Consider the following 57,671-nt stretch of genomic DNA (forward strand, 5'->3'; position numbering starts at 1 on the left):
TTTAAAATCTGGAGCTTTAAAATCTATCCCCACGGAGTTAGAAATTATTGAAGAAGCAGGAATAAAGTTTATTGTCAGAATTTTAGAAAATATCAACCGCAAAAACGCTGATAAAGCTAAAAAAGATCAAGAAGCTGCTAAAACTGGTAACGAGTTTAATCCTTTTTTACCTTATGAAGCAGATTTATTTGTCGCTGATATCTCTGATACTCATGTTTGTATTTTAAATAAGTTCAATGTTGTTGATTATCACTTATTAATTATTACTCGCGCTTTTGAATCACAGGAAAGCTTACTAACTTTACAAGATTTTACAGCCATGTGGGCTTGTTTAGGAGAATTTGCAGGATTAGTATTTTATAATGGTGGTAAACTTGCCGGTGCGAGTCAACCACATAAACATTTACAAATTGTCCCTTTTTCAGAAACAGATATTCCTATTTCAGCACTTTTAACAGCAGCAAAATTAGAAAATGATATTGGGACTATTCCAGAATTTCCCTTTTTACACGCTTTCACTCCTCTTAATCTGGGAGAAAGTGCCGAAGTAACCTTAAAAAAATATCATACTTTATTGCAAAGTCTGGGAATTAAACCTCTCGAAAATAATATGCAATCAGGAGCATATAATCTTTTAATTACGCGAAAATGGATGTTAATTATTCCTCGAAAACAAGAAGAATTTGCAACGATTTCTGTCAACTCATTAGGATTTGCAGGTGCATTATTAGTAAGAAATCAACAACAAATGCAATTACTCAAAGATATCACCCCAATTAACCTTTTAAGTAATGTTGCTTTTCCTATAGAACAAAATTGAATCTTAGACTACAATGTGAGTTATTGTATTTACTTTGCGCCTTTGCTCCTCTGCGCCTACCCTGCGGGATCTCTAAGAGAGATTGCGCGAAACAAAAATAAGAAAAAAGAGGAAAAATCATGGAATCTCTAGATATAAAATGGATTCGTTCCCAGTTTCCCGCACTCACACAAACAATCAACGGAAAACCAGCAATTTTCTTTGATGGACCAGGGGGAACACAAGTACCCGGTGGAGTATTAGACGCAATTAGTGATTATTTAGTCAGATCAAATGCTAATGCTCACGGTGCTTTTGCTACCAGTATGCGAACCGATGCCTTGATTATTTCTGCCAGGGCAGCGATCGCCGACTTCCTAGGATGCGATAATGATGAAGTAGTATTTGGCGCAAATATGACCACCCTCACCTTCTCCGTGAGTCGCGCTATTGGTAGAGAACTACAACCCGGTGATGAAATAATTGTTACAGACTTAGACCATGCTGCCAACATTTCTCCCTGGTATGCTTTAGAAGAAAAAGGTGTAATTATTCGGACTGTTGATATTAATATCACCGACTGTACACTAGATTTAAACGATTTAGAAAAAAAGATAAATTCCCGCACTAAATTAGTAGCAGTTACCTACGCTTCCAACGCCGTTGGCACAATTAATGATATCGCTAAAATAGTCAAACTTGCCCACAATTTCGGGGCTTTAGTATATGTTGATGCTGTCCATTATGCTCCCCATGCACCAATAAATGTCCATCATTTAGACTGTGATTTTCTCGCCTGTTCCGCTTACAAATTTTTCGCACCTCATGTGGGAATTCTCTACGGAAAAAGAGAACATTTAACCAAATTTTCCCCCTATAAAGTCAAACCAGCATCAGAAGAAGTTCCTTCCAGATGGGAAACAGGAACATTAAATCATGAAGGTTTAGCCGGATTAGTAGCCGCAATTAATTATTTAACAAAATTAGGTTGTCATGTTTCCCCAACCTTAGATAACGAACTACTTTCCTCCTTAATAGAAGCCGACAGAGAAGGCTTAACCACCTTCCATTGTCCTAGATTTTTGACCGAAATAGAACAACCAAATCATGAATTAGCATCAGCTTATCATAGCCGTCGAGCCGCATTATTATCAGCAATGTCAGCCATTCAACAATATGAAAGAGAATTAAGTAAAAAATTGATTTCAGGATTATTAAAAATCCCCGGTTTAACCCTCTATGGAATTACCGAACCCAGCGAATTTACATCGCGCACACCAACAGTATCCATTCGCATAGAAGGAAAAACACCCGCAACCATCGCCAAAATATTAGGAGAACAAGGAATATTTGCTTGGTACGGCAACTTCTATGCAACTAACCTCACAGAAAAACTAGACGTAGAAACATCAGGCGGCCTATTACGAATCGGACTAGCCCATTACAACACAGCCGCAGAAATTGATCAACTTCTGCAAACCTTAAATGAAATCGTCTAAAACCTGCAAATTACAGCCATTCTCATGTATCTCCTTCTCCGTGCCTCTGCGCCTCTGCGTGAGATAAAAAATATGAAAATAGCTGTAACACCCAACTAACCGCAGTCCTCAGCCTCACAAACCCGACGAATATTGAGAATATCACTCATTTTCTTGAGTTGCACAAATAAATGTTCCAACTGAGAACAATCGCGGACATCAATACCCAAATCCATCAATGCAGGTTGTCCCAGAGAAGTTTTTACTTGAGCATGACGGACATTAATACCCTGGTCGCTTAATCGTGACAATACATCTTTCAGTACCCCCACTCTATCTAATGCCTCAATTTGTAAATTAATAGGATAAGTATGAGGACGACCACGGTTTTCCATAGCTGAGTTCCAACGCACTGGGACTAAACGCTCATACTCAACAGGATCTACATTGTGACACCCTTGGCGATGGATAGATATTCCTCTTCCCCGTGTCACTACACCCACAATTGGTTCACCGGGAATGGGGGTACAACAGCCAGCGATATGATGCACTAAACCCTCCATACCAATAATTGGGGAATCACTAGCACGGGAACTTGTAGTTAACATATCCCGTGAAGTTTTGGGCGTTGGTTCTTTGGGGATAAATGGAACAACGTCACTAACGGGTTGTCTAGCTTTGACGACTTCCCGCCACCGGTTCAGTGCTAAGTTTGAGGTAATTTCCCCATAACCCAAACCGGCGAGTAAATCTTCTACACTGTGATAATTACATTTTTCCGCCACAGTCTGCATAGCGTCTGATTTGAGCAAACTCTCAAAACCAGTTTTCCCCAATTCCTTTTCTAATAAATCCCGCCCTCTGGCGATATTCTCTTCTCGGCGCGATCGCTTGTACCACTGTTTAATTCTATACTTCGCAGCCGAAGTGCTAACAAAATTTAACCAATCTAAACTAGGATGACAATTCTTTTGGGTAATAATATCCACAATATCGCCATTATGTAATCGCGTTGACAAAGGCACAATTCGCCCATTTACCCGCGCCCCTGCACAGTGGTTTCCGACTTCTGTATGAATCCGATAGGCAAAATCTATACTTGTAGAACCAGGACTTAAAGGAACAACATCCCCCTTTGGGGTGAAGACATAAACATCATCTTCAAATAGATTATCCTTAACACTATCTAAGTATTCCTGAGCATCCTTTAAATCACTTTGCCAATCTAGCAACTGCCGTAACCAAGTAAACTTTTCATCAGTGCTGGTTACAGGAGTATTTTCAGAACCACCGGTTTCTTTATACTTCCAATGGGCAGCAATACCATATTCCGCGATATGGTGCATTTCCAAAGTCCGAATTTGCACTTCCAACGGGCGGCCAGTCAAGCCAATTACTCCCGTATGCAAGGACTGATAATGGTTTGGTTTAGGCAAGCCAATGTAATCTTTAAATCTACCAGGGATGGGACGAAAAGAATCATGAACTACTGCTAAAGCTCGATAACATTCTTCATTGGTTTGCACAATAATTCTCAGCGCCGCCAAATCGTAAATTTCATGGAATTCCTTTTGCTGCCGCTGCATTTTTTGATAAATGCTATAAAGGTGTTTAGGACGACCGCTAATTTCTAAACAATTAATCCCCGCTTTGAGTAACTGACGGCGCAAAGTATCCGTAGCCTTGAGTAATTTTTCTTGCCGTGCCGTGCGTTTTTCCGCGACACATTGCTGAGTTTCTCGATAGGCCTCTGGTTCTAAATACTTAAATGCTAAATCTTCTAATTCCCATTTAATCTGCCAAATCCCTAAGCGATTGGCTAAAGGTGCAAAAATATCTCGTGTTTCCTGGGCGCTGCGTTGACGACTAGCTTCTGACATATATTGGAGGGTTCGCATATTATGCAAACGGTCTGCCAGTTTCACCACAATTACTCGAATATCCTGTGCCATGGCCAAAAACATTCGCCGGAAATTTTCCGCCTGACTTTCGGTTTTGCTAGTAAAATTAATTTTCGACAGCTTGGTAACACCTTCTACCAGTAGCCGCACTTCTGGTCCAAACCGTGCCTCTATATCTTCACTTGTAACTTCTGTATCTTCCACTACATCATGAAGCAACCCGGCTGCTATCATAGCCGGACTACCACCTAATTCACGGAGTATTTCAGCTACAGCAACAGGATGGGCAATATACGGTTCTCCTGATTTCCGAATTTGACCCCCATGTAGTTCGTATGCAAACTGAAAAGCCCGACAAATTAAGGCATTACCGTTATACGTTCGGTCTTCTTCCTCCGTAAGTATCGGTGCTGGTGGTGCAATTAAACATTTGTTAAGCCAGTCTGGGAGAACAACATCAGCAGGGGGTTTGACAGCTACACTACTCATAAAATAAAAAAGGTAACTTGTGGATAGGTTAAAAGAAAAGCAAAATTTACAGCACGCCTATAAAATAGATGCTGTTGCTTAGAGACAAGGTTGGAGAGATGATGCCCTAATTGCTTGTAGTCATCATCCATTGCAGGTTTCGTTCAAACATAATAAAAAACCTATTGACGGCAAATCAAGCCTCAAAGTAAGATTTTGAGACTTGTGATTTTGAACAGGAACAATGGAAAGTTTGGGGATATAAGAAAATTTTCTTGACATTAATACTATCTTAACTAGCAACAGATGTCTTTTAATTGTGATAAATATCAGGAATTGGCAACATTTCTAGATGAGTTTCGAGCTAATGTAACGGCAGGTAAACTTAATTTACAGGAATTAAAGCAGAATTTAGCCCAGTTGCAGGAATTTTTTGTCCAGCAAATTGTCCCTTTGGTTGATGCTAATTCGCGGGAACAATCCTACAAAACCGAAATAAATAAGCAGTTGCGACTATTGGAAGTAGATATGATGTTTCTCCAAGGTGCAAAGCAATTAACAACATTACAAGCTAGGTTGAAAACTATTGAGGAGCGTATTGATACTTTAATTAGATATTGTCAAGCTATTATTCAGCCAGAAGAGAAGGAATAATAGATGATTTTTTTCACGCAGAGACGCAGAGGCGCAAAGAAGAGCGCGGAAGGTATTGTTTTTACAACATATTTATAAACCTCATTTATACGATTTGTCACAATTAAATTTACTTATTTGATAAATTTACAGAGGTAGGTGGTAAAAAATATGTTATGTTAAACATTTAGAACAAATGTCTATTGATATTATTGGAATTTTATGGACACCATATTTATCCTATTGAAGGAAGGAATATACTTATTTCAAGAAGCACATAAATCTAAATTGAATCCTACTGGTTTAGAAGGGAATATTTTACTATTTTTTAGAGATTTAAAAAAATCAATAGATACAAAGAATTTAGATAGACTAAATGAATTAATATCTGATAGATATTATAGTGAATCTTACCCTCAAACTGATAAGAATCAACTAATATTCTATTTTGAATCTGTTTTCAAATCTTTACTATTTTTGACTAGTCCTTCTTTAGAGGTAGAAATTTGTAAGATTCCAGAATTTAGGAGTCAAGAACAAATCTTTTTAGTTATTAGACCTATTTTAAATGTTCATTTATTAGGAATAATAAATTTATCTTCCCAAGGTTTTGGGACAGAAAAAATGATGGGTGTAATTTTTAGAGAAAAATAAAAATTCAGGATTATTTACTATTATCAATATGGAAGATATTGACTTTATTGAAGCTAAATAATATACTAACATATTAGCAATGCTAATTCATCAATATATTGGATTTTTGCACTATTTATACCACACTCTTGATTTCTCTCTGTGACTCTGCGCCTCTGCGTGAGATAAAAAAGTGAAGTCAACTAAAAATGCTCTAAAATAAACAAGTAACCAGAAAATGGTAAATTAATTTCAGTTGTAACTATTCTGAATCCTGTTTATATGTTTACTCGAATTCGTCGTCTTTTAAATCAGTTTTTTAATAACTCTCGGACAGTTAACAACGAACCACTCAACAAAGTGAGTTTAGTTGTCATTATTTTAGTTGATATTTTCATTTTAATTAACGTTTTTACAGGTTTAAATAATATTAGTGAATGGCATCTTAGCCCAAATCAAGCTTATCCATGTTATTCAGAATGGAACAATTACAAAACACAAACTACCAAAAATAAAGATTATGAATTTTTGAGAAGTTCATTACCTTATGGTAGCAATGAGCAAAGAATTCGGCAAAGATATCAAGATGCAGAAGTTGGACATTTAGGTAAGGTTTCAGAAATATGTTTGAACTATGGTGAATCTAAAGATAAACTGAATAATCCTCAAAATCAGAATATTCTCACCACGATAAATCAGACTCAAGATAAAATTAGTCGTCTTGAACAAGCAAATGCTACCATTCGTCAACAATATGATTCCACACTATTAGAAAAAATTGCTGGCCAGTCTTCAGGTAATTCCATTAATCAAGTTCGCGCAGAAAAAGCTAAACAGGAATTAGCACAAAATAGCGAGAAGATTTCCACATTGAAACAGGAAATTACTAATCTGCAAAATCAACTGCTGACAAAGCCTGAAAGTATTAATTTTCTGTCTTTTCTCAAAGATGAAACTAAATTTAATGAAGTTGAAAAAGGCTATAAAGACGCATCATTTTGGTATCCTAGTATTCAATTAGTATTTCAGGCTATCTTTTTATTACCGCTCATTCTCATTGCCTTATTAGTGAATAACTTTAGCCAACGTAAAGGATATGGACTAATAGCATTAATTAGTTGGCATTTGCTAGTTATATTTTTAATTCCGTTAATTCTGAAAATATTTCAATTTCTGCAAATTGGTATCATATTTCAATTCTTCTTTAATATCATTAGTTCCCTGTTTGGTGGATTAATTTTCCTAATTAGTTACGCTTATATTTTGCTAATTCCTTTAGTGGGTTTTGGCATGATTAAATTCTTCCAAATCGTTGTATTTAATCCTAAAGTTCAAGCAGTTAGCAGAATCCAAAAATCACGCTGTATTCGGTGTGCCAAAAAAATTCGTCCTCAAGATAGCCACTGTCCCCACTGCGGTTATTATCAATATGTTGAATGCCATAACTGTCATAATTTGACTTATAAAGAATTACCTTATTGTCATCATTGTGGTGCTGATCAAAATTCTGCTACCGCAGGGCAAAATTAACAATTCAAGAAACTTAGAATATAGGGGTGCAAAGCCTGCACCCAGTCAGAATTATAAGAAACTTAGCAAAATTAAACTTATCAACATATTTTTACGCCTATTGATTAGATATCATTGGATTATTGATTTAAATCTAGGCAGACAATTTATGTCATCAATTACCAATGTCACTGAAGCCACATTTAAGCAAGAAGTATTAGAAAGTCAAACTCCTGTTTTAGTTGATTTTTGGGCCCCTTGGTGTGGGCCTTGTAAAATGCTGACTCCTGTAGTTGAAGAAGTAGCCACCGAATACGAGGGAAAGGTAAAAGTGGTGAAACTGAATACTGATCAAAATCCTACCGTTGCTAGTCATTATGGGATTCGCAGCATTCCTACTTTGATGGTATTTAAAGGGGGACGACAAATCAAAACAGTTGTTGGTGCTGTTCCTAAAACTACATTATCTGCTACTTTAGATAAGTATGTTTCCCCATAGCCATAGTGAATAAAGATAGGGAATTTCTGTTATAAATGTCTCTATTAGAGATGGAAACACTGAATCCCACATTCAGCAGGTAAAACCAGAAAAAAGGTATTTTAGTCTAAATGGACTGAAGGTAGCTAAAGCGAAAACAGAACTACAAGTGGATGTTAAAGACATTGACCATTTAGGGATAATTGCGGGAATTATAGATGAAATAGGGATTGTGAAGATAATAGATCAAGAAATAGGGACTCATGCACAAGAGAAAGTTAGCGCTGGACTTGTAGTTAAAGCGATGATAATCAACTGTATGGGATTTGTAACCGCACCATTGTACTTATTTAGTCAATTTTTCGTAGGGAAAGCCACAGAACATCTAATAGGTGTGGGAGTAGAAGCTGAACATCTCAACGATAGTAGATTAGGACGAGTATTAGATCAATTATACGAATATGGTGTTAGCCTCTTATTCTTAAAAATAGCCTGTGTAATGGCAAAATGTTTTGGAATTAAAATATCAAATGCTCATATTGATGGTACGAGTTTATCAGTTCATGGAAAATATCTGAAGTCAGTTGAAGGAGAACAAAGTTCTGCGGAAGATGCGGAAGATATACTCTCATTGGAAGAAGAATTAGAACCAGTAGCAATAAACATAAATCATGGTTACTCCCGTGACCATAGGCCAGACCTGAAACAATTTACATTAAGTTTATCAAAGCGAATTGAGCAGTCCTTAACATTAAAAATAAAAAAATCTAAAAAGCTTACATAATAAAGAGTTTGCTTGTGAAGTGGATGCTTTAATTGCCGCAGAAGATTTTGAGAAAATCCTAACTTGTCACCGATATTATGAGGTACATGAACCCCACCTCCAACCCCCTCATCGCTTGCGGGGAGGGGGCTATGATGCACCTCATATAATTGGAAACCGCTGTATATCAAGAGTTTGAAGGTCAAAATAGTTTAGATTCGTTTCCCCTGTTTTGATCACCCCCATAATTTGCTAAACTCCAAATTTAGAAAAGCAAATAAAAATCTCAGCAGCAGGTATTGGGGGAGGTTGGCAAAGTGGTGGAAAGTGAAGACATAGAACAAATTTATCCCCAGGATTTTTCATGGCGGTTTTGGCCTGTTGTGCCAATTTACCCTTACGGTCAACGTCGCACTATTCGCAAAGAAGTTGTCAAAGATACTATCTGGACTTTTGACCAATTACAGGGAATTTTCTATGTAGTTGTGCCAATTCGCATGACTGTAGTTAAGCTAGAAAAAGGCGGTTTGCTGGTTTATACACCTGTTGCACCAACTGGAGAATGTGTCCGTTTGTTAAATGAGTTGGTAGCAAAACACGGTGATGTAAAGTATATTATTTTGCCCACGATATCGGGAATAGAACATAAAGTATTTGTTGGTCCCTTTGCGCGACGCTTTCCCTCTGCACAGGTATTTGTTGCTCCCGGACAATGGAGTTTTCCCGTAAATCTGCCTTTGAGTTGGTTGGGTTTACCCGGTAAACGGACTCACATACTGCCTGAAAATAGCCAAGAAGCCCCCTTCGCTGAGGATTTTGATTATGCCATCCTAGGACCGATTGATTTGGGTTTAGGTAAGTTTGCAGAGGTGGCTTTTTTCCACAAGCGATCGCACACTCTCTTAGTTACAGATACCATAGTTTCAGTACCAGCAGAACCACCAGCAATTGTTCAACTCGATGCCTATCCCTTACTGTACCACGCTAAGGATAAGGCCTTTGACATGGTTGCAGATACTGAAGCAAATCGCCGTAAAGGGTGGCAGCGAGTAACATTATTTTCCTTATATTTTAGCCCCAGTGTGTTAGAAGTACCTACATGGAGTGAAGCATGGCGTGATGCTCAAAAAGCTCCAGAACGTTCGAGAAAAGCCTATTTCGGGTTTTTCCCTTTCCAATGGCAAGAAAATTGGCAAGATTCATTTAATATTTTGCGAGGAAATGGGCGGATATTTGTTGCCCCAATTTTACAAAGTTTGATTTTAAATCGCGCCCCACAGGAAACTATAAATTGGGCTGATAAAGTTGCAAGATGGGATTTTCAATGGATTATTCCCTGTCATTTTGATGCCCCAATCAAAGCCGAACCGCAACAATTCCGTCAAGCATTTGCGTTTTTAGAAAAACAGCCTGTTGGGGGTTTAGTTAGTAGTAATAGTTATCTTTTACCGGAGGATGATTTTAAGTTGTTGAGAAATATTGATGCAGGTTTGAATAAGCTTGGTATTGTGCCACCAGCAAGGGAAAGGGTGTAAGAATAAAATCTTGAAGTCTTGCAAATTTTTATTTTTTCTTATTTAGGTAGATAAAAATATGATTTTAGATATTCCATCTTCTGATGATTTCATTGAATCTGGTGTAGATTTTCTCAATATAGCTTGGGTTAAAATAATCAAATTATTACTTGATTTAGAAGAAAACAAACAATTATTAGAGCCAGAAAATTCTAATGAAGAAGATAAAAGTGAAGTGGAAATTAAGCTATTGGCATACTCAAGAATGGTAGCTGAATGCACGGATGAAGTAGTTGTTGATAAAATAGATACTGATCAATACTGGAAAAAAGCACAACGTATTCTTGCGACATCTCTTTCACTTATTCAACAAGGTACTGAGTTTATTCTCAAAGGATATATTGCTCAGGTTAGCCCTTTCTTGCTTCTTTCAAAAGATTCAAGTAATTGGACAAGCGATTCACAGAATAAAGATATTAGTTTTAGTGAGTTTAAAACAATTGATGCACATGATTTAATCAAAGTCTACAACGCAGTCGCATTTCGTCGTTTACCAGAAAACAATACAATTATAAGTCATCGGTTGCCAAAGGAATTTCAGCAGCGATTTGAAGAAATTAGAAATCAACGGAATAAAATTATGCACAGTGTAGATAAAAATTTACAACTAACTGGCAAAGATTTATTGATTCACATCTTAGAAATTAGTCATGATTTAATTAGTCCCCAATCATGGATTAAAACTCGGAACGAGTTAATTAGAAATGAACCTAACTCTGAATTCTTTAAACTGGCAGAGTGGGACATTGATTTCGACTACTATCTTCGTAGAATAGCTATTGAAATAGATTTGGTAATAAAATTATTGCCACGTGCTAAGGCTCTTAAATATTTTGGATTTCACAAGAATCAAAGAAGCTATATTTGCCCAAATTGTTACGATTTAGCATTTAGAGATTATTATCAAGACTATGGTGAAACACCAAAACTAGCTCAACTTAGACCAAATGAACCAACTAGCACTACTGTATACTGTCTAGTTTGTAATCAAATTAGTCAAGTTACTCGTGATGATTGTAATCATGAAGGATGTCCTGGTAATGTTATTAGTGATTTAGGAATTTGCCTTACTTGTGAACATGAATTTGATGAATCATAATAGACCTCTTGCAAGAACTCTCTGAAACCCTCTTTCCTTCGTGGTTCATTTTCCCATTACTTGTACATAAGTCATAATAATATCAATTAACCAAAGTAAAGAAAGATAATCTTATGAAGATTGAAACATTAAAACAACGCTTAGACAAAAATCGCCCCATGATTACAGTTACTCTCAGAATGCCAGAAGATGTAGTCGAAGAATTGAAACAACTTGCACCCATACTCGGTTTTTCTGGTTATCAACCCTTGATTCGTGCATACATTGGACAGGGAATGAGAGCAGATTTAGAAAAGTTAGAAAATAATACAGTTAATGCTTTAATTGCTAGTTTAAAACGACATGGTGTGAGTGATGATATTATCCATGAAGCATTAAATGAAGTTGTTAGTCAATAAATAAAATAGCAGAAATTAACAGTCTAATATTTCCCCCATAACAAAGAAATATCAGGAGTGATGAAATTCACACTTGCGAAGGGCGGCTTCTAATTCTTCTCTGTGAATGGGTTTGCTAATATAATCATTCATACCTGCATTTATACATTCTTCTCTATCTCCCTGCATAGCATTAGCCGTCATGGCAATAATCCGTGGACGAGAATCAGTTTGCCATTCCTGGCAAATATGACGGGTAGTTTCTAAACCATCCATTTCTGGCATTTGCACATCCATTAACACCACATCATAGGATTGACGATGTAAAGCTGCCAAGACTTCTAAACCATTGGCAGCCACATCTGCCCGATACCCCATGCGTTGGAGGATTAGCAATGCTACCTTTTGATTAACTAAATTATCTTCAGCTAAAAGAATTCGTAAGGGCAATGTTTCAGCCAAATTAATATTAGAATATGCAGCCTTGGGGGAATGTTGATTGAGTCTGATGGGTATTGTACCTAGTGCATGGGTGAGGAGTTCATAAAGTTGAGATTGTTTAATTGGTTTACTCAGACAATTGACAAAATGAGCAGTGATTACTTTAGCACAAGCATCTACTTTCCCGATGGAAGTCAGCATTAATAAAGGTAAATTGAGACAATTAGGATGCTGATGGATTTTTTCTGCTAGGGTGAGTCCGTCCATTTCTGGCATTTGCATATCAAGAATAGCAACATCAAAAATCTCTCCTTGTTCAAGCCAACTCAATGCTTCAGCACCAGATTCGGCAGCACGAATGATCATTCCCCAAGTTTCGGCTTGCAAAGTGAGAATTTTCCGGTTTGTGGGATTGTCGTCCACGATTAATAGTCGCTTTTCTGATAGATTTCCTGATATCTCCACCGGTTCTACTAACGCTGAATCAAATGCAGCTTGGGCGACAATTGTAAAATAGAATGTTGATCCTGATGTGGTTATGGAGTGATTTACAGGGGGTTGCCATTGGGGAGGAGAATTTCCCGCAATATTACCTTGACTTTCTACCCACATCGTACCAGCCATCATTTGAGCCAGTCGTTTACTGATGGCTAGTCCTAAACCCGTGCCTCCATAATGGCGTGTGGTTGAGGCATCCACTTGACTAAAAGACTTAAATAGGCGATGAAGGCGATCGCTCGGAATACCAATACCAGTATCCTTTACAGCTATCTGAATTTCATAAACATCGGCATTGATGATAGATGCTTTCACAGAGAGGATAACTTCTCCAGTCCCCGTAAACTTAATGGCATTACTTAATAAATTCACCAGAATTTGCCGTAGCCGAGTCACATCTTGGAGAATAACCCTAGGAGTTTCCGGGTTAATTATGTAGCCCAGTTCAATATCTTTGTCGGCTGCTTTAGCTGCCACTAAGTCCATTGCACCTTCGATGCAGTTCCTCAAATTGAAGGGATGTATTTCTAAATCTAGCTTGCCGGATTCTATTTTGGAAAAATCCAGGATGTCATTGATGATGCTCAGAAGAGCATCCCCGCTATAACGAATTGTCTCAATAAAGTCTTGCTGTTGGAGGTTGAGTTCTGTATCTAGGAGTAATCCCGTCATGCCAATGACAGCATTCATGGGGGTACGGATTTCATGGCTCATCATCGCTAAAAACTCGCTTTTGGCAAGATTGGCCAATTCTGCTGCTTTTTTTGCTTCCTCTAAGGCAGAATTTTTGAAGATCAGTTCTTCTCGTTGGCGAGTTTCTTGTTTGAGTAGATTGGCTTGTGTTAAGGCGATACCCAATTGGGCGGCAACTGCTACTAATAATTCAATTTCTTCCTCAGTCCACTGACGAAAATGGCTAAACTGCTGTAACATTATCATCCCATTCGGATTTTCTTGATAGGAGGTACGGACTGTTAACATAGACTTTAGCCCTATCTGCCGAAAGGTTGGTTGGCTATCCGCAAGTAAATCATCAACGTAGACATCAGCAGTAGCGATCGCCTCATCCTGTGTCATGATTTTTTCAGCATAAGGATTGCCAGTTAGCAAAATCTCCAGTGCTACCATATTGCTATAATCAGCAACAACATATTCTGCTACCAGGGGAATCTGTGGATTGGGGTGGCTAGAGTAGGAATGAATTGTACAGCGATCTACTTGAAATGCTTCTCCAATCTGAATCGCAGCCGTATTAAATATTTTTTCGGTATCCAGGCTTTGACGAATTTCCTGAGTGATTTGTCTCAGCAGCAAGGTTTGGCGAAGTTGCCGTTGTATTGCTTCTTCCGATAGTTTGCGATCAGTAACATCTTTCATGAAGCAATGATGCCCAATAAATTGCTGCTGTTGATCGTATATAGATATCATTACAAGCTGCTTGTAAAAAATACTCCCGTCTTTTTTAATTCCTCTGGCTTCAACTTCTACTCTGCCATCCCTGAGCATTTGATGATAGACATTGATGAGGCGTTCAACATCGTCAGGATAAACAGTTTTTTGCCAATCCATCCCTAACATTTCTTCAGGTTCATAACCTGTAATCCCAGCGTAAACTTCGTTGACGGCTATATAGCATCCCTGTGGATTAATTCTAGAAATTCCTGTGACTGCGTTTTTTAAAGCAGTATTCATTTCCCCTAATTCGGCATCGTCCTGTTTACGTTCGGTAATATCTTCAACTATGTATGAAAGTTGAGGAAGCGAACCAAGGGGACGGTCAATGGGAGTCACGATTGCAGATAGCCACTTTTGACCGTCAGCAGTGGTGTGTAAATACTCAAATCTGACTGGAGCTTGATTCTGCAACGCCTCCCGGTAGTGACCAATCCAGAGGTATAAGTGCGATCGCTCTAGTCCCAAATCAGACGCAAATTGATTCTTTAATCCCTCTGGTGTAGTCCCAAAAAACTCAGCAGCGGTGATATTATCGGCAAGATGGCGAATATCGTTGTCATGTAACTCCACAATCCCCATCATCATTGCTCCACTGTTGAAGAAACTGCTCAGAGTAGATTCACTTTTTAACAAAGACTGTTCAGCTTCTTTCTGTCTTTGGATATTTCTGCCAATCCCCAAAAATCCGGTTAACTGACCCTTTTGATCCTGTAGTGTAGTCACGGACAACAATACGGGAAAACGAGAACCATCTTTAGCAACATAAGTCCATTCCTGTTCATCAATTTGTCCCAATCTGGCTTTGGCCACAAACACTTCAAAACCTGGTTCAATTAGGCAATTGAGTTCTTGGGAGAGTTTTTTCGCCCGTTGCACCACTTCATCTAAATCATGGATAATTGCCGGAGTTGTTTTACCAACTACTTCAGCAGCCTTATATCCCAGCCATTTTTCCGCCGTACTATTAAAGCTGCAAATCAAGCCATTAGTGTCAGTGGAGATAATTGTATAGTTGGCACTATCAAGAATAGCTTGCTGGAATGACATAGTTGATTGCAAAGCTATGTCTGTTTGCTGAAGTTGCAAAATATTCAGATCCAGTTGCCGATTCATAGACTGAATCCGGCGATTGTTCCATCTAGCAACTTGGGCAAGATACACAGATAACCCTAAAGTGCCAGCGATGAAAAGACCACCAATCAGTACCAGGGTGGGGAAAAGTGATTGTTTTTTCTTTAATAAAGCTGAACTAGGAGCAATCTTAATTTGCCAATTAATCCCATCTAATTGAATAGCCGATGTCTGAAGCCAAGTTGAATTTGCGACAGAACTAGATCCATGACTGTAGATCAGTTGATCCTGATCAAAAATTGCTATCTGGTAATTCTGACTGATTTCTGCGGGTAAAATGCGATCAAGTAGGGATTGGATCTGAAAAACTCCTACCAAGTAGCCATCAAATCGTTCCCCAATATACAAGGGAAAAAATACCAGGAAGCCTTTACCACCCTGTTTTAGGTCTAGGATGGGAGTTAAGGTCATTTTTCGCAAATTGCGGGCAGTTAACATTGCAGTTCGTCGTTGCGGATTCTGACTGATATCTAAATTCAGTACCGCTTCATTCCCATTTGCAGGAGCAATCCAACGCACATAACCATTAGCATCAACCCATTCAATCGCTTGATATCCGTTTAAATCTTGTAAATAGGCACTCGTATCAACTTCCCATACTTGCCGAGGAGTGCCACCACCAGATTGCCAACGCTTTGCCATCCTTTCTAATGCTAGAATCCGTGTGTTAATGCGACTACTGATTTCAGTTTTCACACTTGTTGCTTCTTGAGTAACCAAGTGGGTAATCTCAGTCTGCTGAGAGACTAGGATGTTATACCAGAATAATAAAATAGCAATGGCAATGAGGATGCCCATAGCAATGGGGAGCGATCGCCTGATATGATCTTCAGCAAAAACATGATCAGAGGATTTTTGATTAATAGGACGAAAAATAAATTTAACTGTAGATGTAAGCCAGGATAGTAAACGGGATTTTTTCATCTTTGTCACCTATAAAAATTTGAGATAAATTCAGCGTCTGACTAGAAATAAATAATAAGTTTGCTCTTTAAAACAATGATTTATCCCATGATACGTTACCTCTAGCACCACTAAGGGAAAGGCTATGACTATTGTTAAAGTCAATCAAAGACACTACCAAAAAGGAGATATTACCCGTCGAGTCCTGTCCTTCGCAGTTGACTTCTGCGGTGCATGGTTTCTCAGTTCTATTGTCAGAAATAATCAAATCGGTATTCAATTTGCCCAAATATTTGTGTTTATTTTTGCTTGGCTGATTTTCCGGGTAATCGTAGTTTATAACAATCAGGGACAAAGTTTAGGACGTTGGGCATTTGATTTAAAGGTGCTAGAAGTCGCAAATGGCGCAATCGTGAACAGAATCCCCCAATTTCAGACATTATTACTGCGAGAAGGGGTTATTTGCTTTTCAAGCTTGTTATTATCCATTTTCTTGGGGAATATCATCCTCAATCCCGCTGCTGTGGTGCTATTGCTTCCCTTAGTCATTGACGGAGGTGCAGCTTTATCGGATACCCAAATGCGACAGGCTTTCCATGACCGCTTTTTTCGGACTATCATCATTTCTTCCCAGCGTGGTTATTCATTAGATATAAAAATTAAACGGCTAGTTGAAAAAATGCAGCGAAATATGAGATAATAACCATTTGTGTTAATTATCTCGACTGCTTTACAGTTTGTAAGATTATGGCTAAGAGTAAAGGTGCGCGCATAATAGTGACACTAGAATGCACCGAGTGTCGGACAAATCCAGATAAACGTTCCGCTGGCGTATCCCGTTATACCAGCACCAAAAACCGTCGGAACACAACCAACCGCTTAGAACTGAAAAAGTTCTGTACCCACTGCAACAAACACACAGTTCACAAGGAAATTAAGTAAGAATGAGTTACTATCGTCGTCGCCTTTCTCCTATTAAGCCCGGAGATCCCATTGATTACAAAGATGTAGATTTATTGCGGAAGTTTCTCACCGAACGTGGTAAAATTTTACCTCGGAGAATCACCGGTTTAACCTGTCAGCAACAACGCGCTCTGACTTTAGCGATTAAACGCTCTCGAATTGTGGCTTTGTTGCCCTTCATTAACGCCGAAGGTTAAGAATATTTTGGATTTTGGATTTTGGATTATTATCCAAAAAAGTAGCAGTTGCATGGATATGCCCAGTTACTTTGAGTCCAAAATCTAAAATTTAATATTTAATGTTAGGAAATTGCCAAAAACATTTAATTAATTCATTCTCAAAGATGGTACGATATCGCTAAATTTGAGGATGAAATTCTAAACTGGAATAGCATTTCTCACAGTAATTTATTAAATAAAGGATTAAATACCCGTTATTTAATCCCAAATCTCCAGTCTAAAAATCTCAAAATATTAAAATTAAAGTGCGACAGTTGTGGATAAGGGGACGTTAGTTGAATTTAGGGTTAAAGGCGATCGCCGTCTTGCAGTGATAGATCGTCCAGACGGTAAAACTAGTTGGTTTGTAGTCGATGAACGTGGTCAATCCCATAACATCAAAAATAACCAATTTACCTACACGGTTAACGGACAAACCTATAAACCAGGCGAAATCGCTGAGTTTTTAAGTCAAGTTCAGCCTTATCTAGACCCATCAAGTCTGGAAGTAGCTTGGGAACTACTGATTGAAGATGGGGAAACTGTTACTCCTAGCCAATTGGCAAATATCCTATTTTCGGAATCCACATCTCCCCAGTGTTATGCAGCCCATTGTTTGTTATCAGACGATAAACTCTATTTCAAACAAAAAGGAGACGCTTACGAACCCCGCAGCGCGGCGCAAGTAGCAGAACGCAAGCACCAGATTGAAGTAGAATCACAAAAAGCCAAGGGACAGCAGGAATTTTTAGCCCGTATAGAACAGGCACTACAGGGACAAGTAGTAGAATGGCAACGACTGGATCGCCAGCGTTTAGACGCATTAGAAAAATATGCGACTCTACTGGCAGATGTTGTGATACTGAAAGTGAACTATGATTCTTTAGCTCGTGCTTGTCCGCCTCCAGCCTCAGTATTAGAAACTATGAATATGTTGGGACGTTCTGCTACGCCCCAGGCGGCCTTTCAACTCTTGATAGATTTGGGTTTGTGGACTGCCCATGAAAACCTGTTCCTGCGCCGTTCATCAATTTCCGTTCAATTTCCTCATCAGGTATTAGAAGTGGCGCAAGAAAGTTTGGATTTCCCTCCCACAGATTTAGATACAAACCGTCTCGATCTCACACATCTCAAGGTATATACCATTGATGATGAAAGCACTACAGAAATAGATGATGGTTTAAGTTGGGAGGTATTACCAGATGGTAAAGAACGGTTATGGGTACATATTGCCGATCCCACTAGATTATTAATCCCAGATGATGAATTAGATTTAGAAGCCAGAAAACGTGGCAGTACGGTTTATTTACCGACGGGGATGATTCCCATGTTCCCAGAGGTGTTGGCCACAGGTCCCATGAGTTTGGTGCAGGGGAAAGTCTGTTGCGCCCTTAGCTTTGGGGTGATTTTAGATGCAGTTGGGGCTGTAGCAGACTATTGTATCCACGCTGGTTTAATTAAGCCTACCTATCGTCTCACCTACGAAGATGTTGATGAGATGTTGGAATTGGGAGTACAGGCTGAACCAGAAATTGAGGCGATCGCTAATTGGGCAAAAATCCGCAAAACTTGGCGTTATGGTCAAGGTGCTATTAGTATCAATATGCCCGAAGCGATGATCAAAGTCAAAGACGATGATATCAATATTGATGTTTTAGATGATTCCTCATCCCGGCAATTAGTCGCAGAAATGATGATTCTTGCGGGAGAAGTCGCTGCCCGTTACGGACAAACCCATAATATCCCGCTGCCCTTTCGCGGCCAACCCCAACCAGAATTACCTCCAGAGGAAGAACTACTTCTGCTTCCAGCCGGTTTCGTCCGTTCCTGTGCGATGCGCCGTTGTATGCCTAAGAGTGAAATGAGCATTACACCTGTGCGTCATGCTGGTTTGGGTTTAGATACCTACACTCAGGCTACTTCCCCTATTCGGCGTTATAGCGACTTACTCACCCACTTTCAATTAAAAGCGCATTTACGTGGCGAAGGTTTACCTTTCTCTGCTGAACAACTCAAAGAAGTGATGATGACGGTCAGCAGCATCACTCAAGAAGCAACAATGGTGGAACGACAAACTAATAGATATTACGCTTTAGAATATTTACGTCGTCATCCTGAACAAGTTTGGCAGGTAACGGTATTAATGTGGTTACGAGAAGATAGTAATTTAGCACTAATTTTATTAGAAGATTTGGGTTTACAGTTGCCTATGTCTTTCCGGCGTTCTGTTAGTTTGGGAGAAAATTTATTAGTGAAAGTTAGTTTGGCTGATCCCCAAAAAGATATGATTCACTTCCAAGAAATTATGTATCAGGAAGCCCAATCAGTTACGAATTAGATATAGCAGGAAGGAACAATTTTAAATTTCTTCAGTTAAAAATAATTGAACTAATTTCAATACTGCATAATTATCTGAAGAATAATTTGTTGACATTAACCTGTCTTTAGCTGCTGCATTAAACTCTAAATTTCCATTTTCATTAAAGTGGATATCTTCTGGCTTGAATTCCCAAGCCAGTAGTTTTTCATTTAACTTTTGAGTAACAATAATTTTAATATCAATTTCTGGTTGTAAATAAGTTGGATTTTTGAACAGCCAATATATTTTTTGTGGTTCTGTGTCAATAAGCTGGTTAATTGCAGTGATGAGAATTTGCTTAATTTTTTCTCGACTGGGAACGATGGTGAGAAAATCTTTTAAGCTACTTATATCTTCTGGATGCTCGCTTTTAAGCAAATAAATAGCTATATTGGTAAGCTGATTGATTCTCTTCTGTGAAAAAGGCATTTTGATGAGTATATCCTATGTTACTAAGTGATTTTTGTTTTTGCTCAGTTTGGGATTTATTTTGGGAAGATTGCAAATGACTATGGATTTTTTGCAGCAAAACTTGAGAGTTAAATGGTTTTAGTAAAATGTCTTGAGATGTCAGGTAATTCTGCCAGTTATGAATTGTTTGTAAATCAGATCCAGCCATGAAGATAAAGGGAATATTTGCAGTTTCTAACTCTTGGCGAAGTTTTGTGAGAAATGTCCAGCATTTTTCATAACTATTCAGATAGGTGCTTGAATGACCACATAAAATTAAATTGGGCTTTTCTTGTTTAGTTAGCTCATATCCTTGCTTAAATGATGTGGTAGCAATCGGATATAAATCATATAAAGTAAGTAGTTCTGCCAAAAGACTCAATAGTAAGGGTTCAGGTTCAACTATCAAAATCTTGTTCATAATTACCGCCAGAATTTCTAAAGTTTATTCATCCTATAAGCTATAGGCTAAACAAAATTTGTGAATTATTTATGAATTGTCAGTTGTTAGAAGGTACGAGTTTTATTTTTCCCCTACTTCTCAGTTCCCTGCTTCTACCAACTAAGAAGTGATCGCATTTGCTGTACCAAGTCCGGAGCTTTGAAGGGTTTCGTAATAACTCCAATAATGGCTAATTCCGTAAATAAATGCTTTTCAGTGCTTTGAGCTTTGGCAGTTAGGAAAATGGTGGGTATAGATTGCAATACAGGATTTGTTTGCATCTGTTTAAATGTAGAGATTCCATCCATTTCTGGCATCATCACATCCAAAAGTATAGCATCGGGAAGTTCTGCCATCGCCATAGCTATTCCTTCCTGACCAGAAGCCGCAAGTAATACTTCCCATTGAGCAATAGCTTTGAGAGAAATCTGCACAATCTGCCGAATAGCTGGTTCATCATCAATAATTAAAATTCGCTTAGTTCCCATTGCTAACCTCCTTAATTGGCAGTGTAAAGTAAAAAGTGCTACCCTCTCCTAAAACACTTTCTGCCCAAATACTACCTTCATGCTGTTCGACAATATTACGACAAATAGCCAGTCCTAAACCAGTTCCACCTTTAGAGCGGGAGTCAGAAGCATCAACTTGCTGGAAACGATCAAAAATACTTTCCAGACTGTCATGAGGAATACCTCTTCCCTGATCTTTAACTGCAAAAAGTAAGTAGGGAGCGTGGGGAGAATAATCTTCTCTTTCTTCTCTCCTGACAACTGACCACTGACCACTGACCACTGACTCTACAGTTAACCAAACATTTGCGCCACATGGAGAAAATTTAATAGCGTTACTGAGGAGATTAATTAATAGTTGCAATAGACGATCTGAGTCAGCATAAACTTGGTAAGATGGGGATGTAGCATGAAGGATGATACCTGCTTGAATTGCCATATCTTGCATTTGATCAATGGCAGTATTGATTAATTCAGCCGTGTTATAAACAGATTTTTCGAGACTGATTTTGCCCGATTCTAGTCTTTCCAAGTCCAGAATATCATTAACTAGACGGACTAGGCGATCTACACCTTCTGTGGCAATTTCGATAGTCGCTTCACCTTCTGGGGAATTGGGATCTATAATTTTGTCATAGAGTAAACTCAACCCAGCTTGCATAGAAGTTAGTGGAGTTCGCAGTTCATGACTAACGATAGAAATAAACTCAGCTTTCATGCGTTCTAATTTGTAACGCTCGGTAATGTCTTCACCAATGCTAATTGTCCCAATGGGATTTCCTTCTGCATTTCGTAATAGGGTATTACTCCAGGAGATGATCCTTTCTTCACCTGATTTAGTGAAAATCGTATTTTGATAGTGAGGATGGAAATTTTTTTCTATTACTTCTTGAAAGCATATTTCTACTGAATCTTGTTGACTATCAGGCAGAAAATTATTAAACCAGTTTTTGCCTAAAACTTCAGATTCAATGTAATTCGTGAGTTGCAAAAAGAAAGGATTAGCATAGTCCACATTACCATTGATATCTAAACCAATCACTATTAACTGGACATTATCAAGTAGTGATTTCCAGCGACGATTTGATTCTTGAAGAGTGGCTTCATTTTGCTTTTGCTCAGTAATATCCCGACAAATGGTAGATATATATTGTGTGTAATTCTTACCAAAAGTTTGAGCAATCACCACTTGAGAAATAGGAATTTCCCGCCCTTCATGGTTTAAAAAAGCTGTTTCTCCCACCCAAACACCATGTCGGACTGCGGCAGGAATGCCGTGTTTTTGGACAATTTCTAAAGCCCATTGGGGATACATATCAGCAATAGAAATGTGATCAACTGGTGCATTGTCCGCTAAACCAAAAAGACGACGACCAGCTTTATTAATATATTCTGCTTTTTGCGTATCAAATCTAACTGTACCAATAATATCGGAAGTAGCTTCTATAATAGCAATCAGTTTTTCTCGCTCCATTTCTAGGCGTTTGCGCTCAGTTATTTCGATGACAATACCACCTATTGCTACTGAATTTCCCGTTTCTCCCAGAATTGGAAAATAAGATACAAGCCAATAACGAATTACTTTTGGTTGACTAGGAACAATACCGCTAATTTCTAAATTAGAAATTGCTTGTTTGGTATCCAGAATAGTCTGAAACAAAGGTACAACAGTTGGTGCAATATCTGGCAACAACTCTATCACCGATTTTCCTATATGTGCTTCAATAGAATAGCCATTGGTGTCTGCTAATGCTTGATTAATTTTTAAGAAATTTAGAGTGGTATCAAATATACACAAGCCTACATTTACTTGGCTGGCAGCATAGAAAAATCCATCTAATAATTGTTCCCGATTTCTTAATTCTCGTTCCAATTTCTCTCGTTGCAACAGTTCTATTTGTAGTTTATCGTTAGCCTGAGAGAGTTGGGCTGTGCGTTCTGTAACTCGCGCTTCTAGTTGAATATTTAATTGTTGCAATTCTATTTCTATTTGTTTGCCTTGAGTAATATCTTCAGAGAAAATAATGATCCCACAAATCTCATTGTTGTTATTATACCAAGGACGAACTTCCCAGCGTAACCATTGATTTACGCCATCTTTCCTCACAAATAAATCTTCCTCACATTTCTCAATTGCACCAGCAAGACAACGTTGATGAATTTGTCGCCATCTGTCTGTAATTTCTGGGAATATCTGATAATGGGATTTACCAATTATGCTGGCAATAGACTCAAGTTGATAATCATTAATCCAGCGCTGACTGGCAATTACATAGTGCATATTCCGGTCAAGCATGGCAATACCCGCAGGTGCATATTTAGCAAACAATTCTAATTGTTTTTCCCGTTCTTGTAGGGCTATTTCTGCTAATTTGCGCTCACTAATATCACGCATGATAGTAGAAGTGTATAAAATTTCTTGATCCACAGATTTATGAGCAACAATCAGTTGAGATACGGGAATTTCTGAACCGTCTTGACGCAAAATTGCGGTTTCTCCCAACCAACTACCAGTTTCAATGGCGGTAGGTATGCCTTGATTTTGAATAATATCCAAAGCCCATTCGGGATGACTTTTAACCACTGTAAAATCCTGAATATCCGCAATTCCCATCATTTTCTTAGCAGCGGGATTGAGCCAAATCACCTGTCCTTGGGGTGTGGCCATGCCTACAAAATCGGGAGTAGCTTCTAATATAGAGGTTAATCTTTGTCGTTGTGCTAGTTCGGTTTGTAGCTGTTCTATCAGTGATGCTTGTTGAATGGCAATACCTACCTGAATTGCCAATTGATTTATAAATTCTACTTCGGTGCTTGTCCATTGCCGGGGTGCTGTACACTCATGGGCAATCAGTAATCCCCAGAGGTGATCTTCTTGGATAATGGGAACAATCAAATTTGCTCGGATATCAAAATTTTGCAGAAATTGTTGATAACATTCATTGATATCAAGCTCGGTGTATATATCATCAATAGTTTTGGTACGTCCTTGTTGATATAATTCCACCCAGCTTTCTCCAAAGCATTGATCTATAACAATGCGATCTAAAATTGAAAATTTCTGATCTCCGACAGATTCTTTGACAACTAAGCCAGTACCATCAGGTTGAAATTGATAGATAATGATGCGATCGCTCTTGAGAATACTTCTAATTTCTGTAACTGTAGTATTGAGAATATCCTCAACATTCACACAATCACGAATAGAAAGTGCAGTGCGGCCAATTAATTGTTGTCGTTGTTGTTGCCATTCTTGCTCTTGAATCAGTTGGGTTTGGTGTAAAACATTGTTAATGGCTTGATGTAAATTTTCAGCAGTAATGCAGCTTTTTTCTAAATAATCCTGTGCGCCACTTTTGAATAAATCAACAACCACCTCTGTGTTATCTTGTCCCGTAATCATAATAACGGGAATTCTGTCTTTACCTGTCTGTTGCCGTAATTCCTGCAAAAATTCCAACCCATCCATATCGGGTAAGAAGTAGTCAATCAGCATCACATCTGGCATTTGCTGTTGACACCACAGTAAGGCATCCTCACCATTATCAAACTCAATAATCTGGTAATTACGAAGTTGATTTTGGGTAAGATATCGCTGATAAGTGCCACAATCAGCCGTTGAATCATCCACCAGCAAAATTGTGTATTGTTTTTGTCCCTCTATACTTCTGCGCTTCTGCCATGCCGCCTGTCGCTTCAGTGCTGATACTTCTGCCCGCAAGGTTTGCAATTCAGTTATCAATTGTTGTCTAGTTTTAAAGTCATCTTCCATACAACTTCTCTCCTAAAGTTGCCGCACAAATCCGGTTTCGTCCTTGTGATTTAGCCTCGTAAAGTGCGATATCTGCTTTTTGATAAAGTGTTTGTATATCTTGTCCGTGATCTGGAATTTGAGCAATTCCCCCACTAAATGTGACCTGAAATCTAGTTCCATCCAAGGATGTGAATGAATATTGACTAAATTGTTGAAGAAGCTGTGTTAATCTTCCGATTCCATCTTTTATCCCTGTTCCATACATTCCGACAACAAATTCTTCACCACCCCAACGACCAACTATATCTTCCTGTCTAAAGCATTGATTGAGAAGTTTACCAAACCAAAGTAGTTAAGAACACGGTCGCCCATTTCATGCCCATATTGATCATTTACAGATTTGAAATAATCTAAATCTAGCACTGCTAAACTAAAAAGTTGTTCTTGCCGTTGTGCTAACTGCAATAACCTCGTTAAATCTTGTAAAGCTTTTCGACGCAGATTTAATCCCGTGAGGACATCTATTTCTGTCAATCTCCACATTTTGCGTTGTTCTAACCGGGTTCGCACACGGGTTAGTAATTCCGTTGGCACAATGGGTTTAGTCAAAAAATCATCAGCACCAACGGTAAAACTACGCTGCATAGTTTCAATTTCAGTATGGGCGGATAAAAACAAGATGGGCAAACGATTCCAGCGGGTATCACTGCGAACTACTTGACACAAATCAAACCCACTCCAAAAGATTGTGCTTTCTTGCCAATGCTGAGAAGAAACTGCTTTAAATTCAATATCCAAAATCAATAAATCAGGAACTGTTTGCTCTAGCACTTCCCAGAATTTATCCGGCTGATCTAGTAAAATAAGTTGATAACCAGATGGTTCTAACAAAGTCCGGAGAAGATTTAGCAACCCTGGATCATCATCAATAATCAATAACTTAGCTACCGACTGATTGACTTGTTGGATTACTTGGGTTAGTGTCGCTAATACTTCAGTAGGAAGGATGGGTTTTTGCAAAAAGCATTGACTTCCTAAACGCGCGGCTTCTACCCGTTGGATCAAGGAATCCTCAGCAGTCAAGATGACAACGGGAATTTCTGGATACTGCTTATGGACTAATGCGAGTAAATCTAAACCATTTCCTGTGGAATCAGAAAAGTTGATATCTAACAAAATCACATCATAGGAATGAATAGCTAAAAATTGCTGTGCTTGCTGGAGATTAACGGCAATTTCCCCTTGCAATCCCCAATTTACTGCTTCTATTGCTATCTGCTGGGCTAGAGTCAAGTCATGATCTACGATCAGTAAAGATGCTGAAATAATAGGGGCTGAAGGTAAATATTCTGCTTGCTGTTCACAGCCGTGGTGGGAAACCTCCTGCTGTAACTGTGTCAGCAGTTGTCCCATTTGGTCAATTTCCGATGGTTGTAATTCTTGCTTTTGCTGGAGAAGTTGCTGAATCTGCCGAGAAATTTGGGAAGCTTGATCTAAACCAAAACAGCCCAAAGAACCTATGAGGGTATGTGCTTCTCGTTCCGCTTGCTGCTGCTGTGTGGGTGTGATAGTTCCGTTTTGTATCGCAGTCAAGGCTTCTTGAATGATAACTAAGCGATCGCTATAGGACTGACGATATTGTTCCCAGATCGCTTTTAGTTCCGACGCAACACCAGTAACAGGGGTTGGTGCAGGGGTAATAACTTCCTGTTGTTTCAGCCGATACCCTTGTTTATAAATAGTCTCTAATATATCCGCCGCACCCGCTCGTTTCAGTTTTTGCCGCAAACCCTTAATATGTGCGCGAACTGCTCCATCACTAGGGAATTCTTCCGCTGTCCAGAGGCGATCTAGTAAGCGACTAATGCTAAAAATTTGCTCAGTATTTCGCAGAAATAATTCCAAGATTGCATATTCTTTTGCAGCCAGATAAATCGGCTTTTCTCGATATCTAACGTCACAACTATTCGGGTTGAGGCACAAATCACCCCAAGTCAATAGAGGTTTTCTTTGTGATTGGTTGCGTCGTAATAATGCCCGAATTCTAGCTAATAACTCATCTAGATCAAAAGGTTTTGCTAGGTAATCATCTGCACCAGCATCCAAACCAATGACTTTATTCGTCACCGCATCTAATGCTGTCATTAATATAATTGGGGTGTCCCGATTGGGGTTGAGAGTAGAAGATTGATTAGTCCGCAGTTTTTTACAGAAACTAATACCATCTAACTTAGGTAACATTACATCTAAAATAATCAAGTCATAGGGATAAACTTCTGCTAAGTCCCATCCTGCTTGTCCATCTTCAGCTAAATCAAGCTGATAACGTTGTTTGTCCAATGTTATTTGTAGCAACTGACCTATGTTTTTATCATCTTCCACACAAAGAATTTTCACATTTGCTGATCCTGAATGAGTTCATCTGGTATGAATACTGGAAATCCTGATATTATCACTTTGTAGCCAATCAAGATACCAGTTTTCATGAATAGGAAGCCAGCGAGGATTAACTGCTTGCCCATGATACCAATCAAAAGTAACTAAACTGAAGGCAGCAGCAGATAAATCTTCGCACTGAGAAAAATCATGCTCAATCCACACTACAAAATTCGGATTTAGCTCAAATTCCTGGACTACCAGATTTGCCAGATTTTGCACATCTTGCATGGTCAAAAAACCTGTTTTTGCTTTGATCTTGGAAAATATGACTATTTGTATTTGTGGGTAAGGTGAGTATATAAGCAGTCGGTACTGGTGTTTTTCTGAACCAAATACTTTCTGAATCGCACTGTGAGATGAAATTTGATGAATAGATTGCATGATTTTTGACTTTTTGATATATATTCTCTAATGGCACAATTAAACTAAAACGAAAGGGCGTTTTGGCAATGCCTGAAGGAGTGTATAAGGATTTTTTTGCTCTAGTACGGGCATTTCTTGCCAGCAACTGCGACAAAATCAATAAATATGATGTTGACGAAAGTTGCGAGTCATGGTGTCGGAACAGCAAGGACAGATATTCATAAAATTTTTGAAAGCTGGTAGAAAATTTATTTTGCCTCTGAATATTGGGAATAGAAGACTAGTGCCAACTTCAGATGCTTAGACAATAGGGAAAATTTATGAAATATTTGTGAATAGAGATTTGGTATTCTCAAGCCTTTACAGACAAATTTTTCAGTAAATCCTAAGTAATGATATTCCGCATCTGTCAAACAAAAAATTATTAGGAACATCAGGAATGAATAAATTTACTTTATCTATCATTTTGTTTAATAGTCTATTCATTGGAGTAGAAACTGCTAACGCTCAATTATTAACCAATAATCACCGCAATTTAGGAAAAATAGAACCACAAAATTCTCAATATTTAAAATTATCATCTTCCAAGATAGCAGTAATTGATCAAAATAATCAGGTAAAACAACAAAATTTTGTTTGGGTATTTAAGGATTTAAAGCAAGTTGGAAAACAACCATTTCTCCAAGTTAATAAGGAAACAGATAAACCGAAGACTGAACCCTATCCTAAACAATCTAGAGAAGATGAATTAGAAGATTTTGCTGAAGTTACTAAAGATACTCAAAAATCAGAGGGAATCTTTACTATTTATCGTCATAAGCATAAAAATAAAATCTATTTAGAAATCAAACCAGAACAACTCCAAAAAAACTTTCTAGCAAACTCAACTTTAGAATCTGGAATTGGGGAAAGAGGTATTTATAGTGGAATGCCATTACAAGACTTCTTATTCTATTTACAAAAGGTAGATAATCAAATCCAGTTTGTGGTTCGTAATGTCAATTTTCGGACTCGTGAAGGAGATCCCCAAGCGAGATCAATAGCGAGATCATTTAGTGATTCTGTTCTGTACACTATTCCCATTAAAAGTATTCATGCACAACGCAAAACCATTCTGATTGATTTAGGTGATTTACTACTCACAGATTTAGCCGGATTATCTACTAATTTAGAATTAGCTGCCAGTCCAGAACAGGCTTATCTTGGTAATGCGAAAGTATTTCCCAGTAATTTAGAAATTGAGTCTATTTTCAATTTTGCTAATGCGGGCAAGAATTCGGATGTATTGCCCGATAGTCGCGGCTTTACCTTAAAAGTTCATTATAGTCTATCGGAATTACCACAAAGTAAATATCAACCTCGGTTAGCAGATGAACGGGTAGGTTATTTCCTCACAGCTTATCAAAATTTATCTAAAGATGAACAGAGAGATCCTTTCGTTCGTTATATTAATCGCTGGAATTTAGAAAAACAAGATCCTACAGCCGCAATTTCTCCACCGAAAAAACCAATTGTTTTTTGGATTGATAATGCCGTACCTCTAGAATATCGTCAGTCTATCAAAGAGGGGATTTTGATGTGGAATCAAGCCTTTTTGAAAGCAGGATTCAAGGATGCAATTCAAGTGCAACAAATGCCTGATAATGCCACCTGGGATCCAGCAGATATTCGCTATAATACCATCCGTTGGATTAATACCGTAGATGGTTTTTTTGCCATGGGTCCATCCCGTGTTAATCCCTTGACAGGGGAAATTTTGGACGCAGATATTCTAGTTGATGGTAGTTTTGTTCGCTTACTAAAAAACGATTATCGGCAAATGGTGCAACCTCAAAATACACAAACTCGCACTTCTTTGTCAGGATTGATCAATAATGGGCGTTTGTGTGGCAAAGGTAATCAGAAAAAACCCAAATCATTAGGCAATTTGTCTAAACTAGCGACAGATTATGATTTATGTTATGGCATGGAAGCATCTAATCAGTTGGCTTTTGGTTCTTTGTCCATGTCAATGTTAGGAAATACTACACCAACTCCAGAGCAGTTAAAAGATTATATCCATCAATATTTACGTTTAATTATTACCCATGAAGTTGGTCATACTTTAGGTTTGCGGCATAATTTCCGGGGTAGTACCTTACTATCTCCAGAGGAGATGAATAATCCAGAAATTACGAGAACTAAAGGTTTAACAGCATCTGTCATGGATTATATTCCCCCAAACATTGCCCCTAATGGTGTCAAGCAGGGAGATTATTTTCCGAATATGGTGGGACTCTATGATGAATGGGCAATTCAATATGGTTATACTCCTAGTGAAGCAAAAACTACTATTGGAGAAAAGTCGTTTTTAGCAGCAATTGCGGGACAATCTAACCAACGAGAGTTAAGTTATGCTCCTGATGAGGATTTATCTAATAGTGATCCGACTGTGAATCCTTGGGATCATAGCAGTAATGTATTGGTTTATTCTCAGTCACAATTGGCCAATGCGCGGCGGATGTGGGAACGATTAAATCAGGGATATACTATAGATGCAGAGAATTCTAGCGATGTAGAAGAGCGTTTCAATACCATCCTCAGAAATTATTTGCAGAATTTATACTATACCAGTAAATACATTGGTGGTCAGTCTTTTTACCGAGTTAAACCAAATGATACTAAAGGACAATTACCATTTGTGCCTGTGCCGGTAGAACAACAGCGACAAGCATTAATGACCATGCAAAAGTATGTTTTTGCCGAAGATGCTTTGAAATTTCCTCCGGAATTACTGAATAAATTAGTACCTTCGCGGTGGTTACATTGGGGGACAGAAATTCAACTAGGACGGTTAGATTATCCGATTCATGATTTAGTGTTGTTAATTCAGACTGCGGTGTTGCGAGATTTATTGGCAAGCGATCGCTTAACACGGATTAAGGATTTAGAATTAAAAAGTGCAACAGGAAAATCTCTCACCTTGCCAGAACTATTTGATACTTTACAAACTGGGATTTGGTCGGAAGTTTTACAACCTAAAGGTAAAGTACAAATTTCCAGTCTGCGGAGAGGTTTACAACGGGAATATTTGGAAATACTGATGGGAATGGTGTTGAGAAAAGAAGCTGCTCCCGAAGATGCACGCACCTTAGCTTGGTATAAACTCAAGCAGTTAAATAGTAAATTGAGACGGGTGAATTCCCAAGATGAATATACTCAAGCCTTCTTACTAGAAACACGCGATCGCATTGAGAAAACTTTAAACGCACCATTAGTAGGAAATTAACCTCTTTCCTCTGCGTCCTCTGCGCCTCTGCGGTTAGATAAATTCCAAAGTTTAGGGGCGCAGACCCTGCGCCCCTACAGATTCCTTTTAATGATGGTGATGGTGGTGAGTAATAGCTGATTGGGAATTAACAGCCATACCTTCAGTTTCCATCAACTCTGCTATATGTGCATTTGCCCATTCAGCAACCATCGCTAAAAATTGGGGATCATCATTAACACAAGCCATTTGTAAATAATCTACATCTGGATGTTGTTTTTCTAAATCATGAATAATGTGATGCACATCTAACAAAGTTTCATGATTTTCTGTGGCAAAACCAATAGGCATAAATAGCAACGCCTTTGCACCCAATTGAATCAAATTTTGAGCGGCTACAGTAGCATTTGGTTGAGTCCATTCAATTAATGGGGTATCGTGATTCAACCAACCCACAGAAATTAACGGGTAATTGTTAATTAACTTATTTCTAACTAATTCATACATTGCTTGACTTTCATCAATTCCCGAAGTAAAGCCTTTAGCTTTGTGGGGACAACCATGATTCATCAAGATAATCCCAATTTGTGAAGGTAAATAACCTGTAGCCAAATCAGTATGAATTTTTTCTTCTACCAAATGCGCCATCAAATCAATATATTTTGGCTCATTATAGAACGAAGGAATATATCTTTGTGCCTTAATCCAATGTTCATCACCATCAGCTAATTCTACCAGAGCATTATTTACTTGTTCAAGAGCAATACCGCTGGTAAAAATAGAATCAACAACCAATAATGGATAAATCAGAAGTTTGCTAAAGCCTTGATCTTTAATTTCGGCTAAAACTTGGTTTGGTAAAAAAGGAGCGCAAAAGTTAAAAGCTTTGAAAACTTGAACACCATTACCCCATTTATGTTGTAATTCGTGTTCAATCCCCGCTCTTTGTCTTTCAAAGATGGCATTGTGTGGGGAAATAAAATCGTGATGTGTGTGTCCCCATTCATGACGATCAAATATTGCCAAAAGCTTGGCTAAAGGGGGATAAATCCAAGTAGGAACAGGAGCGAATTTAGCCGTCAGTAAATTTAAAGCTTGTTCGTTATAGTTAGCAAAATCTTCGTAGCTTTCGACTTCGCCATAGCCCATAAGCAATACGGCTACACGGTCTTTGCTGGGTATATGCTCGTGGCTATGGGTAGCGTGCAGTTTTTCCGGGGTTGCAACCACAATGAGTTCCTCAAGATAACTAAAACAGGGAGAGAACTCTAGAAAATCACTAGATGATCTCTCTCAATTTGTAGCATAATATCCTATCCAGGGGGATAGGATATCTATAAACATAAAAATAAACATTGTAAAGAAAAGTAAAATCGCCCAAAGCTTCTTCGCTCTTGCCTATTGCCTATTGCCTATTGCCTCTTGCCTTCTCATCTCACTGTGTCTGAAAAATATTTTGTACCATTTTTTTCTCCACCCTATCAGCAGCATTATCCAACTCTATCACCTCACCATCACTCAAAAACCAACCCAAAGCCCCAATATTCTCTTGTGCTTGTTCCACACTTTTAGCACCAGGAATAGGAATTGTACCTTTACTAATACACCAATTAATAGCCACTTGAGACATAGTTTTATTTCTCGTATTTGCTATTTCCTGTAAACAGCCTAAAAGCGGTTTCATTCCTGGTAATAACTGCTTACACAAAAATCCGCGAATACCTTGGGGAAAACGCCCATTTTCCGCAAACTTTCCTGTTAATAAACCCAACCCCAAAGGACTATAGGCAATTAATGTAATTCCCAAATCATCACAAACATCCTTTAAACCTAATTCCGTCACTGGATAGGTAGATAAAAGTGAATATTGCACCTGTAAACTTTTAATAGGTATACCTCTTTCCTGAAATCTTTGATGCACCCATTGGAGTCTTTTAGTCCCATAATTAGATAAACCCACACCCTTCACCAAACCTTGCTCATATAAATCAGCTAAACCATCTAATAAACCCACCTCTTGCCAAGGTGCATAATTAGCAGTAGACCAGTGCATTTGCACCAAATCAACATTGCGTCCTAATCTTTTTGCCGAAGCATTACAAGCTGATATAATTGAATTTCTAGTCCATCGCCAAGGGTAAGCAGCTAACTTAGTAGCAATGCAAATATTTTCTTGATTTATTCCCTGATACTCTTGGGCAAACTTTCCTAAAAGTAGCTCACTGCGTCCCTTTAATTTACCTGTACCATAGGAATCACCCGTATCAAATAATGTAATCCCATTGCTAATACAGAGATTAAATACCTCTTGCAATTGGTTATCCATACTTTCATTGTATCCCCAGAGCAGTTGGTTTCCCCAAGCCCAAGTTCCGCAACCCATGAGAGGGAGATTTAGTAAATTGTTAGTTTGCATACTTAATAATTTTTATTAACTACCTATTTATTGAGTGAATATAGCGGTACGCACTTGAATGAGGTACATCATAATTCCCCTCCTCTTATACAACCATAGGATAACCAACTAATGGTACGTATGTCAATAGCTAGACATATAATAGTTAGCTATCTAGTAGATAGATTGCATTCAGATTTCCTAATACCTATAATTAGACTACCAAGAGTATGTAATACTATAAGTAGGTTATTTCTGTAATGACTGTGAAAATTAGACTCAAAGAACTTAGAAATGCTCAAGAAATTTCACAAAACGAATTAGCGCGGTTGTTAGAAATGTCTTTGGCTAATATTCAGAAAATTGAATACAACAAGGCTAAATCCATACCACTGGACACGCTAGAACGTATTTGTAAAGTGCTTAACTGCCAAGTAGGTGATTTACTCGTCATTGTTGATGAGGAGAAAGTTGCAATTTAACCCGATTACATACCCAAAAACCATGACAAGCGATACTCGAATTGATGACATCTATACACGGCTTAATGATCTTACCCACGATGTCACCAATCTGAAGATACAAGCCGGGACTATAGGAACTTCTCCGGTTGCTATAGCCACAAATTTAACTCTAACAACAGGGTTGGCTTCTGATATGAGAGAAGTTAAAAGCGATATTCGACAAATGAAATCAGATATCAGAAATATTGACGCGAGTATTAATGAAATACTGCGATTATTACGCAGCCAAAACAATCAATCATGAACTAATCGCATCGGCTCAATAATATCATCCATGTAACGTAAACATTAAATGCCCATTATTATTTGTCCGGGAATCCATGCACCAGAATTAACTAAAAGCTTTATCCAAGGGTGCTTAAATCAAGCTATTGAAAAGCCCATAGATATACTTATTTTTCCCGAACAGGGTTATTTAACTTTATCAACATTTCATATTTTACATTTTTTGCACAATCGCCTCAGTAATAAGCTAGAATCGCCTGTTATATTCATTTGCTTTAGTGCTGGTGTCATTGGCGGTATAGGTGCGGCTACAGCGTGGCAACTTTTGGGAGGTCATGTGCAGGCCTTTATTGCTATTGACGGTTGGGGAGTCCCTTTAGGGGGCAACTTTCCCATTCATCGTTTAAGTCATGATCATTACACCCATTGGACTTCAGCTTACCTCGGTATGGGCGAAAATAACTTTTACGCCGATCCAGCAGTTGACCATTTATCAATGTGGAGTTCCCCCCAATCTGTCCAAGGACAGTGGACAAATCCCTCCGTTGGCTTCTCTCCACCCAAAAACTACCTGAGTGCATCTGAATTTCTCAATTTCCTCTTAGAACGTTATAACAAGAAATAGTGATTATTTATTCCCCATTCCCAAGTATCTGATGTTTCCTACTGAACCTACTACTGTTAATAATGGTTTTGCTGCACTGCTGAAAAACCGGGGTTTTATGCTCCTATGGATTGGTCAACTGATTTCCCAATTGGCAGATAAAGTATTCTTTGTCTTAATGATTGCCTTACTCAAACTCTACTTGCCTGTTAATAACTCCGGGGACGACGGACGCTTTTATTTGTATATGGCATTTACTGTTCCAGCCATGTTGTTTGGTTCTGCCGGTGGTGTCATTGTTGACCGTGTGCCAAAAAAACTGATTATGGTAGGTTCAGATCTGGTTCGTGGGGTGTTAATGCTGTTAATCCCCTTCCTCCCACGGGAATTTGCAATTCTATTATTTTTCACCTTTTCTATCTCCACCGTGACCCAGTTTTTTGCCCCGGCAGAACAGGCTTCAATTCCGCTGTTGGTGAAAAGAGAAGGTTTAATGGCTGCCAATGCCTTATTTAGCAGTACAATGATGGCAGCATTAATTATTGGGAATGCGGTGGCTACTCCCATGTTGAATTGGTTTGAAAGCTTCAACAAAGGCTTTGGCAAAGAATTGGTAGTCGGCTGCTTATACATACTGTCTGCGGTGATTATGATGCCGATTCAGTTTCGAGAACACAGACACATTAACGAAGAAACAGCCGCAATTAATCCCTGGGCTGAATTTCTGTTAGGACTGCGCTATCTTAAACAAAATCGGCTGGTATGGAATGCCATGCTGCAAATTGTCACTTTATACTGCGTATTTGCTGCCCTGATAGAATTAGCCATTGGTATGGCAGCAAAGTTACACTTAGCGCCCGAAGAGTTTAGCTCTTTCGTGGCTTCCGCTGGGGTAGGGATGGTGATAGGTGCAGCTATTTTGGGGAATTTTGGTCATAGATTATACAATAAACCCTTGCCTTTAATTGGGTTTATGATTATGGCGTTGTCGTTAGGGTTATTTACTTTTATTGATAACCAACCCCTAGCATTAGGACTTTGTATTTTCTTGGGTGTGGGTGCAGCTTTTGTCAATGTGCCAATGCAAACTTTAATTCAGCAACAAACTCCACCAGAAATGCACGGTAAGGTATTTGGCTTTCAAAATCATGCAGTCAATATTGCTCTGACTGCACCTCTATTAATTACCACCAAGCTAGTTAATGCCTTTGGTTTATCAGCGGTGTTGTTAGGAATGAGTGTAGTTGTTGGGGCTGTCGGTGTCTGGGCTTGGCAAAATACTCGCAAGGTATTGCAAGATGTGATCTAAAAATTGTACAATCATATATCTATTCTCAATGTTGATAAATACGGTTTTCTCTGCAATTGTGAGAATTTTTAAATTAAAATGAAGTTTTAAACACAAAATCTAAGCGTTAATTTTAGCTATACTTTGAGGTTAACCGTGCTTTCGTCTTCTCAAATCAGTCTCCCAAAATCTGAAAATAACCAGCAATCTCCTATATCTAATTCATCAGTTACCGCACCCCAACGGGCATCTGGCGGTTTTGCACTGATAGATAGTCTCATCCGTCATGGCGTTGAACATATTTTTGGTTATCCCGGTGGCGCAATTCTGCCGATTTATGATGACCTCTATAAAATAGAAGCCGGGGGTAATGTTAAGCATATCTTAGTTAGACACGAACAAGGTGCATCCCACGCCGCTGACGGTTACGCCCGTGCTACTGGTAAAGTGGGAATATGCTTTGGTACTTCTGGACCTGGGGCAACTAACTTAGTTACAGGTATTGCTACAGCTTACATGGATTCTATTCCCATGATTGTAGTCACGGGACAAGTACCTAGAGCTTCTATTGGTACAGATGCTTTCCAGGAAACAGATATTTACGGGATTACCTTACCCATTGTTAAGCATTCTTATGTAGTCCGTGATGCCAAAGATATGGCGCGGATTGTCGCTGAAGCTTTTCACATTGCCAGCACTGGTAGACCGGGACCCGTTTTAATTGATGTTCCCAAGGATGTGGCTTTGGAGGAATTTGATTATGTGCCTGTTGCACCTGGTTCAATTAAGTTACCGGGCTATCGTCCTACGGTGAAGGGAAATCCCCGCCAAATTAATGCGGCTATTCAATTAATTCGAGAAAGTCGCCGCCCATTGTTGTATGTTGGGGGAGGAGCGATCGCTGCTAATGCCCACGAAGAAATTAAACAACTGGCAGAATTATTTAATCTCCCCGTCACTACCACCTTAATGGGGATCGGTGCATTTGACGAACATCATCCCCTGTCATTGGGAATGTTGGGAATGCACGGTACTGCTTACGCCAACTTTGCCGTGACAGATTGCGATTTATTAATTTGCGTTGGGGCGAGATTTGATGACCGGGTTACAGGTAAATTAGACGAATTTGCCTCTTTAGCCAAAGTCATTCACATTGATATTGACCCCGCAGAAGTCGGTAAAAACCGCGTTCCCGAAGTCCCCATTGTTGGTGATGTTAAAAACGTCTTAAAAGACTTGTTAGTGCGATGTAAAAACGCAAATACTCAAGCCACACCCAACCAAACCCAAGAATGGTTAAACTTAATTAACCGTTGGCGGCAAGATTATCCTTTAATTGTCCCCCATCACGCCGATAGCATTTCTCCCCAAGAGGTAATTGTCGAAGTTGGTAGTCAAGCACCCCAAGCATTTTACACCACCGATGTTGGTCAACATCAAATGTGGGCGGCTCAATTCCTCAAAAATGGTCCAAGACGCTGGATTTCGAGTGCCGGTTTAGGAACAATGGGTTTTGGTGTCCCTGCGGCTATGGGTGTAAAGGTAGCATTCCCGGATGAAGAAGTGATCTGTATTAGCGGTGATGCCAGTTTCCAAATGTGTTTGCAGGAATTGGGAACACTAGCACAATATGGCATTAATGTCAAGACTTTGATCTTAAATAATGGTTGGCAGGGAATGGTGCGACAGTGGCAAGAAGCCTTCTATGGCCAGCGTTATTCATCTTCTAACATGGAAGTCGGAATGCCTGATATTGAGCTTCTAGCCCAGGCTTATGGCATCAAGGGGATGGTAATTACTAAACGGGAAGAATTGGCGGATAAAATTGCCGAAATGCTGGCACACAATGGACCCGTGATTGTCAATGTTCACGTTACCAGAGATGAAAATTGCTATCCCATGGTAGCCCCTGGTAAGAATAACTCGCAAATGGTTGGTTTGCCTAAGCCAACACCAAGAACCGCTGTGGAATCAATTTCTTGCAGCAATTGTGGAACTCAAAACCAAGCTAATCATAATTTCTGTTCTGAGTGTGGAACAAAGTTGTAATTAGATGTTGTAGGGGTTTAGCATTGCGCTTTACCCTTATACAAAATGGTAATTTATGATTTTAAGCCACATTAATTAATTAAGTTGCTAGTTATCTACTTGAGGCTAGTAATTGGTGATAAAATCTATATTTTAATCCTGTTCATCCTTTAATCCTGGATATCCTGATTCAGACAATAGAGTTTTTGGTTCTGCTAGGAAAGCTACCAAATATTGTCATCTGTCTAGTTTTTATAGGTTTTCTATAAATTCTTCAGGAGTAATTTGTGCTTGTTTAAGAATACCGCTTAATGTACCAACTTTTAATTCTGGATGTAGTGGAACAACACAACCAACTTCACCATTAATTGTTTGTTTTTTCATGATTACATGACTACCAGTTTGTCTAATTTGATAAAATCCCAGACGTTCTAAAGTCCGAATTGCTTCTTTACTAGAAATTCGTGGTAATTTAGGCATAAGTAACCTCTATGCTAGTCACATATCTAGGAGAGGTTTCAGGTAAAGGAAATTCTTCTAAATAAAGTCGTGTTGCTTCTTTTAAACCTGTTATTGCTTGTTCTATTGTTTCTCCTTGATCTACTGTACCAACTTCTGGACATTCAGCTATATACATATCATCTTCTTTGTAAACAATCACTGTAAAACTGTGAGTTTTCATAGGTCTTGTTATTGAGGCTTACATCTAGGTTTATTTTAACATTAAAGTAGGGGTTTAGCATTGCTAAAGCCTTACAGAATATCAATCATATTCAATAATGTAATTGCTTGATTTTTCACGAATAGCAGACAATAAATAACGTAAAACACGATTGATTGCTTCTGATGTTTGAAAAACTTTAGCAACATCAGGATCAAGAATTACAGTAATTTTATTTTCTGAGGTAATAGCAAAACGATTAGGACGAGCTTTAGTATAATCAAAATTATACTCTGATAATAAATCATTGTTCATAAATCTTTTCTCTGTCTAAATATTCTTCTTTGATATCGAGTTTAAATGTAGGAAAATGATACTTACATTTTTTGATGGGAATGATGACAATTTCCACTTCATCACCATTGTGTAAGGTATCGGGTAAACTGTCTTGGAGAATAATTGTTTGATTTTGGATATATCCTTTCATATTTTTGAATAAACTGATAAAGGACTTTTTTGTTGTACTCTAATATAACATAAAAATAAGGATTTAGCATTGCTAAACCCCTACAGATGAAAATGCTTTAGATGCAACTTTTAAACTAGCAAGACGGGAAGGTTTAGCTGCTGATGATGCTGCTTATTTAGAGTTAGCTTTGCGGTTAATTTTACCATTAGCAATTCTTGATTATCGGTTAGCAGATTGGGTAATTTGTTTGTTGTGGTGTTTGTTTGGTTGTTTTTGATTAGGGTTGGTTAATGTCTGGGTAGAGAATAGAAGGTAAAATTAGGAATGAGAATATAGGTTATAATTTATTCAATAATTCCTGTACTCTTTGATATTTCTGTATATTACCTTGCTGTTGAAATAGTTGTTTTGCCGTTTCTAAATCTTTAATTGCTTGTTCTTTATTACCTTGTAAGAAATAAGCAACTCCGCGATTATTATAAGCATCTGCATATTGAGGATTAATGGCAATAGCTTGGGTATAATCAGCAAGAGCTAACTCTGTCTTTCTTTGTTTATTATAAGCCACCCCGCGATTATAATAAGCATTTGCATTTTGAGGATCAATGGCAATAGCTTGAATATAATCGACAATAGCTAACTCTATCTTCCCTTGGTTTTCATAAGCAACTGCTCTCATAGTGTAAGCATTTGCATTTTGAGGATTAATAGCAATAGCTTGATTGAAATCGGGAATAGCTAATTCTATCTTTCCTGCCTGTATGTAAGCAACTCCACGATTTGTATACGCATCTGTAAATTTAGGATTAATAGCAATAGCTTGATTGAAATCGGAAATAGCTAATTCGGTCTTTCCTTGTTTACCATAAACAATCCCGCGATTATTAAAAGCATCTGCAAGTTGAGGATTGATGACAATAGCTTGCGTATAATCGGCAATTTCCAAGTCTATCTTTCCTTGTTTACCATAATTAAGTCCACGATTAGAGTAAGCAATTGCAAATTGAGGATTAATAGTAATGGCTTGTGTATAATCGGCAATAGCTTCATCATATAGTTTTAATTCACCAAATAATTCTCCACGCACTGCATAAAGTAGAAAATCATCTTTATTTTCTTTCTTGGCTTCCAAAATTCCTTGGTTTAGTGATTCTAAAGCATTGTTATATTGCTTATAATCACGAAAAATAAAACTTTTTAACAAATAGGAACGATAAAAATTTTGTTGTTTACTAATTGCAGTATTTATAGAATTTAAAGCTAAATTATATTTTTTATGTTCATAGAAAATTCGAGCAAAATTGTAATGAGACTGCCAAGAGTTTGGATCTTTAATAACTGCATTTCCGAGTGCTTTGATTGCTTTATTTGTATCATGAACTCGCCACAATTTAATACTATAATTCAACCAATCCTTACCCGTACTATTTACAAGATCAGGAACATAAGAAGTAGGTGATGATGCTAACATAAAAGAATTAACATCTACTGATAATCTGACATCTGCTGATAGTGATTCATTCCTAGCAATATCTAATTTAGATTGAGGTAATTGCCATAAATTTTCTTTTTGATAAAACAAAAAACTCTGGATAGATAAACCTAAACTAAAGCCTAAAATATCCGTTTCCGAATAATTATGAATACCAACTAATTGCCCTTTTGTATCCCAAATACCTCCTCCACTCATTCCCGGATAACCTTCATTCGTATATGCTAATTCATACCCTCTCGGTTTTGCCCAAAAATCTCTTCCATCTTCATCTTGCATAGTTCCCGCACTAAACAAAGAAGGATGATTTTGTTCTTCTCCCTTCCATCCATAGAGAAAAACATATTGTTGTATGAATTTAAGAGAATTCCCGAATTTATCTATTGATGTTTTATCAGAGAGTTTATAATCCCCCAAAGTAGCAACTTGATAAACCTGAGAACTACGAAACTGTAAAACAGCCATATCAAGTCCATTTCTGGTGCGAATAGTCTGATTATCCACCTTATATACTTGTTTATCAGGTGCAACAACTTGATACTCCTGTTTATCTTCTACCACATGACCGGCAGTTAACACATAATAAATATCATTATCCTTAGCAATAATTACCCCGCTACCAATACCACCAGTAGCTTGTTTAATCTGCACCGAAGACTGTTTAGCAATATCTAAAACCTTAGCCGGAATACCGCCAATTTTCCTAATTACCCTCTCAGGAAACAAAGCTAAATCAGGTGTAGCTTCATCAACTAAATTAACCGCAATACCCCAACTATAATTACCCCATTCCTTTAATGTTTTCTCATCAGGTTGTTCACCTTGTAAATAGCGAAAATCAGTTTGTAAAACCGGGTTAGCAAGTTTACTATTTATCCCCACCAAATAACCTTTTTCATTAATAATTGCTCCTCCACTCATCCCCTGTTGAATATCATTATTATAAGCTATTTGCTGTCCTTTAATTAAAGGTTGATTTAAAAATAATTTCGCTGTACCTTTGGTAGTTTGCAAATTACCTTTAACATATCCTCCAGCAAAAACCTTTTCTCCTGGTTTAATATTCTCTTCCCCTAAACCAGCAACTAAATAAGTGGTTTCACTGCTAAAAGTCAACTTAGCTAAATCATATAAATCATCTTTTTTATTATCTTGTCTATCTACCTTAGAAAATTCAACGGGATAAATTTGATTATCTGGAGTGACAACTTTCACAGATTTAGCATTTTCTATCACATGATAATTAGTGAGAACAGTATAAAAACCGTTTTGTTTTTTAATAATAGTTCCTGAAGCTGCTTCTTTATCATCAACTAGGACTTTAACTGTAATTTCTTTTAAGACATTCTTTAATTCTGATTCTGATAATGTCCCTGGTTTGCGTGCGAATAGGGAAGAACTACAACCAGTGATAATAATCGGAGAAGCGGGAAATAGGAGGATGAAGAATAATAATAAATGGGATAATTTGTATAATTTCATAGATGATACTCCTGGTATTTGATGATTTTACCTCTCTCCAAACAAGGAGAGAGGCTTTGAATTTTCCTGTTCCCTCTCCTCTTAGGAGAGGGTTAGGGAGAGGTTCTTTTTTATTGATTAGGTTGATTTTGTTGCAACCAATTTTCTAAATCTGTCAACACAGAAAAATCTAACAAATCTTCAGCTAATGTTTCTATTTGTTCTCTAGATAACTGTTCAATTTTTGGTAATAACTCTTGAGGAACTGTACCAAAACGACGGTTTAATTGTCGTGTCACGAGCAACACAGCTTCTTTTTTTGATGCTTCTTCTTTCCATTCTCTAATTGCTCTAGGTTCTTCTGTAATTGGTCCTAATAACATGGCTTCTACTTCCTCTCTACTTAATTTGTTGAATTTGTAAGTCATTATTTTCGTAACTAAATCTATTATCGCTTGTTTTTCTAGGTTTTCTACCTCCGTATTTTGGGCTTTTTTTAGTAAAGTTTTAGCGGCTTCTCTGGCTTTATTTTCAGGAGTATTGGTTAGTAACATTAACCCTATTCCTAAAGATTGGTTTTCTAAATCTCCTAATTCATCAAGATATATTCTCTTGACTTTGTAACTATCTATTAATACATCATGAATGAGGTAATTAGATGGTTCTAAACTACGTGATGGAAAAATGATGACTCCAAACCAATTGTCATACCTAATTTTATGACGATAGAGAAAAGTCATGATTTCAGTGAAGAACCGATGATACAAATCTTTATCTTCTTGAAATTGCACTTCAGCAAAAAATGCTATTTTTGGATTAGCATGATCTGGAGGTAAAAATACTCCATCAATTCTAAATGCTGTTTCTTTGACTTCGATAGAATCAAATTGATAGTCTGCTGCTTCTGGTGGTTTTTGATCTACCAGTTCAAAGATTAAACCGGGAAATTGTTTAAATAGCTGATAAAAAAGGGTGTCTCGACGCATGGTGAATTTTATTTATCCTCAAATACTTTGAATATATCAACAGTACAAGTTAAATTACCACCAGTTTGTTTTGGTGCTGCACAGGAAGAAGCTTCATATTCTTTAGAAGCATCACCATTTAACACCGCAGTAAAAGCTTTTAATTCTTTATTACTATCATCTGATTCTAATAACGTTAAAATCAAAGTATGACAATCTTTCCCTGTTGTGGTACATAAAGACTTAAATCTTTTATTAGGATCATTTTCAGCTTCAGAATAACCCCAAGTTAAATCTTTCAAAGTTCCATTATTATAAGCAGTTTGTAATTTTGGTGTTACTTCGTCACATCTCCGTTGAGGAGGAAAACCTGCTTTTACAAAATTGGTGCGTTTCCACTCTATTAAATCTCGCGTTTTGTCTTGGTATTTAACTTTAGTAACAGATTCTCCATTACCTTCTGTTTCACAGGAGAAAACAACCTCTTCAGATTTTTGACACGCTGTTAATGTGAGATTTAAAATGAGCAGAGTCGGGAATAATAGCCACTGATAACTTTTCATAATTGGGATTGTGTTGATACTGGATTATTGTCTGAATCAGGATGTCCAGGATTAAAGGATATATAGGATGAATATGGGGATTTTATCATCAATTACCTATCTGTCACCCAAGCTTTAATTACATAATTACCACTTGCTGCTTTTGATGATGTAATTTTAAATTGATAAATACCCGGTTCTATCATAATAGAAGCGGTGAAATCATTATCTTTTGTTCCTACATTGGGTACAGGATTAAAGTATTTATCATCTGGTTTGAAAATGCTAAGTTGTGGCTGAAAATCATTGCTGATTATTTGCACTGTTAAATATTGTTTTTTATCAGTTTTAAAGGTATAAACATCATAATTTTTATCACTGGATAACTCTTTTTGATCTGATGATGTTAATTGTCCTGATTTGGCTTTACCATCTGTTATTAGTTGATCATTAGATTTGGATAATATGGATATGACAGCTACAACTACACCAATAATAATGATAATTCCTGAAATTGTGCCAAGAATTAATTTCCAGGGAATTTGAGGTGCTGGAGGTACTGGAGGTGGTGGAGTTTGTTGATTTTCTGTTAATGCTTGTAAGGCTTCTTTGGCATTTTGAAAGCGTTTTTGATAATCATAACAAATCATTTTATTTAATACAGCAGCTAATTCTGAACTAACATTTGCTTTTGTTTGCCAAGTTTGAGCTAATGTCAGGTTATGAGAAGGATTTTCCCCAGTAATAGCAAAAACCCCAATCATACCAATAGAATAAATATCACTGGCAAAAGATACTATTTTTGATGTAATTTCCGGTGCAATATATCCTTCTGTCCCTCCAAGAATTGAACCTACTTTTATTCCTGGAACAGTTACCTCTTTCGCTAAACCGAAATCAATAACTACTAATTGATTATCTTCACTTCTGCGAATAATATTATCTGGCTTAATATCTCTATGAATCACCGAATAACCAGGATTAGTTTGAATATATTCAAAAACTTCCAAAATCTCAATTAACAAATCTATAGTTTTTTGTTCTGATAATTTTTGACCTTGTTTAACTTCTGCACTTAAAGAATGTCCTTGAATATATTCTTGCACATAAAACTCTTCTCCACCTTCCTCAAATCGTTCATAAATTCTGGGAATTTGTGCATATTTTTCACCGAGTTTAGCTAATGCTTGAGTTTCTATTCTGAACAGTCTTAAATATTCTTGCCAATATTGATTTAATATCTCTTCCTGTTCTAAATTAGGTAAATTTTGAATATTTAATGTAGGTGCAGTAGGTTTTTTAAGTTGTTTTAAAATCAGAATTGGCTGATCTGGATGATTATTATCTCTGACTTTATAAGTAATGCCAAAACCACTATTTTTGGATAAAAGATCGGTAATTGTATAACGTTCTCTCAGCAAAGTGCCTATTCGCAAGATATTATTCATAAATTATCTAAATTTAATTGTTGGCAGGGAACTCGCAAATGGTTGGTTTACCTAAGCCAACACCAAGAACCGCTGTGGAATCAATTTCTTGCAGCAATTGTGGAACTCAAAACCAAGCTACTCATAATTTCTGTTCTGACTGTGGAACAAAATTGTAGTTAGATTTTGTAAGGGTTTAGCATGATGCTTTACCCTTATAACTTTGCGAAAGTCGCTACAATTCTATAAACTAGAAGTTAAACCTATGCGGAAAGTAAACCCTGGGCTATAGATACGATTAACCCGCTCATATTGTTCACCTAAAATATTTTCCAAGTAAAAAGTTAGCCCCAAATTTTTGTTGACAGGAATCCGCCCACTAAAATCTAAATTAAAGAAAGACGGCGCGAAATCTGTACTGCGTTCTCCCGGTATATTTCTACTAAACACAGAACGACGAGAACCACTATTATAAGTAGCATATAAATTAGCTTGCCACCCATGCTTTTGATATCCAATACCAGTTTGTAACAAAGAGTAGGGAATTAATCCTAACTGTAATCCTTTTTCAGTTCCTGTTTTGATTTGGGCATCTGTATAAGTGTAGTTGAGAAAAGTTGACCATTCACGAGCAATTTTGAATTGTAAAGCTGCCTCTAAACCATTGGTATCTACTAAACCAATATTTTCCCATTTGCCATTAATAATTCCCAAGCGATTATCTAAACTATTACCAAAATAAGTGAATTGTCCTAATAGATTTTCCGACAATCTCACATCTATTCCCGCAGTCCAAGTTGAACCTGTTTCTGGTTTTAAATCGGGGTTAGGATTCCAATTATGAACCGTGTCAAAAACATATAATTGATCTAATCCAGGATTACGTTGCGCCCCCGCCCAACTTCCACGAAATGCAACTGCTGGATTAACTGCATAACGTAAGCCGACGCTGGGATTAAAATAACTCCCAAATTGGCTATCAAAGTTTTGTCTTACCCCTAAATCAGCTTGCAAAGCATCGCTAATTTTCCAAGTATTAACAGCAAATAAAGCTGTATTAAAGACGCTTCTATCTTCTTTTTCATTTTTAGGAATTAGGGCAGGATTTGTACTCAAAACATCGCCCATTAAATCGGTATTTTTTAAATCTAACCCCCAGCGCAATTGATTATTAGGGGTAATTTTCCATTCATGATCTATCCTAGCTTTAAATTGTTGTGTATCTAAAACTCCGGTTCGGTAAAATGTCGCTCCCGTTGGTCCATAGGTGCTAAAATAATCTCGATTGTAACCCAATGTGGTTGTTAAATTGGAATTTTCTCCCTTACCAAGTCGAGTTTTCCAAGATAAGCCAATATTCAAGCCATCATGATCTAATCGGTCTTTTTGGAGAGGGAACCCGAAATAAATTAAACCCCGACGGCTACTGAGTGCAGTCACATCCAAATTCACAGAGTTTTTGGGATCTAAATCTATGCCGACACTACCAAAATAAGTGCTTGTAGCTGTATCTGCATTAGATAAATATCCTTGAGAATCACGATTTGCCGCACCAACAGGAACACGATAACGGTTATCTACAAAGAACCGTTCAAAGCTAAAGTTGTATTTAACTTTATTTGTTGCACCACCATAAGTTACCTGTTGATTATTTAAATTTAATGAGCCAAATTCTGCACTAGCATTTAATTTGGGTTTACCATAACCTTCTTTTGTAATGATATTGACAACTCCTCCAAAGGCTGAAGAACCATATAAGGAAGCAGCGGTACCGCTATATAATTCAACTCTTTCTATAGCCTCTATAGGAATACTATTTAAATCAGTTCCTCCATGATATGTACTGATATTACTATTAATTGGTCTGCCATTAATCAGAAATACAGACTGATTAATTGAAGCTCCTCGATAGTATGTACCTGTGTGAATATCTGCACCATGTCCAACATCATTGATAGCAAAACCGGGCATTCTTTTCAAAATATCAGCAACGCTGGTTGCACCCTGTTTTTGAATTTCTTCTTTTTCAATTACATAAGTGGGAGTGGATTCAGGGAGAACGTCTTTTTCGCCAATGGTTTCTATGGAAATATCTGCATCATTTGTAGGAGTTAAATCTAGTTCTAACCTAGGTTCTGGCTTAACTTCATTTGCTGCTGGTTGTTGAGTTAATAATCTAGCATTTGTGGCGGGTAATTCAATTTCACTTAAATTAGGAATATTTGAATTTACTACATTTTTATCTTCATTGTCAGCAGCAACGACAGGAAATACTACCAGCAAACTTAGTAAAGAAACTGGCAGGAAACAATAACTCTTATTCATCTTTCTGAACCCACACCCTGTAAAAACAATTACTTATTGGAATTTTCTCTATGAATAGGAATTGTGTCAAAAGACAAGCTGTCATAGTTAAATTAATCACAGCTTAGATACCGGATTTCTTAAAGAAGTTCGGTATCTTATTTATCTGAATCACTACTAGACTCAGTAGGTAATGTAGTTACAGGTTCTGGTGCTGGATGTGCTTCTGCTGGTGGTGACTCAGAGGACTTTTGACGACGACGGAGAATTTCTTCTAAGCGTCTCCGACTTTTTTGAATTCTTTCGGCTCTACCTTCATCAACTTGATTATTTGTATCAGATTTGACTGGCTGAGGTGAACGACGACGAGGTTTAGATTCTTCTGTTTCCTTTGGTTGCTCAGGTTCTACACGCTGACGACGTGGTGAAACTGGTTTACTTTCAGAAGGTGGAGATTCTTGTCTATATCTAGTGGTATTTTCGGGGATAACATCAGTAATAATAGAAGTTTTTTTCCGTTGAGGTGATTCTATGGGGGTGGAAGTAGAATCTGCTTTTTCAGGTTTGTTTTGTGGGGCTTCTCTTTCTTTTTTGATTTGCCGTTCTTGAAGTTTGCGGTGACGCTGTGATCCTTTGATAGCAAAGTTAACGGAGGCTCTTACCCCTTCTCTTCCTGCTTCTGTGGGTGTTAATTTCCACTCTTGAGCAGCTTTTTGAGCCGCTTCATCTAGTTCACTATCACCACTGGAACGGATTAACCGAACTCTCGTAACATTACCTCTATTGTCAGTATCAATAGCAACTTCTGGATTTCCTTCTGCACCCCGTCGTCTGGCTCTATCTGGGTACTTAATTTGACACTGGAGACAATCCGCACGATTCAATTTAGAACTATTTTCTATAGTCGGTTTGGGTGCGGTAGCTATTGGTGTATTTTCTGGTTTTGGTTTATTCCCAGTTTCATTCCCAACACCCGTACCTGTACCGTTTCCAACACCCGTACCTGTACCGTTTCCAATTTCATTATCAGCACCATTACCTGTACCTAAACTATTTCTCAAGTGATCGCCTAAATTGCCTAAAATATTTTTATTCTGCGGTAACTGTGTGGAAGCGGTGGAGTTGCTAGGGATATTGTTGGAACTAGCATTAGGTTGAGTTTCTGACTTTAATGGTGTGATTTTTGTGGGTTTTGTCTGCACTTGGGGTTGAGTAGACGCTAGGGTATTTGCGTTTTCATCTAATTTTTGTATTGGTTTGGTTTGTACTGGGGGTGGTGTTGTCGCAGGTTCAGGAGTTGTATTTTCTATTGGGTTAGTTTGTACTGGAGTTGTTTTTTTTGCAGGTTCAGAAATTGTTAGTATTTGGGATTGTTTACTAATCAGGTTATGAGTGATTTTTGCATGAGGCTGTTTGGCTATAGGTGCGACAGATGACTTTATTCTCCTGGGTGCTATTTCTGTGGGTATGGAAATTTCCCCACCGTTATTTCCACCACCACCAGAATTTATCTTTGGTAGGGATTTTATCTCTACTTGTGGTTGAACTACTTCCTGGGGCATGGTTTCCAGAATTGTCACTTCAATAGGTTTTTCTGTAATTTCAGGTACTCTGAAGAAAAACCTGTTAATAGCTAAAGCTAGTACCCCCATATGTAAGGCTACTGAACCAATGAAACTAAAGAATAGAAAAGTCTTTAATGCTTCAGCTTCTTTTTCGCGCTGTTCTATAGTGACACCAGACAAACCCATATTTTTTACTAGTTATGATAATGATTTCCTTGATTAGAATACAGCAAAATCTGAAATCAGGACTATCTTTTATTTTGTAAACTTATCTTTTGAGGAGGAAATAATTTATTTTTTGTCTTCCCTAAATGGGGACTTTCTAAAAATATCAAAATATTAAATAATTCCTTTGCCATTTTTCTGTAGGTTGGATTGAGCGGGACAAACAGCCCCGCACATTGTTAAGCCATCAAATTAGATGTAAACTTACTTTTTCCAGTCTTTATCAGCTTGTTCTAGTACATAAGCAGCTACGTCTTCAGCCTGAGCTAGTTTTAAACGACCTTGAAAAGCAGGCATAGCATTTTTACCATTAGTAACTTGGGCAATAATAGCTTCTGCTGAGTACATACCGTATTTTTCCAAATCTGCTTTTTTCAGGCTTTTGGCAGCATTAACTAAATTTCTACCGCCAGCATGACATGAAGCGCAATTAGCACTAAATATTTTAGCTCCACTGGCTGCGTCTGCGGCCAAAGCGGGACTACTGAAGGCAAAGGTGAAGATAGCTACGCTTAACAGTAATACTGAGATAATTCTTTTCATCTGGTGTTCTCTCTACAACAATTGTGGAAACTGTGCAAATATCCTTTCTAATTCTGATTTGATCTGGTAGGATTAGTCAAACGACAGGCTGTAAAACTTGGCTTGAATACTCAATTATTCAAGGTCAATTGATTGTGATACAAAGGATCGAGGAAAAATATAAAATTAATATGATCCAATCTTGTGGCATGGGCATACTATGGCTAACGCCACGCTATGCTATCGACAAGCTCAGTACAAGTCCTGCCTGTCCTTGTATTATTGTTCAATAATAATATTAGCTAAAACACACAGATAATATTTTTTGTCAAGCGGTAAGTCCTGGTTAATCGTGAACACAAGTAAGGTTGTAAATTGATACTGTGTACGTAAATTATTATATAAATCTAAAGACGATTGTAATAAGCAAGCTATTAATGTTTAAAGCTAATTCTTAATAAATATTTAGAAAATATTTAGAAAATAATGCAACAAGAAAGAACAAATATATGGTATAAATTTCTATGTATATTTACTCACATGGTGAAATGACAAATTTTACAAAAGTGAACGTCTGGGAAGAAGAAATTCAACAAAATATTGCTAATAATTTCTCCGAATCATCTTTAACATTTCTCTCTCACCAGTTTAAGCGTGATGGGTTTCTTAAAGTTCCTCAAATCATGCCTCTCCAGATCCGTCAAGAAATGAAACAAGAGGCTCTAAGATTGTTAGAATTGCACTCTGAACGACGTGATTTAAAACTAGCAACAACGGGAAATACTCCCAGAAATATGAGTGTAGTAACCAGCGAAAACATTGCTGAAAGCAGTGAATTTGTTAATACTATCTATAGATCCGAAGCACTGAAAAATATACTAGAAAAATTGGCTGGTGAACCTTTCTTAGCTTGTCCATCAAAAGATGAAGAATTTTTGATTACCAGACATGAAAAAAGCGGAGATACCCACGGTTGGCACTGGGGAGATTATCGTTATGCGCTAATTTGGATTTTAGAAACTCCACCTATCGAACATGGTGGAATGTTGCAATGTGTTCCTCATACCAGTTGGGATAAAACTAATCCAAGAATTCATGAGTATCTGTGTGAGAATCCTATCAGCACCTATGGTTTTGTTACTAGTGACATTTACTTGTTGAAGTCAGATACAACTCTTCATCGAACAGTTCCCTTAAATCGTGATTCTACACGCATTATGCTCAATATGACTTGGGGATGTCTTGATGATCAGAAAAGAAATCTCAATGAGAATGATCGTTGGTGGGCAGAGAAAGAAGTAGTAGCTGGTAATTACAGCTAAATTTTAGCTGTGTCAGCATGAGATTTGATATTTTTTAAACATCACCTGTCAAAATGTTAGAAAATTGCCAAAAAGCAATGCAAACATCTTCTCAAAAATGTAATCTATCTGTGTAGGAGAACCGAAAATGACAGCTTTACAAGTACAAGAATTTGAGAAAATCCAAGATCCAAATGTTCGTCAACGCTTAGATGTTGATGGCCCAGAGATCAAAGACTATTTGAACGGGAAGATGGAGTATATTCTCAATCACCGCGCAGTCCAACATCCTCTGCTCAATTACTATCGCAAAAACGCATTTACTAAAGAACAAGAAAAGAAATTCTACCTGGAAACTTGGTATTACTTTAAAAACGAACCTTTCTATATTACGAGTATGGCAGTAAATACTCGTGATTATAAAGTATTGAAGGAAATTATCCTCAATGTTTATGATGAAGTGGCTGGAAAAGTAACCCATGAAACTTTGTTTCGTGAACAACTGAATGCTATGGGGATTACTGATGAAGAAATTGCTAATCATCAATGTTTGCCTAGCACTACAGCTATTAATAAAGGTGCAGAAAAACTTTATTGTGAACCCCCAATTGAAAGAAACTTAGGGGCGTTCTATGCTGATGAAACTATGTCAGCAGTATTGTCAACTCAATTCAATGATGCCTTGCTGAATCAAGGATATGACAAGAACGTGAGAAAGCATTGGATAATGCACGTAAATGTAGAAATTAGCCATAGCAATAATGCTTTTAATGCGATCGCACCCTATTTGGTTAATCAAGAGGGACGAGACTTATTTGAAGAAGGCATCAATACATATCTACAACTATTGGAAACCTATTGGGACGGCGTTGATGCCATTGTCAGAGGATAAAAAACTAGTACCGCACGGCGTAAATAAACCAACCATTCTTAATCGCCAAAAAGCTTGCTGAATATTACTTTTGACTTTTGACTTTTGACTTCCGCCTTGCGATACTAGTACCGCAGTGTGGAATTGATAATTAAAAATTAAGAAAGCAGATTCTACAAGCTTTTGGTGAAATTTTTAATAGTTGGTTAACGAAGGAAATAAATTTTTTAAACTAATGCAGGAGAGATAATTTTGGAAAAATTAATTTTTGCTTACATCACCTGATTCAGCAATGTAAATACCCAATAAAACAACGAAAAAAGCGATCCAATTCACGAAACTTAAATATTCTTGAAAAACTATCCATGCCAGAATAGCTGCCATAATTGGTTGTAGTAACATGAATAGAGAAACAAAGCCAGAAGAAAATTGTTTTAGTTGATAGATAAAAATAACAGAAGCAATAACTTGACAGAGAATACTTAAAGAAAATATGTTTAACCAACCTAATAGTGAAGTTGGGAAAACTTGATTTTCAAATATGAGAACAAAAGGTAACAAGAGGAGACTTGAAAGGACACAATACCATAGTGAAATAGTCAACGAAGAAAATTGAGATCGGAGTTTTTCTATAGTTAAAAAATAACCTGCATAAACCACAGCAGATAATAAAGCCCAAGCATCACCTATCAGGTGATTATGAGAAACGTGTAAATCTTGAATTCCAATGGATATTGCTCCACCTACAGCAACAATCATGCCAATGATAAATCTTCGATCAAACTTTTGACCTAAGAATAACCAGCCACCAAGCACAGCAAAAACTGATGGCAAGTTATGAAGAAGATTAGAATTAGCAACGGTAGTTTGAGTTAAAGATAAAGCCCAAGTAACTAAACATATTTCTCCCAACATTACCCCAATTAGGAATATAGCTAAAGTGCTAAAAGTAATTGGTTCTGAATCTTTAGACAATGATGAATTACTATATTGACTTTCCCAGATTATAACTATTCCTTGCCAAAATAGGAATATTACGGCAGCTATTAATTCCCGATTAAAAACCGTAGCATTAGGACCTAGTTCGTCTTCACTCAATCTTGTAAATATAGGATCTAAGGATACGAGTAATACTGCTATCAATAACAAAACTAAATCCAAAATTCCTGGCTTTAATGCTACTTTATCTACTGGCTTCTCAACAACATTAGTCATTATAAAAATTGTATATCTTGATTTCGTGTTTCATAATACCATAATATATGTGAGCAATTCACTTGCATAGCTTCCAGAAATTATACATTGTTCTTAACTTGACATAGATATGGCATTTAATCCGCAATCAACCGCACCAACAACACCCGTTGTCAATTCATTTAACGAATGGGATCTTTTAGAAGAAGTAATTGTTGGCCGATTGGATGGTGCAGTTATACCACCTTGGCATATTACAGTTAAAGCAACAATGCCACAGCGTTATTGGGATGTGTTCCGTACCTATGGTGGTAAATTATTTCCAGAAGAGTTAATTAAAGCTGGAGAAAAAGAACTAGAAGAACTTACCCACATTTTAGAAGCAGAAGGTGTCAAAGTTCGCCGTCCCGACGCGGTAAATTATACTGTTCCTTATGGAACTCCAGACTGGCAAAGTCCTAGTGGTCTTTACGGAGCAATGCCCAGAGATGTGATGATCGTCATTGGGGATAAACTAATTGAAGCTCCCATGCCTTGGCGGTCTAGATATTTTGAAATTAATGCCTATCGTTCACTCATCAAAGAGTATTTTCATGCTGGCGCACAATGGCTTCCCGCACCTAAGCCTGAACTACGCGATGAACTATATAACTATCAATATGAAGAAGCAGACAAAGATGCACTATTTAACTCTTCACTAACTGAATTTGAACCAGTATTTGACGCGGCTGAATTTAGTAGATGTGGTAGAGATATCTTTGTTCAACAAAGTCAAGTAACCAATCAATTTGGGATAGAATGGATGCGGAGATGTTTAGGAGATGAGTACAGAATTCATGAACTCAAATTCAAAGATCAATCTGCCATGCACATTGATGCCACCTTTGTTCCTCTCGCTCCTGGTAAGCTTTTAATCCATCCTTACAAACTTGATAAACTTCCCGATATGTTCCAAAGTTGGGATGTAATCCAAGTTAAAGAATTCGCTCTTCCTGACGATCATCCCCTGTATATGAGTAGTAAGGGAGTAGGGATGAATGTTTTATCAATTGATGAAAATAGAGTGATCGTGGAAAGGCAAGATGAACCCATGATTAAACTATTAAAAAATTGGGGATTTACACCAATTCCTTGTAATTTCCGGAACTTTAATACCTTTGGTGGTTCTTTCCATTGTGCAACTTTAGATATTAGAAGAAAAGGCACACTGCAATCTTATTTTTAGGATTTAAAAAAGCAGGTTTTTCCCCCCTAAGTAATGTAGGGTGGGCAATGCCCACCAATATTTCAAAAATCAAATATTAGTGCTATCAAGTCATAGGAACAGCAAAAAATGGAACAGGAGTTATTAATTCGTAGGGGTGAATTGCAGGATTTAGATATTTTAGTTGAGTTTAATCAAGCTTTAATATATGAAACAGAAAAGAAACAACTCCCCGTCAATGTTATAACTGGGGGTGTAGAAACATTATTAAAAACGCCGAGTTTGGGATTTTATTTATTAGCTGAAAAGAATCATCAGGTTGTTGGTTCATTAATGATCACCACGGAATGGAGCGACTGGCGTAATGGTTTATATTGGTGGATACAAAGTGTATATGTTCACCAAGATTTTCGTCGGCAAGGAATTTTTAGAACCCTTTATAAATTTGTGAAACAACAGGCAGAAAATCCAGGAAATGGGCTGAAAGTCTGCGGATTTAGACTTTATGTTGAGCGTGAAAATACAGTCGCTCAAAAGACTTATCAAGCTCTAGGAATGAAGGAAAGCTATTATCATATTTATGAAGAATTAAAGTAAAGATTAAAGAAAGATTAAAGATCCCCGACTTCTTAGAGAAATCGGGGATCTGATTGATTATTATCAATTATTTGCCAACTTAATTAAATTCTCTTGATTAAGACGACAAATACGCCAATCTTCTATCATCTCTGCTCCCATGCGATAATAAAATTCTTGGGCTGATACATTCCAATCTAAAACATTCCATTCTAAACGTCCACAATCCCTTTCTACAGCTATTTGAGCTACCTTAATTAAAAGTGCTTTGCCAATACCTTGCTGACGATATTCTGGGATAATATAGATATCTTCTAAATAAATTCCAGGCTTGGTCAAATAGCTAGAATAATTATGGAAGAACATGGCAAAACCTACTGCCTGTCCACCAATTTCTGCTAATATTGCCTCTATATATTTTGGTGAGCCAAATAAATGCTGGTGGAGTTTTTCAACGTCGCCAGTCACAGTATGAGATAATTTTTCGTATTCTGCCAATCCCTGAACCAATTCAAATAATACAGCAGAATCACTAGGTTCAACAGCACGGATAATTAAATTAGTATTAGCAGTCATCAGTTATTAATCTATAGTCCACAGTCCATAGTTTATACCGCAGTGGATGATTTTTTTCAAAACTAACAACTGACAACTGACAACTGACAACTGACAACTGACAACTGACAACTAACAACTGACTAATAACTTAGACCAACCATCCTTTTAAACGCTTGGCTATGTGAGGACGGCGTAACTTTCGCATGGCTTTACTTTGGATTTGACGGACTCGTTCGCGGGAAAGGTTAAACATATTCCCCACTTCTTCCAGGGTGCAGGGTTCGCTGCTGGTGAGTCCATAGCGCAGGGAAATGACATCTTTTTCCCGTGGGGTGAGTACGTCACCCAAAACTTCCCAAATCTCCTGACGCATCATGTTTTCGTTCATTTTTGCTTCGGGAGACTGGTTGTCTTCATCTTCTAGCAAATCCATTAACTCTGTGTCTTCTTCTTTACCGACACGGTGGTTAAGGGAAAGGGCTTGACGACGTAGTTGTTGCAGTTGACGCAGTTGGTGAACCGTAATTTCTAAAGCTTCGGCCATTTCGGCTTCTGTGGGGTTACGAGCAAGTTTTTGCTTGAGTTCCCGTTGGGCTTTTTTTAGTTTATTAAGTTTTTCAACAATATGGATTGGTAAACGAATAGTTCGAGCATCATTAGCGATCGCTCTTGTAATCGCTTGTCTAATCCACCAATAAGCATAAGTAGAAAACTTATATCCTTTATCGGGATCAAATTTTTCGGAAGCGCGGTTTAAACCCATTGCTCCTTCTTGAATTAAATCCAGAAAAGGGACACCACGATTTAAATATCGTTTAGCAATAGATACGACTAACCGGAGATTAGAGCGAATCATTTTCCGCTTGGCGACTCTACCCTGATACAAGCGGCTTTCCAGTTGTTTTTCTGTCATTTCCAACTGAGAAGCTACCTGGACTTTACTAGGGTTTGTTCCTAGTTCTAATTCCAAAGCTGCTTGTAGTTCTTTGACTTCTTCTAAAAATCTAACTCGTCTGGCTAATTCCACTTCTTCATCGGGTTTGAGGAGTGGATAACGCGCCATTTCCTTAAAAAATGCGCCGACAGCATCATCATTTTCGGTTTTATTATATCCCGAAGGACGGGCTGCGGCCATATCATCGCCGTTGCGTTCTTCTGATTCCAAGTTTTCGACAATTGCAGTATCTTCATATACTACTTGATCTAAACTCTCAATTGATGGTTCTTCATGATCAGTAATATTCTCCAGTATTTCCATTGTTCCCAAGTCAGCAAGATTCATAGTTTCCTTTAGGGATGTTTGCTTTGTTTGGTACATAATTTAATGACAACAGCCTGTTTCAGGCTTGGTAGTTTTAGTGTAAATATTCATCTGTCAGTCGTCAGCTATCAGCTTTCAAGGTGGAAATACAGGTAATTAAAACTAATTGCCTGGGTGTAATTTCGGTGTAAGTTTAAGGAAATAAATATTTCCTTTTCTTTGCTATTCCTGCTCTTAGCTAACGGCTGATAGCTGAATGCTGAATGCTTACGTTTTCCCCTCAGGACAAATACAGCCTTCTTCTCTAGCAAAATACTTTCTTTTTAATCATTCCTCATCTGGAACGGAAATCAGTATTTGTCCATTATTTTTAGTTTTGGCTAGATACAACCTATGATCATTACTGACTTTAGCACCCACAAAAACTAGCTTTTTTGGCAGATCAATAGACATATTCTTCATTTTTTTTCTTAATTACCAAATATGTCAAACCCCCTTATAGCAACTTTAACAAATATCAAAAATCTAGGTAAACAACCCTATGTATCTATCCTAAATGATCTGTGAAAAAACCTGTTATTTGTTGCCTGTTGTCTATTCAGCACCTCCACAAATCAGCAAGCACAGCTATATATTAATTTTTTGTGTATTTTTTGCAAAGTTTTCAGGTTTGTCCGGTTTGGGTGATGGGAGTATTTGAATGAATCGCCATTTTGGTACTAGAGTTATTTATCTCTACGAAAATTTACTAAATGATCCAAAATACAAAAATGGTAACTTCCAATCCGGATAATATTTATCGTTTAAAAGCATCTCACATTGAAAAAGTATTTAATATCTACCAATGGGTGGAAAAACTCTATGCCTTATTTAGTAGTTCAATCTCATTATTGATTAATAACACAATTTATTACTTATCAAGATGTTATAAATGACATAAATATTAGGAAGTTTAATTAAGCATTCAGTAGTTCATGAGTTCAATAGCTAAGTAATATTTTTAATGTTCAATTATTTATGGCACGGATATTAGGAGCTAATTTGTCTAGTAGATTACATAAATTCAAGATTATCAACTATTATGAGTAATTGAAGTATTGTAAAATACTATTTACACAAGGTAAA

At 37.6% G+C, this 57,671-nt stretch carries 51 protein-coding genes (1 of these 51 running past the window's edge); 25 read left to right on the plus strand and 26 right to left on the minus strand.

Annotation, left to right across the window (positions count from 1 at the left end; all coding sequences use genetic code 11):
• Positions 1 to 820, plus strand: the 3' portion of a protein-coding gene (locus FJR11_RS00620) for a DUF4922 domain-containing protein (RefSeq protein ID WP_168501795.1). 71 nt of this gene lie to the left of the window's left edge; only the last 820 of its 891 coding nucleotides appear in the window; the start codon falls outside the window, past its left edge; the stop codon is at positions 818 to 820.
• 119 nt (positions 821 to 939) lie between these two features.
• On the plus strand, positions 940 to 2,298 hold the full coding sequence (locus FJR11_RS00625) for an aminotransferase class V-fold PLP-dependent enzyme (protein WP_174762873.1): 1,359 nt from the start codon (positions 940 to 942) through the stop codon (positions 2,296 to 2,298).
• Positions 2,299 to 2,393: 95 nt separating this feature from the next.
• On the opposite strand, the gene FJR11_RS00630 is transcribed toward FJR11_RS00625, so the two are convergent.
• Positions 2,394 to 4,667 carry a bifunctional (p)ppGpp synthetase/guanosine-3',5'-bis(diphosphate) 3'-pyrophosphohydrolase gene (locus FJR11_RS00630; RefSeq protein ID WP_168501796.1) on the minus strand — a complete coding sequence of 758 codons (2,274 nt, stop codon included), beginning with the start codon at positions 4,665 to 4,667 and terminating at the stop codon, positions 2,394 to 2,396.
• A 285-nt stretch (positions 4,668 to 4,952) separates the two neighbouring features.
• On the opposite strand from FJR11_RS00630, the gene patD reads away from it, so the two are divergent.
• The 8 genes from patD (at position 4,953) to FJR11_RS00670 (ending at position 11,733) form a co-directional block, all read left to right on the plus strand.
• Positions 4,953 to 5,300, plus strand: a complete 348-nt coding sequence (gene patD, locus FJR11_RS00635) for a heterocyst frequency control protein PatD (protein ID WP_168501797.1) — start codon at positions 4,953 to 4,955, stop codon at positions 5,298 to 5,300.
• 201 nt (positions 5,301 to 5,501) lie between these two features.
• The gene (locus tag FJR11_RS00640; RefSeq protein ID WP_168501798.1) at positions 5,502 to 5,933 is read left to right on the plus strand and encodes a hypothetical protein; all 432 of its coding nucleotides are present in this window, start codon (positions 5,502 to 5,504) and stop codon (positions 5,931 to 5,933) included.
• A 261-nt stretch (positions 5,934 to 6,194) separates the two neighbouring features.
• Positions 6,195 to 7,442 carry a zinc ribbon domain-containing protein gene (locus FJR11_RS00645; protein ID WP_168501799.1) on the plus strand — a complete coding sequence of 416 codons (1,248 nt, stop codon included), beginning with the start codon at positions 6,195 to 6,197 and terminating at the stop codon, positions 7,440 to 7,442.
• Between the two features lie 148 nt (positions 7,443 to 7,590).
• Complete coding sequence (gene trxA, locus FJR11_RS00650) at positions 7,591 to 7,920, plus strand: thioredoxin (protein WP_168501800.1); 330 nt, start codon at positions 7,591 to 7,593, stop codon at positions 7,918 to 7,920.
• A gap of 148 nt (positions 7,921 to 8,068) precedes the next feature.
• A complete protein-coding gene (locus FJR11_RS00655) occupies positions 8,069 to 8,683 on the plus strand; it encodes an IS1634 family transposase (RefSeq protein WP_168501801.1) in 615 nt (204 codons plus the stop codon).
• 296 nt (positions 8,684 to 8,979) lie between these two features.
• Entirely contained in the window at positions 8,980 to 10,197 is a 1,218-nt protein-coding gene (locus FJR11_RS00660; protein WP_168501802.1) for a DUF4336 domain-containing protein, read from the plus strand.
• Between the two features lie 58 nt (positions 10,198 to 10,255).
• Positions 10,256 to 11,335, plus strand: coding sequence for a hypothetical protein (locus FJR11_RS00665; protein WP_168501803.1), 1,080 nt, complete (start codon positions 10,256 to 10,258; stop codon positions 11,333 to 11,335).
• Between the two features lie 113 nt (positions 11,336 to 11,448).
• Entirely contained in the window at positions 11,449 to 11,733 is a 285-nt protein-coding gene (locus FJR11_RS00670; RefSeq protein WP_168501804.1) for a hypothetical protein, read from the plus strand.
• Between the two features lie 51 nt (positions 11,734 to 11,784).
• Here the strand turns inward: FJR11_RS00670 and FJR11_RS00675 are convergent, their stop codons facing one another.
• Positions 11,785 to 16,161, minus strand: a complete 4,377-nt coding sequence (locus FJR11_RS00675) for a response regulator (protein ID WP_168501805.1) — start codon at positions 16,159 to 16,161, stop codon at positions 11,785 to 11,787.
• Between the two features lie 124 nt (positions 16,162 to 16,285).
• On the opposite strand from FJR11_RS00675, the gene FJR11_RS00680 reads away from it, so the two are divergent.
• The 4 genes from FJR11_RS00680 to FJR11_RS00695 all read left to right on the plus strand — a co-directional run bounded on the left by FJR11_RS00680 (position 16,286) and on the right by FJR11_RS00695 (position 19,659).
• Positions 16,286 to 16,840 carry an RDD family protein gene (locus FJR11_RS00680; protein WP_168501806.1) on the plus strand — a complete coding sequence of 185 codons (555 nt, stop codon included), beginning with the start codon at positions 16,286 to 16,288 and terminating at the stop codon, positions 16,838 to 16,840.
• Between the two features lie 47 nt (positions 16,841 to 16,887).
• Entirely contained in the window at positions 16,888 to 17,082 is a 195-nt protein-coding gene (gene rpmG / locus FJR11_RS00685) for a 50S ribosomal protein L33 (RefSeq protein ID WP_168501807.1), read from the plus strand.
• A gap of 2 nt (positions 17,083 to 17,084) precedes the next feature.
• Positions 17,085 to 17,300 carry a 30S ribosomal protein S18 gene (gene rpsR, locus FJR11_RS00690; protein ID WP_015083502.1) on the plus strand — a complete coding sequence of 72 codons (216 nt, stop codon included), beginning with the start codon at positions 17,085 to 17,087 and terminating at the stop codon, positions 17,298 to 17,300.
• A gap of 298 nt (positions 17,301 to 17,598) precedes the next feature.
• Positions 17,599 to 19,659 carry a ribonuclease R family protein gene (locus FJR11_RS00695; RefSeq protein WP_168501808.1) on the plus strand — a complete coding sequence of 687 codons (2,061 nt, stop codon included), beginning with the start codon at positions 17,599 to 17,601 and terminating at the stop codon, positions 19,657 to 19,659.
• Between the two features lie 21 nt (positions 19,660 to 19,680).
• On the opposite strand, the gene FJR11_RS00700 is transcribed toward FJR11_RS00695, so the two are convergent.
• The 7 genes from FJR11_RS00700 to FJR11_RS00725 form a co-directional block, all read right to left on the minus strand.
• Entirely contained in the window at positions 19,681 to 20,058 is a 378-nt protein-coding gene (locus FJR11_RS00700; protein WP_168501809.1) for a hypothetical protein, read from the minus strand.
• The gene (locus tag FJR11_RS00705) at positions 20,051 to 20,551 is read right to left on the minus strand and encodes a two-component system response regulator (protein WP_168501810.1); all 501 of its coding nucleotides are present in this window, start codon (positions 20,549 to 20,551) and stop codon (positions 20,051 to 20,053) included. The genes FJR11_RS00700 and FJR11_RS00705 overlap by 8 nt, the downstream gene beginning before the upstream one ends.
• A 134-nt stretch (positions 20,552 to 20,685) precedes the next feature.
• Positions 20,686 to 21,060 carry a response regulator gene (locus FJR11_RS00710; RefSeq protein WP_168501811.1) on the minus strand — a complete coding sequence of 125 codons (375 nt, stop codon included), beginning with the start codon at positions 21,058 to 21,060 and terminating at the stop codon, positions 20,686 to 20,688.
• Positions 21,050 to 24,853 (minus strand): PAS domain S-box protein, encoded by a 3,804-nt coding sequence (locus FJR11_RS00715; protein ID WP_168501812.1) that lies wholly within the window; start codon positions 24,851 to 24,853, stop codon positions 21,050 to 21,052. The genes FJR11_RS00710 and FJR11_RS00715 overlap by 11 nt, the downstream gene beginning before the upstream one ends.
• Complete coding sequence (locus FJR11_RS23450; RefSeq protein ID WP_371417425.1) at positions 24,843 to 25,139, minus strand: GGDEF domain-containing protein; 297 nt, start codon at positions 25,137 to 25,139, stop codon at positions 24,843 to 24,845. Before FJR11_RS23450 ends, FJR11_RS00715 begins: the two co-directional genes overlap by 11 nt.
• Positions 25,136 to 27,232 carry a response regulator gene (locus FJR11_RS00720; RefSeq protein WP_371417420.1) on the minus strand — a complete coding sequence of 699 codons (2,097 nt, stop codon included), beginning with the start codon at positions 27,230 to 27,232 and terminating at the stop codon, positions 25,136 to 25,138. The genes FJR11_RS23450 and FJR11_RS00720 overlap by 4 nt, the downstream gene beginning before the upstream one ends.
• Before the next feature lie 21 nt (positions 27,233 to 27,253).
• The gene (locus tag FJR11_RS00725) at positions 27,254 to 27,655 is read right to left on the minus strand and encodes a hypothetical protein (RefSeq protein ID WP_168501813.1); all 402 of its coding nucleotides are present in this window, start codon (positions 27,653 to 27,655) and stop codon (positions 27,254 to 27,256) included.
• A 421-nt stretch (positions 27,656 to 28,076) separates the two neighbouring features.
• Here FJR11_RS00725 and FJR11_RS00730 point away from each other — a divergent pair, with 421 nt between their 5' ends.
• Positions 28,077 to 30,905, plus strand: coding sequence for a zinc-dependent metalloprotease (locus FJR11_RS00730; RefSeq protein WP_168501814.1), 2,829 nt, complete (start codon positions 28,077 to 28,079; stop codon positions 30,903 to 30,905).
• A gap of 87 nt (positions 30,906 to 30,992) precedes the next feature.
• On the opposite strand, the gene FJR11_RS00735 is transcribed toward FJR11_RS00730, so the two are convergent.
• Positions 30,993 to 32,114, minus strand: a complete 1,122-nt coding sequence (locus FJR11_RS00735) for a ferrochelatase (protein WP_168501815.1) — start codon at positions 32,112 to 32,114, stop codon at positions 30,993 to 30,995.
• A gap of 205 nt (positions 32,115 to 32,319) precedes the next feature.
• Complete coding sequence (locus FJR11_RS00740; RefSeq protein WP_168501816.1) at positions 32,320 to 33,300, minus strand: aldo/keto reductase; 981 nt, start codon at positions 33,298 to 33,300, stop codon at positions 32,320 to 32,322.
• 239 nt (positions 33,301 to 33,539) lie between these two features.
• Between FJR11_RS00740 and FJR11_RS00745 the strand changes: the two genes are divergently transcribed.
• The 5 genes from FJR11_RS00745 (at position 33,540) to ilvB (ending at position 37,969) form a co-directional block, all read left to right on the plus strand.
• Positions 33,540 to 33,761 (plus strand): helix-turn-helix transcriptional regulator, encoded by a 222-nt coding sequence (locus FJR11_RS00745; RefSeq protein ID WP_168501817.1) that lies wholly within the window; start codon positions 33,540 to 33,542, stop codon positions 33,759 to 33,761.
• A 22-nt stretch (positions 33,762 to 33,783) separates the two neighbouring features.
• The gene (locus tag FJR11_RS00750; RefSeq protein ID WP_168501818.1) at positions 33,784 to 34,047 is read left to right on the plus strand and encodes a hypothetical protein; all 264 of its coding nucleotides are present in this window, start codon (positions 33,784 to 33,786) and stop codon (positions 34,045 to 34,047) included.
• Positions 34,048 to 34,095: 48 nt separating this feature from the next.
• Positions 34,096 to 34,653: a hypothetical protein gene (locus FJR11_RS00755; protein ID WP_168501819.1), complete on the plus strand. Its 558-nt coding sequence runs from the start codon at positions 34,096 to 34,098 to the stop codon at positions 34,651 to 34,653.
• A 31-nt stretch (positions 34,654 to 34,684) separates the two neighbouring features.
• Positions 34,685 to 35,941 carry an MFS transporter gene (locus tag FJR11_RS00760; RefSeq protein ID WP_168501820.1) on the plus strand — a complete coding sequence of 419 codons (1,257 nt, stop codon included), beginning with the start codon at positions 34,685 to 34,687 and terminating at the stop codon, positions 35,939 to 35,941.
• A 135-nt stretch (positions 35,942 to 36,076) separates the two neighbouring features.
• Positions 36,077 to 37,969, plus strand: coding sequence for a biosynthetic-type acetolactate synthase large subunit (gene ilvB, locus FJR11_RS00765; protein WP_168501821.1), 1,893 nt, complete (start codon positions 36,077 to 36,079; stop codon positions 37,967 to 37,969).
• A gap of 231 nt (positions 37,970 to 38,200) precedes the next feature.
• On the opposite strand, the gene FJR11_RS00770 is transcribed toward ilvB, so the two are convergent.
• The 8 genes from FJR11_RS00770 to FJR11_RS00805 form a co-directional block, all read right to left on the minus strand.
• The gene (locus FJR11_RS00770) at positions 38,201 to 38,428 is read right to left on the minus strand and encodes a type II toxin-antitoxin system HicA family toxin (protein ID WP_168501822.1); all 228 of its coding nucleotides are present in this window, start codon (positions 38,426 to 38,428) and stop codon (positions 38,201 to 38,203) included.
• Complete coding sequence (locus FJR11_RS00775) at positions 38,421 to 38,630, minus strand: type II toxin-antitoxin system HicB family antitoxin (protein ID WP_168501823.1); 210 nt, start codon at positions 38,628 to 38,630, stop codon at positions 38,421 to 38,423. Before FJR11_RS00775 ends, FJR11_RS00770 begins: the two co-directional genes overlap by 8 nt.
• Before the next feature lie 81 nt (positions 38,631 to 38,711).
• Positions 38,712 to 38,924, minus strand: a complete 213-nt coding sequence (locus tag FJR11_RS00780) for a hypothetical protein (protein ID WP_168501824.1) — start codon at positions 38,922 to 38,924, stop codon at positions 38,712 to 38,714.
• On the minus strand, positions 38,914 to 39,096 hold the full coding sequence (locus FJR11_RS00785; protein WP_168501825.1) for a hypothetical protein: 183 nt from the start codon (positions 39,094 to 39,096) through the stop codon (positions 38,914 to 38,916). The genes FJR11_RS00780 and FJR11_RS00785 overlap by 11 nt, the downstream gene beginning before the upstream one ends.
• 319 nt (positions 39,097 to 39,415) lie before the next feature.
• A complete protein-coding gene (locus tag FJR11_RS00790; protein ID WP_168501826.1) occupies positions 39,416 to 42,052 on the minus strand; it encodes a serine protease in 2,637 nt (878 codons plus the stop codon).
• A 110-nt stretch (positions 42,053 to 42,162) separates the two neighbouring features.
• Positions 42,163 to 43,017 carry a DUF2887 domain-containing protein gene (locus FJR11_RS00795; RefSeq protein ID WP_168501827.1) on the minus strand — a complete coding sequence of 285 codons (855 nt, stop codon included), beginning with the start codon at positions 43,015 to 43,017 and terminating at the stop codon, positions 42,163 to 42,165.
• A gap of 8 nt (positions 43,018 to 43,025) precedes the next feature.
• Positions 43,026 to 43,559, minus strand: coding sequence for a COP23 domain-containing protein (locus tag FJR11_RS00800; RefSeq protein WP_168501828.1), 534 nt, complete (start codon positions 43,557 to 43,559; stop codon positions 43,026 to 43,028).
• A 92-nt stretch (positions 43,560 to 43,651) separates the two neighbouring features.
• Positions 43,652 to 44,986, minus strand: a complete 1,335-nt coding sequence (locus FJR11_RS00805) for a serine/threonine-protein kinase (RefSeq protein WP_168501829.1) — start codon at positions 44,984 to 44,986, stop codon at positions 43,652 to 43,654.
• A 38-nt stretch (positions 44,987 to 45,024) separates the two neighbouring features.
• On the opposite strand from FJR11_RS00805, the gene FJR11_RS23835 reads away from it, so the two are divergent.
• Complete coding sequence (locus tag FJR11_RS23835; protein ID WP_168501830.1) at positions 45,025 to 45,144, plus strand: zinc-ribbon domain-containing protein; 120 nt, start codon at positions 45,025 to 45,027, stop codon at positions 45,142 to 45,144.
• A gap of 64 nt (positions 45,145 to 45,208) precedes the next feature.
• On the opposite strand, the gene FJR11_RS00815 is transcribed toward FJR11_RS23835, so the two are convergent.
• The 3 genes from FJR11_RS00815 to petJ form a co-directional block, all read right to left on the minus strand.
• Entirely contained in the window at positions 45,209 to 47,290 is a 2,082-nt protein-coding gene (locus FJR11_RS00815) for a TonB-dependent siderophore receptor (RefSeq protein ID WP_168501831.1), read from the minus strand.
• 137 nt (positions 47,291 to 47,427) lie between these two features.
• Positions 47,428 to 49,020 carry an energy transducer TonB gene (locus FJR11_RS00820; protein WP_168501832.1) on the minus strand — a complete coding sequence of 531 codons (1,593 nt, stop codon included), beginning with the start codon at positions 49,018 to 49,020 and terminating at the stop codon, positions 47,428 to 47,430.
• Positions 49,021 to 49,263: 243 nt separating this feature from the next.
• On the minus strand, positions 49,264 to 49,602 hold the full coding sequence (petJ, locus tag FJR11_RS00825) for a cytochrome c6 PetJ (protein ID WP_168501833.1): 339 nt from the start codon (positions 49,600 to 49,602) through the stop codon (positions 49,264 to 49,266).
• 527 nt (positions 49,603 to 50,129) lie between these two features.
• Between petJ and FJR11_RS00830 the strand changes: the two genes are divergently transcribed.
• Entirely contained in the window at positions 50,130 to 50,903 is a 774-nt protein-coding gene (locus FJR11_RS00830; protein ID WP_168499896.1) for an ArpA protein, read from the plus strand.
• 127 nt (positions 50,904 to 51,030) lie between these two features.
• Complete coding sequence (locus tag FJR11_RS00835) at positions 51,031 to 51,774, plus strand: iron-containing redox enzyme family protein (protein WP_168499898.1); 744 nt, start codon at positions 51,031 to 51,033, stop codon at positions 51,772 to 51,774.
• Between the two features lie 240 nt (positions 51,775 to 52,014).
• On the opposite strand, the gene FJR11_RS00840 is transcribed toward FJR11_RS00835, so the two are convergent.
• The gene (locus tag FJR11_RS00840) at positions 52,015 to 52,968 is read right to left on the minus strand and encodes a DMT family transporter (protein ID WP_168499900.1); all 954 of its coding nucleotides are present in this window, start codon (positions 52,966 to 52,968) and stop codon (positions 52,015 to 52,017) included.
• A 109-nt stretch (positions 52,969 to 53,077) separates the two neighbouring features.
• On the opposite strand from FJR11_RS00840, the gene FJR11_RS00845 reads away from it, so the two are divergent.
• Both FJR11_RS00845 and FJR11_RS00850 read left to right on the plus strand, forming a co-directional pair.
• Complete coding sequence (locus tag FJR11_RS00845) at positions 53,078 to 54,172, plus strand: amidinotransferase (RefSeq protein ID WP_168499902.1); 1,095 nt, start codon at positions 53,078 to 53,080, stop codon at positions 54,170 to 54,172.
• 108 nt (positions 54,173 to 54,280) lie between these two features.
• Positions 54,281 to 54,748 carry a GNAT family N-acetyltransferase gene (locus FJR11_RS00850; protein WP_168499904.1) on the plus strand — a complete coding sequence of 156 codons (468 nt, stop codon included), beginning with the start codon at positions 54,281 to 54,283 and terminating at the stop codon, positions 54,746 to 54,748.
• Positions 54,749 to 54,811: 63 nt separating this feature from the next.
• On the opposite strand, the gene FJR11_RS00855 is transcribed toward FJR11_RS00850, so the two are convergent.
• The 3 genes from FJR11_RS00855 to FJR11_RS23725 form a co-directional block, all read right to left on the minus strand.
• Entirely contained in the window at positions 54,812 to 55,303 is a 492-nt protein-coding gene (locus FJR11_RS00855) for a GNAT family N-acetyltransferase (protein ID WP_168499906.1), read from the minus strand.
• Between the two features lie 130 nt (positions 55,304 to 55,433).
• Positions 55,434 to 56,603, minus strand: coding sequence for an RpoD/SigA family RNA polymerase sigma factor (locus FJR11_RS00860; protein WP_168501834.1), 1,170 nt, complete (start codon positions 56,601 to 56,603; stop codon positions 55,434 to 55,436).
• Positions 56,604 to 56,873: 270 nt separating this feature from the next.
• Positions 56,874 to 56,999, minus strand: coding sequence for a hypothetical protein (locus tag FJR11_RS23725; protein ID WP_256366764.1), 126 nt, complete (start codon positions 56,997 to 56,999; stop codon positions 56,874 to 56,876).
• Positions 57,000 to 57,671 lie beyond the last annotated feature (672 nt).

It is taken from the genome of Anabaena sp. UHCC 0187 (genome assembly GCF_009712035.1).
Taxonomy (GTDB): Bacteria; Cyanobacteriota; Cyanobacteriia; order Cyanobacteriales; family Nostocaceae; genus Dolichospermum.

Coding starts and splice junctions, on each gene's coding strand:
- FJR11_RS00625 (WP_174762873.1), top strand. CDS start 940: ATGGAATCTCTAGATATAAAATGGATTCGTTCCCAGTTTCCCGCACTC.
- FJR11_RS00630 (WP_168501796.1), bottom strand. CDS start 4,667: ATGAGTAGTGTAGCTGTCAAACCCCCTGCTGATGTTGTTCTCCCAGAC.
- patD (WP_168501797.1), top strand. CDS start 4,953: ATGTCTTTTAATTGTGATAAATATCAGGAATTGGCAACATTTCTAGAT.
- FJR11_RS00640 (WP_168501798.1), top strand. CDS start 5,502: ATGGACACCATATTTATCCTATTGAAGGAAGGAATATACTTATTTCAA.
- FJR11_RS00645 (WP_168501799.1), top strand. CDS start 6,195: ATGTTTACTCGAATTCGTCGTCTTTTAAATCAGTTTTTTAATAACTCT.
- trxA (WP_168501800.1), top strand. CDS start 7,591: ATGTCATCAATTACCAATGTCACTGAAGCCACATTTAAGCAAGAAGTA.
- FJR11_RS00665 (WP_168501803.1), top strand. CDS start 10,256: ATGATTTTAGATATTCCATCTTCTGATGATTTCATTGAATCTGGTGTA.
- FJR11_RS00670 (WP_168501804.1), top strand. CDS start 11,449: ATGAAGATTGAAACATTAAAACAACGCTTAGACAAAAATCGCCCCATG.
- FJR11_RS00675 (WP_168501805.1), bottom strand. CDS start 16,161: ATGAAAAAATCCCGTTTACTATCCTGGCTTACATCTACAGTTAAATTT.
- FJR11_RS00680 (WP_168501806.1), top strand. CDS start 16,286: ATGACTATTGTTAAAGTCAATCAAAGACACTACCAAAAAGGAGATATT.
- rpmG (WP_168501807.1), top strand. CDS start 16,888: ATGGCTAAGAGTAAAGGTGCGCGCATAATAGTGACACTAGAATGCACC.
- rpsR (WP_015083502.1), top strand. CDS start 17,085: ATGAGTTACTATCGTCGTCGCCTTTCTCCTATTAAGCCCGGAGATCCC.
- FJR11_RS00705 (WP_168501810.1), bottom strand. CDS start 20,551: ATGAACAAGATTTTGATAGTTGAACCTGAACCCTTACTATTGAGTCTT.
- FJR11_RS00710 (WP_168501811.1), bottom strand. CDS start 21,060: ATGGGAACTAAGCGAATTTTAATTATTGATGATGAACCAGCTATTCGG.
- FJR11_RS00715 (WP_168501812.1), bottom strand. CDS start 24,853: ATGGAAGATGACTTTAAAACTAGACAACAATTGATAACTGAATTGCAA.
- FJR11_RS00725 (WP_168501813.1), bottom strand. CDS start 27,655: ATGCAATCTATTCATCAAATTTCATCTCACAGTGCGATTCAGAAAGTA.
- FJR11_RS00730 (WP_168501814.1), top strand. CDS start 28,077: ATGAATAAATTTACTTTATCTATCATTTTGTTTAATAGTCTATTCATT.
- FJR11_RS00740 (WP_168501816.1), bottom strand. CDS start 33,300: ATGCAAACTAACAATTTACTAAATCTCCCTCTCATGGGTTGCGGAACT.
- FJR11_RS00745 (WP_168501817.1), top strand. CDS start 33,540: ATGACTGTGAAAATTAGACTCAAAGAACTTAGAAATGCTCAAGAAATT.
- FJR11_RS00750 (WP_168501818.1), top strand. CDS start 33,784: ATGACAAGCGATACTCGAATTGATGACATCTATACACGGCTTAATGAT.
- FJR11_RS00755 (WP_168501819.1), top strand. CDS start 34,096: ATGCCCATTATTATTTGTCCGGGAATCCATGCACCAGAATTAACTAAA.
- FJR11_RS00760 (WP_168501820.1), top strand. CDS start 34,685: ATGTTTCCTACTGAACCTACTACTGTTAATAATGGTTTTGCTGCACTG.
- FJR11_RS00770 (WP_168501822.1), bottom strand. CDS start 38,428: ATGCCTAAATTACCACGAATTTCTAGTAAAGAAGCAATTCGGACTTTA.
- FJR11_RS00775 (WP_168501823.1), bottom strand. CDS start 38,630: ATGAAAACTCACAGTTTTACAGTGATTGTTTACAAAGAAGATGATATG.
- FJR11_RS00780 (WP_168501824.1), bottom strand. CDS start 38,924: ATGAACAATGATTTATTATCAGAGTATAATTTTGATTATACTAAAGCT.
- FJR11_RS00785 (WP_168501825.1), bottom strand. CDS start 39,096: ATGAAAGGATATATCCAAAATCAAACAATTATTCTCCAAGACAGTTTA.
- FJR11_RS00790 (WP_168501826.1), bottom strand. CDS start 42,052: ATGAAATTATACAAATTATCCCATTTATTATTATTCTTCATCCTCCTA.
- FJR11_RS00795 (WP_168501827.1), bottom strand. CDS start 43,017: ATGCGTCGAGACACCCTTTTTTATCAGCTATTTAAACAATTTCCCGGT.
- FJR11_RS00800 (WP_168501828.1), bottom strand. CDS start 43,559: ATGAAAAGTTATCAGTGGCTATTATTCCCGACTCTGCTCATTTTAAAT.
- FJR11_RS00805 (WP_168501829.1), bottom strand. CDS start 44,986: ATGAATAATATCTTGCGAATAGGCACTTTGCTGAGAGAACGTTATACA.
- FJR11_RS23835 (WP_168501830.1), top strand. CDS start 45,025: ATGGTTGGTTTACCTAAGCCAACACCAAGAACCGCTGTGGAATCAATT.
- FJR11_RS00815 (WP_168501831.1), bottom strand. CDS start 47,290: ATGAATAAGAGTTATTGTTTCCTGCCAGTTTCTTTACTAAGTTTGCTG.
- FJR11_RS00820 (WP_168501832.1), bottom strand. CDS start 49,020: ATGGGTTTGTCTGGTGTCACTATAGAACAGCGCGAAAAAGAAGCTGAA.
- petJ (WP_168501833.1), bottom strand. CDS start 49,602: ATGAAAAGAATTATCTCAGTATTACTGTTAAGCGTAGCTATCTTCACC.
- FJR11_RS00830 (WP_168499896.1), top strand. CDS start 50,130: ATGACAAATTTTACAAAAGTGAACGTCTGGGAAGAAGAAATTCAACAA.
- FJR11_RS00835 (WP_168499898.1), top strand. CDS start 51,031: ATGACAGCTTTACAAGTACAAGAATTTGAGAAAATCCAAGATCCAAAT.
- FJR11_RS00840 (WP_168499900.1), bottom strand. CDS start 52,968: ATGACTAATGTTGTTGAGAAGCCAGTAGATAAAGTAGCATTAAAGCCA.
- FJR11_RS00845 (WP_168499902.1), top strand. CDS start 53,078: ATGGCATTTAATCCGCAATCAACCGCACCAACAACACCCGTTGTCAAT.
- FJR11_RS00850 (WP_168499904.1), top strand. CDS start 54,281: ATGGAACAGGAGTTATTAATTCGTAGGGGTGAATTGCAGGATTTAGAT.
- FJR11_RS00855 (WP_168499906.1), bottom strand. CDS start 55,303: ATGACTGCTAATACTAATTTAATTATCCGTGCTGTTGAACCTAGTGAT.
- FJR11_RS00860 (WP_168501834.1), bottom strand. CDS start 56,603: ATGTACCAAACAAAGCAAACATCCCTAAAGGAAACTATGAATCTTGCT.
- FJR11_RS23725 (WP_256366764.1), bottom strand. CDS start 56,999: ATGTCTATTGATCTGCCAAAAAAGCTAGTTTTTGTGGGTGCTAAAGTC.